The organism is Pseudomonas sp. S1_E05 (assembly GCF_056337105.1).
Genome location: NZ_JBFRHM010000001.1, coordinates 3,531,135 through 3,588,805, shown reverse-complemented (window position 1 = coordinate 3,588,805; position 57,671 = coordinate 3,531,135). Strand labels below are relative to the sequence as shown.

Below are 57,671 nucleotides of genomic sequence, written 5' to 3'. Positions count from 1 at the left end.
CCCACCACGAAGCCGGGGCGCAGGATCAGCTTGCCCAACTGGTTGAGGGAGGCGGTGTCGATTTCGTCCAGACGAACTATTCGATCTTCGACCGCAGCGCCGAGCGGCGCCTGCTGCCAGCCGCCGCAGCCCATGGCGTCGGCGTCTTCATCAATCTTCCGCTCGAGAAGGCGCGCCTGATGAAGGTGGTGGAAGGGCGTCCGCTGCCTGCCTTCGCCCGGGAGTTCGAAGCCGCGACCTGGGCGCAGTTTTTCCTCAAGTGGGTCATGGCCCATCCGGCGGTCACGACGGTATTGTGTGGCACATCAAATCCTGATCATGCCGAAGATAACGTGCAGGCCATGTACGGCCCCTTGCCGGACGAGGCGATGCGCCGGCGCATGGTGCAGCACATGGAGACTATTCCAGGTTTTTCGCAAATAGGCCGGATGCCCTGGTACCCGGGCAAGGATGACCAATACCAGGGACTGATCCGTGGGGCCCAGGCCAATGCGCGCGCTCGTAGCTCGACGTGAGCCCATCGCTGGCCTCACTTGACCCGCTGGAATTCGATCTGGATTGCAGTGCCCTCCGGGCGTCGAAAGTGTTCGGTCATGCGATCGCCATTCACCACCAGTGTGAGCTGCTCGCGGGTACGGGTGCTGCCGACCCAGTTGGGAAACGTCGCCGCTTGGACGTGATTGCCGCTGAACTGACCTTCTTCATCGACGGTATAGGTGCCGAAGAAGCCGATACTGCCTGACATCGCCCTGCGGTTCTCCTCATCGGTTCCTTCGCCCCGGGCATCGGAGGCAAAGCGCGGGGTGCTGGCATCGGTCAGCACTTCGATGAAATGCATGTCCGCGGTGAACACGAGAAGACCGTTGGGCCTCTCGCCATACGCAGGGATATTACGGCCACCGGGATCGATCGTTGCCGAAACCACTCTCCAGGTTCCAACCACCTGGTTTTTTGCTGCTGTCTGCGCGAATGCGGGGAGAGCCGGGAGACAGATGACGAGTGCGAAGATGGCTGAACGGATGAGCATGAGCAGGTCCCTGGTCAGTTCGTTGTGGGTAGTGCTCCTCACGTTAAATCAGTTCGAAGGGTGGTATAAGACGGCCAATACGAGTTGAGCTGGTGAGGATATTTCACGAATGCCCCGTCCAAGCCTGAATGATTTGGCGGCATTTGCTGCCGTAGCGAGCCACCGCAGCTTTCGCAAGGCGGCGGACGCGATGGGCGTGTCACGCTCGGCACTCAGCCACGCCGTGATCGGGCTGGAGGAAAAACTGGGCATACGGTTGCTCAATCGTACGACGCGCAGCGTGTCGCTGACCCCGGCGGGATCGCAGCTGCTCGCACGACTCGAGCCGGTGCTCCAGGACCTCGATCAGGCTTTGGATACGCTGTCTGACGCCCGCGGAACGCCCAGTGGCCAGTTACGGATCAATGCGAACAAGAGTGGGGCGCGTATCCTGTTGCGGGATGTCGTGCCCCGTTTTCTGGACCTGTACCCTGAGGTTGAACTCGACCTTGTCTCGCAAGGCCAGCTAGTCGACATCGTGGAGCAAGGTTTTGATGCCGGCGTTCGCCTTCTCGAGACCGTCCCTCAAGACATGATTGCCGTCAGCTTCGGCGGCGACGTGCGTTTCATCGCCGTCGCTGCTCCCGCCTATCTGCAAGACCGTGGCATTCCCGAAACGCCCGACGATCTCCAGGCGCATTCCTGCCTACGCCAACGTCTGCCGGGTGGAAGGCGCTATCGGTGGGAGTTTTCCCGACGCGGCGCGCACGTGACGGTCGATGTGCCCGGCAACCTCACGCTTGATGACAACGATCTGCTGGTGGAAGCGGCGGCGGCCGGACGCGGCATCGCCTACGTGCCGGAACACTTTGCGCAACCTGCGCTGAAGGCGGGGCGACTGGTGACGGTTCTGGCGAACTGGTGCCCGCCGATACCTGGGCTGGCGCTTTACTACCCGCGCAATCGGCACATGCCATCACCGTTGCGTGCGTTCATCGACCTCTTGAAAGAGGCCGATGAACAGCGATGAATGCGCCGTCTGCCGTCGTCTTTGGGTGACTCGAAATGCTCAGTGCACCGCCGCTGCCGCAGCCGGGCCCTGCTGACTCTGCCCCCGCACCGCCAACACCACCACCAACATCCCCAGGCCACAGACCGCCGCCGAGATGATGAAGGCCACGTTGTAGCCGCCGCCGTACTGGACGACCAGCCCGGTCAGCGTGGGCGCGATGATGCCGGCCAGGTTGGCCAGCAGGTGGACGAAGCCACCGGTGCCGCCGACGCGGTTTTTCGGCACGATGTCCTGAATCAGGGCCCAGCAGATTTGCGGGGTCACGAACAGGAACACGCTGGAAATGGTGATGCACGCCACGGCCATGCTCAGCGAGGTCACCTGGGTGGTGATCAGCACGCAGGTGGCGGCGACGCCAAGGCCCAGGATGAGCATGATTTTACGGGCAAGGATGACGTTGTTGAGCTTCTTGGTCAGTGCATCGGTGAGGAAGCCGCCGCCGAGGAAGCCCACCGCCGCACCGAGCCACGGGATCACGCCGATGATGCTCATGCTCTTGATGTCCAGGTGCTGGTAGTCCATCAGGTAGCTGGGCAGCCAGGTCAGGAAGAAATACAGCACGTAGTTGAAGCAGAAGAACGCGGTCGCGACGGCCAGTACCGGTATGGAAAAAATGTAGCTGAACAGGCTGCGGCCTTCTTCGACGTTCTCCACCAACACTTCTTCGCGCCCGGCACGGATCAGTTCACGTTCGGCCTGGGAGACACTCGCGTGCTGGTCCGGGGTGTCCTTGAAGATCATCAGCCAGGCCAGTAGCCACAACGCGCCCAGCACGGCGATGACCACGAAGGAAATGCGCCAGCCGAAGTTGAACGCCACCAGCCCGACCACGGGACCAGCCAGAGCTGCGCCCAGCGGTTGCCCGCAGTTGGTGAAGCCCAGGGCGCGTCCGGCTTCCTGGCGTGGGAACCAGTTGGTGATGGCCTTGTTGGTCGTGGTGCCCATCGGCCCCTCGCCCATGCCAAACAACACGCGGAAGATCAGCAGCTGCAGGTAACCGGTGATGACGGCGGTCAGGCCGCAGAACACCGACCAACTGCCGGCGGCCCAGGCGAACACCTTTTTCGGCCCGTACTTGTCCGCCGCCCAGCCGCCGATGAAGCACAGCGCGCAGTAGCCGAAGAAAAACGAGCTGAAGATGAAGCCCATTTGCGCATCGTCGATGTGCAATTCGGTCTTGAGCAGTGGCGCGACGACCGAGAGGGCCGCGCGGTCGAGGTAGTTGAGCATGCCGGCGAAAAACAGCAGGCCGGCAATGTTCCAGCGGTAATAGCCTTTCATTCTTTTATGGCCTTTATTATTGACAGAAAACAGGGATGGCTCAGCCGATCAACGTACGTTCCAGGCAGTAGTCTTCGATCACTTGCAGGTCCGGGTCGAAGCCCAGGCCGGGGGCGGTTGGCAGTTGCATGTACGGCTTGAAGGCAAGGGCAGGGTAGAGCAGGCGTTCGAACTCGATGAAGGGCACTTCCACCGCCACATTCGGCGGCAGCAACGTGCACAGATGTGCCACGGCCAAAAGGCCTGGGCCGAAGTAGAAGCAGTGCGGCACGACTTTCACGCCATGCTGTTCAGCGAGGGCAAATACCTGAAGCATGGCGCCGATGCCACCGATTTTCGCCACGCTGGGCTGCACCACATCGATGGCTTGTTGTTCAAGCAAGGTCTTGATGCCCTGTACTCCGGCCGCATTCTCGCCCGCGGACAACGGCACGCCTTGTTGACGCACCTGTGCCAGTCCGGCGACGTCATCGGGCGGCCAGACCGGTTCTTCCAGCCAGGTCAATTCCAGGGTTTTCAGGCGTTCGGCGATTTCGCTCGCTTCGGTAACCGACCATGGGCAATTCACGTCCACCATCAACTCGCCCGCAGAGACAGGCAGTGCCCTGCGAGCGGCGGCAATCGCGTCGACGTGGGTCTCGTGCAGTTTGATCTTGCGAAAGCCCAGATCGCGGGCGCGGCTGACCTGGCGATAGACCTCGTCGGGATCGTTGCCGTAGCTGACCAGGCTGGCATACAGCTCCAACGTACGCGCCGTGCCGCCCAGCAGTTCATGCAGCGGAACGCCGGCCTCCTGGGCCGCGAGGTCCCACAGGGCGATGTCGATACCGGAGAGGGCGTAGACCATGGCACCGCTCGAGCCGAAACCATGCACGGCGCGGCGGACCTTTTCCATCGTCTGCTCGCGATGCTCCAGCGAAGTGCCGATGAACATCGGGCCGACCACGGCCGTCAACGCCTGGAACGTCACCGGATTGGAGCCGTGTCCGAACGCTTCACCCCAGCCTACCAGCCCGGTGTCCGTGGTGACTTTGAGCATCAGGCTTTGCATGCGCTGATGGCTGGGCGAGGCGGCATTGAAGGCGTCGTCGTCCTTGGCCTGGCCGTGGTTTTGCCGCTGGCTGGCGCCCGTACTGAACGGGATGCTGATGCGGATAACTTCGATACTGCGAATGATCAAAAGTCGCTCCTTGCCCATTTTATTAAAATTGTGGGTCTGTCATGAAGCACAGGTACGTCATCGTACAACATAGAAAATGACAGTGAAACATTTTGTGACATCGCATTTTGCCTGCAGCGGGAGGCTCTAGCACGGGGCAGGGGGCTTTGGTGTAGGAGCGAGCATGCTCGCGATGGCCGTCCAGACACCGCTGGCATCCAGACAACCAGCGTCATCGTTCACCACCATCGCGAGCATGCTCGCTCCTACAGAGGGGGAGATCTGTGCGGCATCCGTGCGTTGCGGATCAGCTCGCTTCGGTCAGTTTCAGTTCTTCCAAAGCCCTGCGCAGTGCTCCCATGCTGGAGAAGCGTTTTTCATGCAGTGCCAGCCACGCCGGGCGTTGAATATAAAAATGCCCGGACTCATACCAGATAGGCGTTTTCACGATCACGCCATCACGCCCACGGTGTACGAGAAAAACGCGGTCCGGTCTGCGTTGGAGGGTGTACATGCCGGGGCGGCTCAGTAACTGTTCGAGCTCCTCGTCCGTTCGGCTCAGCCACGGCGTTTCCATCTGTAATCGGAGATCGCTTTTCACCGTCCCCTCCGGCTTGCCCGTGATATCGAAATAGGTTCTGCCAGGATCAGGTCCAAAGCCGTGCGACTGGCCCTTGCCCACATCTTCGATGCGCAGCCCCAGCGCATTCTCCAATTCACTGACCCCAGGCACACCTTCAAATGTACTGGCGTGGGAGTTCCCCACTAGCGACACCCATTTGCCTGGCCCGCGAGTCATCAGGTCGGCGTCGATGACGGTCTGGGCGTAGAAATTCATCATCGCCTGGCGTGTGGTCTTTTGCAGGCCCTGCATGCCGTTCAGCCGGTAACTGGCCATGCAGTCGATGGCCTGGACCCGGACGCCGTAGCGGGTGGCTTCCCTCACCAGTTCGAGGAAGTTGAAGGTGAGTGACGGATCGGTCATGTGGCCCGTATTCAGGCTCTGCAGGTACATTTCAAGGTCCCTGGGCATGACGCCGCTCCTGGCAAAACTGTCCAGTGACGCCTGGTGAAAGTCAGTGAGCAAATGCTCCATGTAGAGGGTTTTCACACCCTTGCGGGCCATCAGTTCCATATTTTCGATCAGCCACTGCTTGCTGCCGATGTCGGCATGACTCTCACCAATGACCAGGCCGTCGTAATGCACCAGCCACCACTCGATGAACGATTCGGCATTCCAGGCGGGATCGATCGGCGGCAGCGGTGGTCGCTTGGCCAGGACCAGGTCGGCGAAAAACGCTTTGGTCGCCTCAAACAAGCGTCGACGTGAAGCCTGGAAGACCGACAGTGAGGAGCCTTCTTCGTCAAGTTCAGCAAAAACATCCCCCAGCAGTCTCCCGTCTGGGTTGTTGACGGCGTTCTTGAGACTCCCGCGAAGCTCCCGTGGAATCTCGTAGGGTGAGGTAAACAGCGGATTATCGGGCAGCTCGATATCCGGATTCGGCACCTGGCCCGTACCTCCGGCAGCCGGCAGCGGCTTGATGTGCGGCTCTGCAGCCAGGGGATCGATGCGCACATGCGCTTGGGTCAGGCCTTCGTCTCCCAGCGCCAGGGCCAGTTCATTGAGGCTGGCATAGCGACGTCCGCTGACCAGCCTCCACCGTGGACGTATCAGGAAATATCCACCGGCATCGCGCTGCAACGGTGTGCGCACCAGAGTCCCGTCACTGCTGCGGTGGATCAGGGTTGCATTGTCTTCAATCATGAACATGCCACTTCTGGGCAAGGCTTTCTCGACCGTCTTGAACGTGACAATGGGTGTGTTGGCTTCCACTTGCAGGCGCAGGTCGCCCTTGAGCAGGTCGATAGCGCGATCCAGCTCATCGAGCACTTCTCTTCCTGGATCGACGGTCAACCCGGTAGCGCCGGTGGGCACGTCTTCAATGCGCAACGAGACGGCGCCCCTCAGCTTGCCGATGCCCGCGACGTTGTAAAGGCTACCGGCGCGATCGTCATCCACCAGCGCCACCCAGCGATTGGCACCTCGTGCGGTCTGGTCGGCGCGGATGGTTTCGTCCGAAAAGTAGTTCAGCATTTTCCGGGCACTGGCGTCCGTCGTGCGCTCCATGCCTGGAAATCGCCGGCTGGCCATGCAGTCGATGGCTTGCACGCGAATGTGGTTTTTCTGCGCGGCCGTCACCAGCTCGATGTAACTGTGGGGACCGGCCGGATCGGTGCCCATCTGCAGGTCCATGGCCTTCAGCGAATCTTCCAGCGTTGGGGACATTTCGCCGATCTGGTGGAACAGATCGAGGTCGGCCTGGTGGAAATCGGTCATCAGGCGATCCACGTACAACGTCCTGACCTTCTGCTTGTTCAGCACTTTGAAGTTATTGATGAGGAGGCGTCGGGCGGTGGTGCTGGCGTTCGGCTGCCCGAGCACCAGGCCAGGCCCATCCTTGAGCACGCCTTTGCTCAAGTCGGCGAAGGTGGTCGACGATTTTACGGCAGGCACTGCCGGCCGCGCGGGAAAGACGGGGTCGCGATAGAAGCTGCTCGCGTCGGCATAAAGACGACGACGCAGCGATTTGAAGTTCTGGTAAAGCCCATCGGTTTCAGGCCCGATGTCCAGTGGGAAATCATCGGTACGGGCCTCGGCCACGGGTCGCAGTTCGGCTTTTACCGATTCCGCCACGTCGTAGGGCATGGGTTCGGTGGCGATTTCCGGCAGCGGTGTGGTCGTATGCCCCCAGGGCCAGTCGCCGAAGATCTTCATGCCGCCGCGCAAGCCGGGGCGGGCGACCGGCTCCCATTTCAACGCTTCGTTCAGGCGCACCGGCACATTGCGATAAAACGAGTAGGGGTGTACCGGGTCGATGATCACCCACCCACGCATCTGCTCGACATAGCGCACCTCGTAGAAGGCATCGGCGCCGGCGCGGCGCATCAGGATGTAGGTCTTGCCGGACGGTGTCCTGAAGATTTCCTGGAATTTGGGGTTGTCGGCCTCCAGGAGAGTCGGTTCGGTGAGGGTAGTTTTGAACGAGTCGAGGAAATTCTCCGGTGCCTTGGGCAATACTTGCGTCGGTGCGATATCCTCGATCGGCGGCAGCGGAGTACGCGCCTTCGCCGCTTCAAACAGTAGCGCCTCTTCCTCTTCTATGAGCACCGAGGTCTCGGCAATTTCCGGCAGGGCGCCTTCACCCGCCAGGAACGTGGCGTTGAACAGCGTGTCGATGGCGGTGAAGATTGCCGCGGTCACTGCTGACTTGCGCGCGCCCGGTGTCTTGCCGTTGACCGCCTGATCGATCTCCAGTCCGACGTTGGCGATGCCTGCACCCACCACCGCCAGCGCGACTGGCCAGCCCACAGCGGCCATCGGACCAAACATCTTGTTAAAGGCGTTCAGGTAACCGATCCACAGTTTTTTACGCAGCTCGCCATTGGAGTGCAGCATGAACTCGGCGTCGCTGATCATGCGCGCATGGGTCGCGTACCCCAGGAACGTGAAGGCATCGCCTTCCACCGCTTCGGCCGACAGTGCGACCAACTTGTGATCATTGGTGTGCCAGGTCGTGGTCAGCAGATCGAGCACATGGGTGAGGCCGACGTTCTGGTTGTTTGGCTCACTCAGTATCTTTGCCGCGAGTGCCGCGCCCGGGTTCAGTATTTCGAGCCACTCTCGCTTTGCACTCTTGCGCGAGGAGGTGTCCTCCGTAATGTCGTGATCGGCAACCTGGAAGTGCGCCATGAAGCGCTTGCGACCGGACGGCGTCTTGATTTTCGACAGGATCCACCAGTGCACATGGCGGTCGGACTGCAAGGCATGCACGCCCCAAACTTCGCCAGGGGTGTAGATCATTTTCCTGCCATGGGCGTCGACGATGCACAGGATGTCGGTGGCGATGAAGTCGCCGACTTTCAACAGGCTGATGCGCACACCCTTGGGAGGGGGGCTTGCTCTTCGAGCATCTGGCGCGTCACAGGCCAACGGACGTTGCCGGCCACGGCGTTGACGGCCGTCCGGAAGTTATCGTCGGAAAGCCGCCCGCTTTCACGGTCCTCCATGGCCTTGGCGAGAAAAGTACATTTGGCCAACATGCGGAACGTCTTGCGGTGGTTGTACCAGAACGCCTTGATCTTTTTCCGGTACTTGTCGGCGAAGTTGAGGTCCCAGAACACCTTCAGCACATCCTTGGCGTGCAAACGTATTTCGTTGGTCTGGTCGTAATTGCCGGCGTCCGGGCCGGCGGTGTAGAAGCCGGCGTCGGAGTCGAGCAGGTCGGCGTTGTCCTGGTCGTGCACGCTGAATCGCTGGATGACCAGTTGCGGCAGGGTCATCGATTCGCGGGGGACTTCAACACGATGCTCCCAGCCGGTGAAGGTCAGCGGGCTACTTTGCGCGGCGTGAAATCGATGGAAATAAACCTGTTCGGGTTCCAGGTGGCTGAGCTGGTGTTCGGCAAGAATATCCCGGGAGATGGCGCAGGCCATTTCGTACATGTCGGGGCAGGAGGCGACGAGTGTCGGAACCAGTTGCTTGAGCGCCTCTCTGTCGGCGGAATTGGGCAGTACATCGGATTCTGGAGTGTCCACAGGCTTTCCTTGATCGTGGTGGGTTGATAACAGCCACGATCATTTCAGGCGCAAGGGTGAAGGGTCTGTCAGAAGACAGGGCAGTGCGATGTCGGAACATGGATGGTATGCGTACGAAAAAACCGCAGCGTGCGAGCGCATCATGAACCCGCGCGGGTCGAGTGTGGCCCGCGGGGGCATCGATAGGCTGACGGCCAGATCAGCTCGGAATGCGACTCTGCAACACCATGCCCATGCCGTTCAGCGCCCGCGACAGCAGCTCGACGGAAGGAAACGGGACGCCGCTGACCTCTGTCCATGCGGGGCGGATGATGCACAGGTTACCGTGCGCCAGTGGCTCCACGGCGGTGTGGACGATGGAGCCCTCGCCGCTGCGATGGACGAGGGTGTATGCACCTTCCGCTTTCTGGAACAGGTACATGCCCCTGCGGAACAGCAGGCGTCTGATTCGCTCTTCGGTCCAATTCACCGGCGGCGCTTCCACTTGCAGGCGCAGGTCGCTGTAAAGGATGTCGGTCCTGCCCTTGAACACGCTGGTCACGGAGGGGCCGCGATCCATTTCAATGCCGGGATCGATTTCCAGGCCATGCCCTTGTCCTGGGTCCACCTCCTCAATGCGTACGCCCAGGCCTCCTTCCAACTCGCTGAGGCCTGCCATCCCCCTGAACGTGTTGGTGCTTTCCGCTCCGGTCAGTACCAACCATTTCCCGGCGCCATTGAGCACCCTGTCCGAGAACATGATTTCGCTCGCCAGGTGGTTGGCCATCATCTGCTCATCCTGGGGGATCATGGCGACGGGTTTTCGATAGTTGGCCGCGCAGTCCAGAGCCTGCACGCGGATACGCTGGGCTCGGGCTGCCTTGACCAGCTCCAGATCATTGAAGCGCCCAGCCGGATCGGTGCCCAGTTGAGTCAGGTATTTTTCCAGGTCCTCGGACATCACGCCGGTGTTGAAATATTGATTAAGGTCCTCCTGGGCAAAGTCGGCGAGCAGGCGCCGCATGTAGATGGTTTTCACGCCCTCGGCGGCCAGCGTTGGCATGTCCTTGATCACCAGTTTCATGCTGGTGATCCGGTCAAGTGTTTCGCCGATGACCAATCCGGGAAAGGCGCTGAACGTGCGCTTGATCAACGTTGCGAACGTCATCGAACTGTCGACCGCCGGAATGTGCGGACGTGAAGGCAAAGAGCGCCAGTCGAGGTTCTGGTAGAAACGCCGTGCGGACGTCAACAGCGACTGGTGTTTCTGGGCGAAGTTAAGTGCGTAGCGATCCTGGGAAAGCAATTCGCCGCTGGGGCCTCTCTGTATCCGGACGTGGGTTTCAGGGAGGTCCAATGCCCAGCGCTTCAAACCGTACGCTTTATAGGGATCGACGTCGTAGGACGTCACAATTCGTCTGGGTCCGGTGGAAATGGGCGGCAGGGCGCTCGGATGGGGTTGTTCCGGGGCGGGCGGTGCGGGCTGGGCGGCTGCTTGCTCGGTCAAATCCAGTTCGACCACGCAGGCGGTCTTGCCCATGCATTGCCCACCGGCCGCCAATCGCAGTTTGGGCATCCGTTCCCATTGTCCTTCGGCATTCAGGCGCACGGGCAGGGAGTGGATAAACTGGTTGGGCCGGGTCGGGTCGACGATCGCCCAGTAACCGCCTCCTCTGGAGTCGGGGAAATAACGCACGTAGTAGGCATTGTCGTTGATCATGATGGCGTACGGCGGGTCGCCATCGAGCTGATAGATACCCTGGAATTTACCGGGTTCGCTGACGGGCGTTTTGCTGTCCAGCAGTTCGTTGGTTTGAAATTTCTCCGGTATGTCGGTGCGCGGAGCCGGCTTCGGCGACGGTGCTTCTGCGGCTGTTGGCAGCCCTTCGGATGGTTCATCGGGCACGGCCGATTCGTCCGGGGTTCGTGACGACTCGGCGTACTCGTCCCACTCCGCCGCTTCCGCCGCATCGACCTCGGCACCGACCTCCGCCACCGACCCGACACCCTTGAGAAACGGCAGATTGAACAGCGCGTCGATGGCATTGAAGATCGCCCCGATCACGCCTTCCTTGCGCTCACTGGCGGTCTTGCCGGTTACCGCCTGATCGATATTCAGGCCCATGCTGGCAATGCTCGCGCCAATCACCGGCAGTGCCACTGGCCAGCCCACCGCGGCCATCGGGCCGAACACCTTGAGGCCGGCGCTGAGGTAACCGATCCAGAGTTTCTTGCGCAGATCGCCATTGGAGGTCAGTGACAGGTTGGCTTCTTCGGTCATGGCGTTGCGGGTCGAGTCGCGCAGCCAGCCGAAGGCGTCCCCGGTAATCGTCTGGTCTTTCTGGTTGATCAGGTGATGATCGGAATGGCCCCAGGTGCTTGTCAGGCGATTCATCAGGTCGACGAGGTTTTCGCTGATGGCCTGGCGTTCCGCCAATGGGAAATGAGTCATGAGGGCTCGGCGAGCGGATTCATCGTTCATTTGATTGAGGATCCACCAGTGCAGGTCTGAGGGTGTCTCGAACACCTGCAAAGGTGTGTCCTCACCCGGTACATAGAGAATCTGCCGGCCCTTGGCATCAATGATACGCAGGATATTCGTGGCGGCGTGGCCGGCGATATCCAGGGCGGCGACGCGCAGGTACGAGACGGGTGACGCATCGGCTTGCAGCATTTTCAACGTGGCCGGCCAGGTGATCGGACCGATCACCGCCTCCAGCGCCATGTTGCAATCTTCGAGGTTCAATTGCCCGCTCTCATGGGCCTCGATGGTTTTGCCCAGGAACGTGCATTTGGCCAGCGTGCGGAAGTCACCGGCGTAGGCGTCCCAGAAGGCATGCAGTTTGTTGCGGTAAATGTCACTGAAGTTGAGGTCCCAGAAGTGCTTGAGCACCTCATTGCCATGCAATGGCACTTCATTGCTGGCGTCGAAGTTTTCCACCTCGGGGCCTGCGGTATAGAAGCCGCCGTAGGTGTCCAAAAGGTCGGCGTTGTCCTGGTCGGTAGCGCGGAATCGGTGGATCACCAGTTGCGTGAGGGTCAGGGATTCGTAGGGTTTTTCGCCGTAATGCTGCCAACCGGTGAAAGACGACGCCAGACTTTGTGCGGTCTTGAACCGGTGGAAATACACCTGATCGGGGTCGAGATCATGGATGCCGTATTTCACCAACAGGTTGGCGGCAACTTCGTGGGCGGTATCGTGCAGGCTCGGGCAAGTCCGGACCACATGGGCGGCAATCGCCTTCAGGGCCGCCTTGTCGGCGGCATTGGGCAAGGGAGGGGTTTGGTCAGTGTTCATTGACTCGGTTCCTTGAGAATAGGGATCTCGAGGGTGAACCCTTCAATTGTCGCCGGGGCGGTACATATGTACCGCACAGACGTGCGCACATGCGTCCATCCGCCGCGCTGCCCTTACCGTTTCGCAACCGCAGGTGTATCGTATTCGCCTTTTGCAGGCCGCTGGGTTTGCGCTGGACGTTAAGGTGGTTGAGTTCATGTCTTTTACCCGTCGCCAAATCCTCGGTGGCCTGGCCGGTCTTGTTGTCGTTGGCGTCGGTGCGGGCGGCGCCTCGCGTTACTGGCTGGGCAAGATGGCCGATGCCGACGCGGGTCATGACTACGAGTTGATCGCCGCGCCCCTGGATGTGGAGCTGGTTGCCGGGCACAAGACTCCGGCCTGGGCGTTTGGCGCATCGGCGCCGGGCACCGAGTTGCGCGTGCGCCAGGGCGAATGGCTGCGGGTTCGGTTTATCAACCATCTGCCGGTCGCTACCACCATTCACTGGCACGGCATCCGCCTGCCGCTGGAGATGGACGGCGTTCCCTATGTGTCCCAACTTCCGGTGCTGCCGGGCGAATACTTCGACTACAAATTCCGTGTGCCCGACGCCGGCAGTTACTGGTATCACCCTCACGTGAACAGCAGCGAGGAACTGGGGCGCGGGCTGGTTGGGCCGTTGATTGTCGAAGAGCGCGAGCCGACCGGGTTCAATTACGAAAAAACCTTGAGCCTGAAGAACTGGCACGTCGATGAGCAAGGCAATTTCGTCGAGTTCAGCATTCCCCGTGAAGCTGCCCGTGGCGGTACGGCCGGGCGTCTGGTGACCATCAACGGTGTGCCATCGCCGGTCATCGACTTGCCGGCGGGGCAGATTACCCGGGTGCGCCTGCTCAACCTCGACAACACCCTGACCTATCGCCTGAACATTCCCGGAGTCGAAGCGAAGATCTACGCCCTGGACGGTAACCCCATCGAACCGCGCCCGCTGGGCAAGGAATACTGGCTGGGACCTGGCATGCGCATTTGCCTGGCGATCAAGGCGCCGCCGGCCGGCGAAGAGTTGTCTCTGCGCAACGGTCCGGTGCGTTTGGGAACACTGCGCTCGGTGGCCAACAATGACGAACCGACCACCTGGCCACCGGCACTGCCGGCCAACCCGGTAGCCGAGCCGGACCTGGCCAATGCCGAGAAACTCAACTTCAATTTCGAGTGGGTCGGTTCGGTGTCGGTCAACGTCGACAACAGACCGCCGAGCCTGTGGCAAATCAACGGCAAGGCCTGGGACATCACCGACAAGACCTGTGCTGACCGGCCGATTGCCAAGCTTGAGAAGGGCAAAAGCTACATTTTTGAATTGAAGAACCTGACCCAGTATCAACACCCGATTCACCTGCACGGCATGAGCTTCAAGGTCATCGCCTCGAACCGGCACAAGGTGATTCCGTACTTCACCGACACTTACCTTTTGGGCAAGAACGAGCGTGCACAGGTGGCGCTGGTGGCGGATAACCCGGGTGTGTGGATGTTCCATTGCCATGTGATCGACCACATGGAAACCGGCCTGATGGCCGCCATCGAGGTGGCGTGATGCGTCAGATTCGACCTGCTGCGATCATCGATCGCAGCCGTGACCGCGACTTCATGCGCGAAGCCCTGGCACTGGCCGAACAAGGCGCGGCGCTGGGTGAGGTGCCGGTCGGCGCGGTGCTGGTGCAGGACGGTGAAATCATCGGCCGTGGCTTCAATTGCCCGATCAGCGGCCACGACCCCAGTGCCCACGCCGAAATGGTGGCGATCCGCGCAGCGGCGTTGGCTGCCAGCAACTACCGGCTGCCGGGCAGTACGCTCTACGTGACGCTGGAACCGTGCAGCATGTGCGCCGGGCTGATCGTGCATTCGCGCATTGCGCGGGTGGTGTACGGCGCGCTGGAGCCCAAGGCCGGGATCGTTCAGAGCCAGGGGCAGTTTTTTACCCAGGGCTTCTTGAATCACCGGGTGCTGTTTGAGGGCGGGGTGCTGGCAGAGGAGTGTGGGGCGGTGTTGAGTGATTTCTTCAAGGCGCGACGGGCCAAATCGGCAGATTAGAAAACTGACACCGCTCCCACAGGGTTACTGGTTGTTTTCAGAACTTACTTTTTAGCCACTATGACCGCCCGCATCGGCGCCGGCAGCCCTTCGATCGTTTTGCTGTGATCCTCAGGATCGAGGAAATCGCTGAGCGACTGGTACTTCATCCACTCCGTCCCGCGTTGCTCCTCGACCGTGGTCACGCTCACATCCACGCATTTCACATCGCTGAAACCGGCACGTCGCAGCCACAATTCCAGCGCCGGCACGGACGGCAGGAACCACACGTTGCGCATCTGTGCGTAGCGATCTTCCGGTACCAACACCTGATGCTTGTCGCCTTCGACCACCAGGGTTTCCAGTACCAGTTCACCGCCCTTGACCAGGCAATCCTTCAGCGCCAGCAAATGCTCGATCGGCGAGCGGCGATGGTAGAACACGCCCATGGAAAACACTGTATCGAAACCTTCCAGGTTCGCTGGCAAGTCTTCGAAAGGAAACGGCAGGTGCCAGGCATTGGGTTGCGACAGGTAACGCTGCACCGCCTGGAACTGGCAGAAGAACAGCCAGTTCGGGTCGACGCCGATCACGCTGTCGGCACCGGCGCCGAGCATGCGCCACATGTAATAGCCGTTGCCGCAGCCGACATCGAGGATGCGCTTGCCCTTGAGATCCAGGTGCGGAGCGACCCGCGACCACTTCCAGTCCGAACGCCATTCGGTGTCGACGTGCACGCCAAACAGATCGAACGGTCCCTTGCGCCATGGCGACAGGCCCATCAAGGCGCTGCGCATCTGCGCGCGGGTGGCGTCGTCGCAATCGGTATCCAGTTTCAGGCCATTGAGCAGGTCGACTTCGCTGGGCTGGATGTTCGGCAGGGCATCCAGCGCACTCTGCCAGCGCTCCAGGTCGCCGTGACCCTTTTCCATTTTCTTGTCGAGTTGCGCTTGCAGGGTGTTGGCCCATTCGGCCAGCGGTGTACCCGCCAGATGGCGGGCGAGGGGGGACAGATCGATCATGGCAAGGCAATCAACGAGGCAAAGTTAAGGCACTGGAACCACGGCACGACTTTCGAGAACCCGGCAGCCAGCAGGCGTTCGCGGTGTTCTTCGAGGCTGTCGGGCTTCATGACGTTTTCGATGGCGCTGCGCTTCTGGGCGATTTCCAGTTCGCTGTAGCCGTTGGCGCGTTTGAAGGCGACATGCAGGTCGGTGAGCAGCGCGTGCTCCTGCTCGTCTTCAAAACGCAGCTTTTCCGAGAGAATCAGGGCGCCACCGGGCAGCAGCGACTGGCGGATGCGCGCGAGCAACTCGGTGCGCTGCGGCCGGGCAATGAATTGCAGGGTGAAGTTCAGCGCCACCACCGAGGCTGGCTGGAAGTCGAGAGCCAGAATGTCGCCTTCGATTACCTCCACCGGCAACAGCTCCTGGAACATCGAGTCCTGGCCGTTGAGGTATTCACGGCAACGCTCGACCATCGCCGCCGAGTTATCCACAGCGATGACGCGGCAACCGTCGGTGCGCACATGGCGGCGCAATGCCTGGGCCACGGCGCCGAGGGACGAACCGAGGTCGTAGAGCACACTGTTCGGCTGGGCGAACTGCGATGCGAGCACGCCGAGGTTTTCGACGATGGTCGGATAACCTGGCACCGAGCGCTTGATCATGTCCGGGAACACCCGCACCACGTCCTCGTTGAAGGCGAAGTCGGGCACCTGGGCCAACGGCTGGGCGAATAGGCGATCGGGTTCTTTGCTCACGGCGGTTCCGGCGGTGTCGGTGGAAAAGGCCGGCATTTTAGCCAAGTTGGCGTGGGGATGCGCGGTTTGTCTGATAAACCGCCGGGAATGGTGTGGTGCGAATACAAGAGCTATCGCGGTTTGTGCGCAAACGCCGAAGCCGTGATGCCCCACTGCCCCAGCCAGTAACTGAGGATGATCACATACGGCGCGGCGTTGAACGGCGCAACGAAGCGGTTGATGCCGATCACGCTGTCGGAAAACACGAACGCCACGGCGCCGCCGGCTGCCAGTAATGCCGAACGCCTGGGCACGTCGGTGCCCAGGCGGGCCAAGGCGCGCCAAAGCATGGCGCTGATAGCCACGCCGTAGACGATCACCGGCACGGTCAGTGGGCCCAGGCCGTTGGCCAGCAGGATGCCCAGCAGGACCGCGCCCACCACCATGGCGAAGATCAACGGCAGCAGCGCCAGCCGACGGCAATCGCTCAGGTAAGCCTTGAGGTACGCCAGATGCGCGACCAGGAACGCGCCGAGACCGAACACGAACAAATCCACCGGCCACGCCAGCAGTACATCGCCAAGCAGCGAGAAGATCAGGCCCAGGCTGATCCAGCGTCGATAATCGCTCGGGGGCGCATCATGCAACCAGCCGAGCAGGGCCAGCACCGGCATTGGCTTGACCAGCAGGCACAGCAGCGCGGCATGCACACTGAGGCCATAGAGAAAGGTCACTGCGCCCATCAGCGCCAGGATTAGCCAGCCCATGATCAGTTGACCGAGATCGCGCAGTCGAAGCTGTCCACCGGCAACACTTCCGGTGCCCAGGGTTGTTGCGAGGTCAGGCGCAACCGCCCGGTGCCCGTGGCAAAAGCCTGGAAGCGCCAGGTAGAAACCCCGGCAGCCCCCACTACGCCGGCATCTTCAGGGTTGCGATACACCTCTGGCCCCAGCGCGCGCAGCACGCCCCCGGCCGAATCCTGGATGGCCCAGCGGTAGCCCGTGGTCGGGTTGCTCGGCAGGGTCAGGATCAGGTGTTGCCCGTTGCTCATCTTCACCGGGCATTCGCTTTGTTTTTCCACCGTCACGTTCTGTCTGGGCTGCGAAGCGCAGGCGGCCAGCAGGGCGAGGGCGAGGGGGACAAACAGGCGGCTGGGGGACATAAGGGCAGAGGCTCCGGCGTTCACGACGAACGGCGAGCATAACTTAAGATGAGACAAATTGTGACAGCGTCGCCCGGTGAAGACTATTCCCTGCCTGTGCAGGCAATAGTCTTCAAGTGTCTGCGACTTCTAACTCTCCGTAATGTCAACGTTGCCCAGGACATCGATGAGTTTGCCCGAGCGATCACGCAGGTCTGCATGTAAGCCAATTTTGTAATTGCCTTCATGGAACTCAACGGTGAAGGTACCTTTTTCAATGGTAGCGCGGGTCACTTCTACGTTATCTACACGCTGGGAATACAATACCGTTTGGATTCCATCGGGGCCTGAGGGAAATTCGTGTTTCCCGTTGGGAATGTCCCGGCTTGTGATGATGTAGAAAACTCGATGATCGTGGTCAGTTGGATTGGCGCGATAGGTTCCGGAAAAGTGTTTTTTGCCGTCAGGATCTGTATAGACCTGGACCTGAGTCGCGTTGAAGTCTGGCTCCGGGGGCATTTTGGCGGTAAACGTTCCGGAATTTTTGGTGGTTGCGACCATTTCATTCTCCCTGCATGACGCTGATTGATGAGCTGAACGACGTTCGTCACCAGTATCTGGAAGCAGTCAGAGAAGCGTTACTATCAGAACTGACAGTTTTTAGAGCGATTGGTTGTTTAGGTCGCGTGAATGGATGAGAAGGCGCTGTAAACAGGAGATCTACAGCGCCTTCAACGTTAGAACAGGACTTTCGCCACATCCGCAAACCGCTTGGCGAAATGCACCGTAATCCCTTCCTTCAGGTAATCGGGCAACTCTTCGAAGCTGCCCCGGTTGGCTTCTGGCAGGATCAATTCGAAGATCTTCTGCCGACGCGCCGCGATCACTTTCTCGCGCACCCCGCCAATGGGCAGGACATGCCCGGTGAGCGTCAGTTCGCCGGTCATGGCCACGCCTTTTTTCGCCGGCTGGTTGCGTGCGAGCGAGAGCAGGGCGCTGGCCATGGTCACACCGGCACTCGGACCGTCCTTGGGGGTGGCGCCTTCCGGCACGTGCAGGTGAACGAAGGCTTCGTCGAAGAACTTCGGATCACCGCCAAACGACTTCAGGTTCGAGCTGATGTAGCTGTAGGCAATTTCCGCCGACTCCTTCATCACGTCACCCAACTGCCCGGTGAGCTTGAATCCACGGTTGTGCGTGTGAATGCGTGTGGCTTCGATCGGCAGTGTGGCGCCGCCCATGCTGGTCCACGCCAGGCCCGTGATGACGCCGGTGCCGGACAATACCTGTTCGTTACGAAACACTGGGTGGCCCAGCGACGCTTCGAGGTCTTTCGGGCCGAGCTTGATCACCGCCTTCGGATCGTCGATCAGCTTCATCACCGCCTTGCGCACCAGCTTGCCCATCTGCTTTTCGAGCTGGCGCACACCGGCCTCACGGGCGTAACCGTCGATCAAGGCTTTCAAGGCGCTGTCGTTGATCGACAGGCTGCCCTTCGAAACACCGGCCTTTTCCAGCAGCTTGGGCCACAAGTGGCGCTTGGCAATGGCAACTTTTTCTTCGGTGATGTAACCCGACAGGCGAATGACTTCCATGCGGTCGAGCAACGGGCCGGGGATGGAATCCAGGGTGTTGGCGGTGCACACGAACAGCACTTTGGACAGGTCCAGGCGCAGGTCGAGGTAATGGTCGAGAAACTCGACGTTCTGCTCCGGGTCCAGCGTTTCCAGCAGCGCCGAAGCCGGGTCGCCCTGGTAGCTCTGGCCCATCTTGTCGATTTCGTCGAGCATGATCACCGGGTTCATCACTTCAACGTCTTTCAACGCCTGGACGAGTTTGCCCGGTTGCGCGCCAATGTACGTGCGCCGGTGGCCCTTGATCTCGGCTTCGTCGCGCATGCCGCCGACACTGAAGCGGTAGAACGGCCGCCCCAGGGACTCGGCGATGGATTTGCCGACGCTGGTTTTGCCCACGCCCGGCGGACCCACCAACAGCACGATGGAACCGCTGATCTCGCCCTTGTAGGCGCCAACGGCGAGGAATTCGAGGATGCGATCCTTGATGTCGTCGAGCCCGGCATGGTGTTTGTCCAGCACCTTGCGCGCGTGCTTGAGGTCGAGTTTGTCATCGCCATATACCCCCCACGGCACCGAGGTCGCCCAGTCGAGGTAGTTGCGGGTGACGGCATACTCCGGCGAGCCTGTTTCGAGGATCGACAGTTTGTTCATTTCCTCCTCGAGGCGTTTTTGCACCTGCGCCGGCAACACCTTGCCTTCCAGGCGCTGCTCGAACTGCTCGATGTCGGCGCTACGGTCGTCCTTGGTCAGGCCGAGTTCCTGCTGGATGACCTTGAGCTGTTCCTTGAGGAAAAATTCGCGCTGGTGCTCGCCGATCTTGCGGTTCACCTCGGCGGAAATCTCCTTTTGCAGACGCGCGACTTCGACTTCCTTGCGCAGCATCGGCAAGACTTTTTCCATGCGCTTGAGCATCGGCACGCAGTCGAGCACTTCCTGCAACTCGCTGCCGGTCGCCGAGGTCAGCGCAGCGGCGAAGTCAGTCAGGGGCGAGGGGTCGTTGGGGCTGAAGCGGTTGAGGTAATTCTTCAGCTCTTCGCTGTACAGCGGGTTGAGCGGCAGCAGTTCCTTGATCGCGTTGATCAACGCCATGCCGTAAGCCTTGACCTCGTCGGTCGGCTCGCTCGGCTGGTGCGGATACTCGACTTCCACCAGGTAGGGTGGACGATGGTGCTTGAGCCAGGTCTTGAGGCGTACGCGAGTCAGGCCCTGGGCAACGAACTGCAACTTGCCATTTTCGCGGCTGGCGTGGTGCACCTTGACGAGCGTGCCGTACAGCGGCAAGGCGGAAGTGTCGAAGTGGCGCGGGTCTTCCTGGGGCGTGTCCATGTAGAACAGGGCCAGGGAGTGATGGTCGGACTTGCTCACCAGATCCAGGGTTTCGGCCCAGGGTTCTTCGTTGACGATGACCGGCAACACCTGGGCCGGGAAGAACGGGCGGTTGTGGATCGGGATGATGTAGACCTTGTCCGGCAGGTTTTGGCCAGGCAACGCGAGGCCTTTGCCGGCCGTACGGCTCGGGGCATTTTCTGGATCAGCGTATTCGCTCAGGTCTTCGGGAAAATCTTGCTGGTCGCTCATTGGGACACCTGCGCAATGGGTATGGGTCTTAGATGGGGCAGGTTAATGGTGGTTTCAATGATACCTGGGTGTTAATTCGGCCCCGCCCGCTCTAGGAGCGAGCTTGCTCGCGATGGCGGTGCATCAGTCAGCGAACATGGCGCCTGACACACTGCCATCGCGAGCAAGCTCGCTCCTACAGGAGATGGGGTGACAATAAAAAAGGCGACACCCCTGAGGGTGTCGCCTTTGTTTATTGCCGCTACAGCTTACTCAACCAATTTGTAAGCAATCACGTAGTCACCCTGCTTGGTGCCCAGCGAACCATGACCACCGGCCACGACCAGCACGTATTGCTTGCCGTCCTTGCCGGTGTAGGTCATCGGTGTGGTCTGCGCACCGGCGGGCAGGCGGCCTTCCCACAATTGTTTGCCGTTTTTCACGTCATAAGCGCGCAGGTACTGGTCGAGGGTGCCGCTCAGGAAACCCACGCCACCGGCGGTGGTGAAGGTGCCGCCCAGGCTGGGTACGCCCATGCTCAGCGGGATCGGTACCGGCGAGCTGTCACGCACGGTGCCGTTCTTGTGTTTCCACAGCACTTTGGAGGTGGTCAGGTCGATGGCAGCCACATAACCCCAGGCTGGCGCCTGGCATGGCAGGGCCATTGGAGAGAGCAGCGCTTCCAGCACCACGCCGTAAGGCGCGCCCTTGTTCGGTTGCACGCCTTCGGTTTCGCTTTTGCGCGGGCCTTGGGCTGCAATCTCTGCCGCCGGGATCATCTTCGATTTGAACGCCATGTAGCTAGGGTTCACGAAGGCGATCTGACGGATCGGATCCACCGAGATACCACCCCAGTCGAACACGCCGAAGTTGCCTGGATACACGATCGACCCCTGCAGCGACGGCGGGGTGAACGGGCCTTCGTAACGCATGGATTTGAAGTCGATCCGGCAGATCAGTTGGTCAAACGGCGTCACGCCCCACATGTCGTGCTCCTGCAGCGGTGGCGGCATGAGGTTCAAGTCAGACTTGGGCTGGGTCGGCGAGGTGTGATCACCTTCGACTGCGCCTTGGGGCACCGGTACTTCGTTGATCGGCACAATGGCCTGGCCCGTGCTGCGATCAAGCACGTAGATGCTGCCTTGCTTGGTGGAGGCCAGTACTGCTGGCTTCACGCCGTCAGCGGTTTTCAGGTCCATCAGGGTAGGCTGGCCACCCACGTCCATGTCCCACAGATCATGGTGGGTGAACTGGAAGTGCCAGCGCACCTGGCCGGTGGCGATGTCGAGGGCGGTCAAGCCGGCGGCATGCAGCTCCGATTCGGGCGTGCGGGCACCCCCGAACTGGTCCGGGGTCTGGTTGCCCATCGGCAGGTAGAGCATGCCGAGTTTTTCATCGACGGCAAACATGGACCACATGTTCGGCGAGTTACGGGTATAGGTCTTGCCCTCGGCAATCGGCGCGGTGTCGTCCGGATTGCCGCTGTCCCAGTTCCACACCAGCTTGCCGGTGTGCACGTCGAATGCGCGGATCACGCCGCTCGGTTCGTCGGTAGAGACGTTGTCGGTGACGTGGCCGCCAATCACGACCAGGTCCTTGGTGACGGCTGGTGGTGAAGTGGAGTAGTAACCACCGGCGGCGAACCCGCCGATGTTGGCGCGCAGGTCGACCTGGCCTTTGTCACCGAAGTCTTCGCACATCTTGCCGGTGTCGGCGTTGAGGGCGATCAGGCGGGTGTCGGCGGTCGGCAGGAAAATCCGGCGTGGACAGGCGTTGGCTGCCGGCGCAGGGCTGGCGCTGCCGGTAGGGCTCTGCTCGGACGCATAAACAGCGTCATCGTGGTAGGACACGCCACGGCAGGTCATGTGCGCCCAACCCTTGAAGTTCGCCGCATTCTGCGTCGACAGCTTCGGATCGAAACGCCAGATTTCCTTGCCGGTGTCCGGGTCCAGCGCGATCACCTGGCTGTGCGGCGTGCACACGTAGAGCATGCCGTTGACTTTCAGCGGGGTGTTTTCGGCGGTGGTTTCGCCCGGGTCATTCGGCCCCGGCAAGTCGCCGGTGCGATAGCTCCAGGCCTCGACCAGCTTGTGCGCATTTTGCGGCGTGATCTGCGCCAGAGGCGAATAGCGATCACCATGGGCGCTGCGACCGTATGAATTCCAGTCACCGTCGGGCATTGCGGGGGCGGTGTTAACCATGCCCGCAACGCTGTCGCGGTCCAGTTGACCCTTGATTTCACCCGGGTTGGTGAATTGGCTGGCCAATGCGGTTACGCCTGCCAGCACCACGGCGACGCCCAACGCGCCCGTGCCCAACGGCGCTGCGCCCTCACGCAGGATCGGGCGACGGAACCAAGGCAACAACATGACGATGCCCAGGGCAAACAGCAGCGCCAAACGCGGCACCAGTTGCCACCAGTCGAGACCGACTTCCCACAAGGCCCACACGGTGCTGGCAAACAGCACCAGTGCATACAGGCCCAATGCCGCACGGCGCGCCATGATCAGCAGCACCCCGGTCAATGTCAGGCCAATACCGGCCAGCAGGTAATACAGCGAGCCGCCGAGCAGGCTCAACTTGATCCCGCCGGCCAGCATGGCCAGGCCCATTAGTAGAAGCAGTAGGCCGAGCAGCGTCGGTAGCAGACGGCCTCGACTCAAAGCACCATCAGTGCTCATAGTGTGATTCTCCGTAAGGTTTCATGTATTCCTTCGCAGGTTCACTGTAGATGACGATCCCACGAAGGCATTGGTTCAGTTGCAAGGGCGATGGTTAGAACGACGACTGGATCTTTATCCCGCCAATCAGCGCGTCGTCGACCTTGTCCACGCCACCGGGGTGGCGGATGTATTGCAGATTTGGACGCACGGTCAGCCAATTCGTGACGTGCACGCCGTAATAGAGCTCGGCGCTGTACTCGGTGTCTTGCGGGGGCAGGAAGGACGGGTCGTCGTAGTCGTACACCGCCCGTGCCTCGTTGTGAGCTTCGGCATTCTTGCGATAGGCCGGGTTGACGTGAACCCGTGCCAGGGCAAACCCGATGTCGTCTTTGGTGCGAGCATCAAACAGGCCCTTGTAGACGACACCCGCCTGGACATAGTTGTCGATGGCGTTGGTCTTCTTGTCATGCATCGTGCCGTTGGCGAAGATGCTCAGGCCGCGAGAATTATCGCTGGCGCGGCGGGTGATCTGCTGCTGCACGCCCAGCCACACGCCATGCTTGCTCGAAGCGCTTCGGTAGGCCTCGCCGCTCAGTGCCGCTGGCTGACCGTTGCGGTCCTTGTAGGCGTCCGTGGCATTGGCATTGCTGTAGTAGTAACCGGCGCGGTATTCGCCCGGCAGGCCATTGAGTTTCGGCGTCCACACCAGCTCCACCGGCAGGATCGCGCCCTGAGTGCCGCTGCCGCTGAGTTTGAAACCGTTGCCGCGATCGAGGTTCGACGGGTTTTGCTCATAGACGCCGACTTGCGCATACAGCTCGGGCGTCATGTGATACTTGACCCGCATCGCCCACTGGCTGACGGGCCAGTTGTACCAGATGCCGCCTACCCAGTTGCCGACCTGCGAGCCGCAGAACGCCAGGTTCTGGAAATCGCAGGGAAAGCTGTTGAAGTCCTCGCCTTCACCAAACCGGCCAACCTTGATGTCGAGCTGCTGGTCGAAGAATTTCTGCTGGTACCACATCTGCGTCAGGCGCCAGGTTTGTCCGCGGCCCCAGACTTCCTGGGCCGACGTGAAACCGCCGACCCGTGGATCGTTGATCCTGTCATTGCTGATGTTGTTACCGCTGCGTTCGGTGATGGTCAGCTGAAATTCTGCGTCGCGCCAACCCAGGATTTTCTGCAGGTCCAGATGTGCGCCCAGACCGAACTGATCGCTATAGCGGGCAGTGCGATCGTGATCGTAGCCACCGTGCAGATTGCTGCCCATTTCGCCGGTGTAATCGAGTTTGAAGTCGTAGCCTTTTTCCGAAAGCTCGCTGCGCGTGCCGTTCCAGTCGCCGAGCATCCAGGGGGAATCGTTATCGAAGGCGGGTGCGGCCTGAACACACGTGGCAAGGCTTAGGGCGCCAAGGCCTGTTATCAGGCTCAAGGTGTTTTGATGGCTGACGGGCGCGAAGACAGCGCTGTCTCGCAAAAATCGCAAATAAGGCATGGGAAGTTTCTAGATCTTTTTCTGGGGATGAACTGCGAACCGCAAGGATGCAACGCGAATGGATGAAGCGTTTCAGCTTTTCGGGCGCAAGGATAATGTTCTGTTACAAATAGAGAAAGGCCTTTTCCCGACATGAATTCTTTCGAAATCGGTAACAGTGTCGCGCGGCGATATGTCGCGCTTCACCTACATTTAATCCATGGCGCCACACAAGTCTTCCACCCGGACAGGCCCTCGGCTAAGGTGCGCGACTTTCCACTCATTCATTGCTCGAAGGCCCGGCATGACCGAACAGAACAACAACCCGCTGCACGGCGTGACCCTGGAGCAAATCCTCAACGTGCTGGTTGAACACTACGAATGGTCGGGCTTGGCCGAGCGCATCGACATTCGCTGTTTCAAGAGTGATCCGAGTATCAAGTCCAGCTTGACGTTCCTGCGCAAAACGCCGTGGGCGCGGGAGAAGGTCGAACGCCTGTACGTGAAGTTGATGCGTACCAAGCGACCGATCTGAACATGCTTAAATCACCGGCTTTTGTGGCGGTAGCCGCTTGCCTGGGCTGGGCCGGGCTGAGCATCCAGATGTACCTGATCTTCCACTCGCGCTGGACACTGGGCGCCAGTCTGCTCGGTGGGTTGGTCAGCTTTTTCAGCTACTTCACCGTCATTACCAATACGCTGGTGGCAACTGTCCTGACCTGTCATCTGAGCGCTCGCGAATCAGCGGCCAGACGCTGGTTTCTGCAACCGGGGGTCAGCAGCGCGATTGCCGTGAGCATTGTCATCGTGGGCGTGGCCTACAACGTCTTGTTGCGCCATCTGTGGCATCCCGAAGGCTGGCAATGGCTGGCCGATGAGCTGATGCATGACGTGATGCCGTTGCTTTACCTGGCCTGGTGGTGGCTCTGCGTGCACAAAGGCACCTTGCGATTGCGGCATATTGGGCTGTGGGTGATCTACCCGGTGGTGTATTTCGCGTATGTGCTGCTGCGTGGGCACTTGCTGGCTGTTTATCCGTATCCCTTCATCGATGTCGACAGCCTGGGTTATCCACAGGTGTTTCTGAATGCGGGGGGATTGCTGGTGGGGTTTTTGGTGATATCGCTGGTGTTGATCGGGGTGGATCGATGGCGGGGGCGGGTTTTGTAGTTTCTGGGCAATAGCCATCGCGAACAGGCTCGCGATGGGTTCCAGCCCTATAACCGGTCACTCTTCTTCAGAGTCATCCAGCCGCCAATACCCCACGGCCTTCAAGAACTGCTCATCCACCCCATGCTCATCCAGCAGCACTCGGCGAATCTGTCGTGACGCCTTGCTCTCGGTGGCGACCCACGTGTACAGGCTGCCGCTGGGGATTTGCAACTGCTTCACGGTGGCCAGCAGATTATCCTTGCCACCTTCGCGCAACACCCAGATCACGTTGACCTGCGCCGCGCTTTCCAGCTTCTGCTGTTCGGCGCCGTTCTCCACTTCGACCACCACCAGCGCCCGGCGATTGGCCGCCAGGCCTTCCAGGCGACGGGCAATGGCGGGCAGGGCGGTTTCGTCGCCGATCAGCAAATAGCTGTCGAACATGTCCGGCACAATCATCGAACCCCTGGGCCCGCCGATGTGCAGGAACTGGCCGGGCCGGGCCTGTTCCGCCCAGGTCGAGGCAGGGCCATCGCCGTGCAGCACAAAGTCGATGTCCAGTTCCAGGGCGTCGAGGTCGTAGCGGCGTGGCGTGTAATCACGCATCGCGGGCATCGGCCCGTTGCCCTTGCCGGCGCCCAACACCAGGGTTTCCAGGGCGGCTTGCTCGGCTGCGTTCTGCGGGAACAGCAGTTTGACGTGATCATCAGCGCCCAGGCTGATGAACCCGGCGAGTTCCGGCCCGCCCAGGGTAATGCGACGCATGCGTGGTGTCAGGTCAACCACGCGCAGCACTTGCAGGCGACGGCGTTTGATGTCGTGCATGACGCGGTGAATGGATTGTTCGATCACTTGGGTCATTCGGTGTTCTCCCGTATGGACGCCACGGCAGGGCCGTCGACAATGGCTTTGGCGGTGTCATTGAGCAATGCGGCAACCCGCAGGATTTCTTCCGGGCTCCAGCGCCCGTGATGCAGTTGCAAGGCATGACGCAGGTTATGCACAGCCTCGTGGATCTCGGCCGGCCGATCATGGCCGCGCAATGATCGCTTGCTCACATCGATGCGCATGCGCACGCCTTCCAGGGCAATCGCCTGCTCGCTTAAAGACAAACGTCCGGCGTCGGTCACGCTGTAACGTTTTTTTCCGCCTTCGGCATCGCCCTGGATCATTTCGCTTTCTTCCAAAAACGTCAGGGTCGGGTAAATCACGCCGGGGCTGGGGCTGTAGGCGCCATCGAACATGCCTTCGATCTGGCGGATCAGGTCATAGCCGTGGCAGGGCTGTTCGGCGATCAAGGCCAGCAGCAACAGCTTGAGATCTCCCGGGGCGAACACTCGTGGGCCGCGACCGCCGCGTTCGCGGCCGGGGCGTTTTTCAAAACCGTCGCCAGGATGTTCGCGATGGGGGGAATGATGGTCTCTCATGGTGTTTTCTCTCTTCATTTCTAGATACAACGTAAGATATATCTTAATGATGGGCAATCAGTTTTTTTCCTAGCCGATGGACCTCACGACGAGCGGCACGGCGCAGACAACCCTGCGACTTGACCCCGTGCCTGAGGAAAAAACTGTGGACGAAAACCTGTTTAAAGTGGGCGATAAGCGAACTTTAGTTAAAAAAGTTGTTAGTTAAAGTTTCAAGAGGGGGCGCGGTTAATGTTGTGTGTAGGAAGACGGCTTTATAAATAGTGGGTTTATATCGTATTTCATGTTTTCAACAAGTGAATTGGTGCAGCTAACTACACGCTTGGATGAAATTTCCTACTTACTTGTGATCTGGGATGGATGATCATGCGCACCGTTGAAAGTTGGGCTATGGCGCGCTGCAGTGAGCCGTTAACTGGTCTGACTTTTAATCAGAAACTTATCCTTCCCAAACAGGTGTTGAGTAATGTTCAGAAAAATTCTAGTCGGTACTCCATTGGTTGTCCTGGCACTGACTTCCTCCATGGCTTTTGCTATCGGAGAAGCGCGCCACTCCGTGAATATTGTCGCGGCAGTTCCATCCAGTGTTTTCTATGTGGTGCCTGTGGACCCCAGTTTGATCGACAAGGATCAGCGTCTGCATTTCGATCCGATCAGTGAGCAATTGAGCACGCTGCGTGCGCAGTTCGATACCAAGAACACCAACGGTTCGATCGAGGCGATGCTTGAAAGCGAGGCCTTTCTGTCAAACGGGGTTGTCGCAGAGAAGATCCCACTGGTCGTCACGTTTAACAACGTTGCTTTGAATCATACCGCGGCAGTGGAAGTTCTTAGTGACGCCGAGTCGACGCCAGGCAAGCGTGTGGATTTTGTCGTTACACCGACCAAACCAACAGGTGGCTATAAACCTGGCGATTACACGGGCGTAGTTGCCATGCGTTTTGACGCAGTACTTCCCACTCCATGATGTGAATCAAGCCTGATTGGACTGGGTTCCATTTGGCACACTTGACCGGTCGACGGGTTATCGCACCTGTCGACTCGGATGTTTACCGTCTCAATATCCAAAATACCGAGTATTCGTTCATGTTCCCGATGACTCCCATCGCGACTGCGCTCGCCTTTATGTTTTGCGCAGGTGCATTGGCTGCGCCCAACAATGGCACGACGCCCCGCAGTCTACTGGCTCAGGCCGAAGGTTTACCGGCGGACTTCGAAGAACACTTTTTTGATGTGCCCCTGGCCGTCCGCGTGGAACTTGATCAGCAATTGATGGGCGAGGCGATGATTGTGTTGTCTCGAGATGATCGCGTCACCCTGCTTGATTTTGCCGATGTCGCTGACAGTCAGGTGTCGGCTGGCCAGCGGGAAATCTGGGCCACTTACCTTAAACAAGGTATCGCGCTGGGTGCCTGTGAAGGTCATTGCCCGGAGCAGATGGTGGCTGCGCATTACAACCTGAACAATTCCCTGCTCTCGATTGCAACGGCAAACGCCGAGCGCAATACGCAAGACAAGCGTTACTACGAGCTGCCCGAGGGCGGCAGCAGTGGGCTGATCGTGCGCAATCAGTTGAATATCAACGGCGGTCAGGAGCAAGACACGGGCGGACGGTTGGGGCTGGAGGCGAGTGGCAGCCTGGGCAACTGGACCCAGAGCGTGAATGTCCAGTTGGCACGGCAAGGGGGCTCGGACGACAAGCTCCATCATGCAGTACACGAGCTTTACAGCCAGCGTGAACTGCAAGGCAGCTTTTTGCGCCTGGGCTATTTCACGCCCAACTCCGAGGGCCTGACCCGCCAGATCCGTACGTTCGGGGCCAGCCCGGACACTGCTGCCGGCCTGATGGTTGGAAGCTCCGACAGTCTGGCGATCAACAGTCCGAAACCAAGCATCTATCCCCTGTACGTCACTGCCAACCGTCAAGCCTCGGTGGAAATCCTGCGCAACGGTACGTTGATCAATAGCCAGGCGGTAGAGGCAGGCTTGCAACCCCTGGATACACGTTCTTTACCGGGAGGAATCTATGAAGTGGAAGTGCGCCTGATCGAAGATGGGCAGATCACCTCCACAACCCGGGAATTGGTGTACAAGCCCACCAACTGGCACAACCAGGACAGCCGCTGGCGCTACAACCTGTTCGCCGGTCGTGAAAGCAAATTGCTCAGCAACTGGGAGGAGCAGGATTCCGGCGACATGACCGCAGGTGCCGCGTTCAATTACCTTCTGCATCCACGGGTCATTCTGGGTGTATCGGGGCGCCAGGTGCGCGAAAGGATGCAATACGGCACGTCGGTCGACTGGACCCTGGCCAGCCACACGAGCCTGTTCGCCAACGTCTACCAAACCGAGGACCACGGAACCGGGCTCGATGTGCAGGCGATTTACAGTTATGGAATCGGCAGTATTTTCCTGACCCACACCCGTAGCTGGCTCGACACCACCCGAACTTACGAAAGCCTTTCGGACGGTACCCGAGTGCGTCAGCGAAACGTTTTTGTCGGTCGCACGAGCAGTTCGTCGGTGTCGCTCAATCACCGGGTCAGCAGCAAAAGTTCGGTCAACGCACGGGTGTCGCACAGCGCCGGAAATGTCGACGGCACGGGGGTGGACCTGGGGTGGACCCAGCGAGGCTCATTGTTTGGCAGCGATGCCAACTGGCGCTTTTCGGTGTTTGATCGACCGGGCAGTTTCAGCAGCGGCGACAAGCGCAACCGCGGCGTCGATCTAAGCGTCAGTGTGGCGCTGGGAGGACCGGGTGAGCAGTGGTCCGGCAGCATCGGTACACGCACGTCCCGCGACGGTGGTCGTGACCACAACGCCACTGTCAGTTACCGCAAGGACTTGCAGGGGCATGTGCTGCAAAGCGTGTCAGCCACGGCACTCGCCGATACCTATGGAGCCGGCCTTTCCGGCACCGCGAATTTCGCCAACGACGCACTCAATGGTGATGTATTCCTCCAGCGTTCTTCCTTCAACGACAAGTTCGCCGGCGGTTTGAATCTGGACAGCACCGTAGCGGTCGGTGGCGAAAAAATCGTCATGACCAGCCAGAGCCATGGGGCAGGGGCGGGGATGATCGTCGACGTTGAATCGGATGTCGATGGCATCGCGCTACGGGCCGACGATTCGAGCGGTGGCAGTACGAGCCTGCGACCGGGGCGCAATTTCATCCCGATGACCGCTTACAAAAGCAGCGTGGTGAGCTTCGACTTCGAGGGTAACCACCCACCGGCAGCGAGCATCCAGCCGCCGCGCAGCCTTTACCACTTGAACAAGGGTGGCGTCGGTTACCGCAGGATCACCGTCAACAAAACCCTCACCGTTCTGGGACGCCTGATCGATCCCCAGGGCAGGCCGCTCAAGGGCCATCACGTGATCAATCACGCCAGCCGCGGAGTGAGCGAGGTCGATGGCTTCTTTTCAATGGAAATGCAGGCCGGTTCGCCGACGCTGGAAGTTCGCCATGGCGATCAGTTGTTGTGTCGATTTCGCCTCGACACCGCCAATGCGCGCAAGGAAGACAACGTGTTGATGATCGGGGATCAGCGCTGCTCTGCGGATACGTTGGCGGACGCAACCTACAGCGACGCAAGCGCCGGTTGACCCGTGCGCAAAACACTCTTCGATAAAACTCTTTATCAGGTTGAACATGATGAAACGCTGGTTGGCAATCCTTGGCTTTACCCTTTTACCGCACGTCGTCCTGGCAGGGCCTCAGATAAATGTCGGCGTGGTGTTCGATTACCTGGATGGCGATAAAAGTACCTACCTGAAACGGTTATTCAACAGCGGGGACAGCACGGCATTCGTGCGCGTCAACATTCTCGAAATTTTCTACAACGAGGATGGCACCTCTCGGGAAGTTCCGTTGACCAACCAGGCGGGTGCCGTCGCTCGCGACGGTCTGATGGCCAGCCCCGCACGATTGATCGTGCCAGCCAATGGCATGCAGGGCACGCGTTTGCTGTACATCGGCGAGCGGGATAAAGAACGTTATTTTCGTGTGCGCTTCGTACCGGTCGTTCCCGAAAAGGAAGATGAGTTCGCGGTGTCTGCCGAAGAGCGCGAGCAATACAGGAAAGGGTTGTCGGCGGGGATCAACGTGTTGGCGGGATACGGGACGATATTTTTCGTTCGACCTTCCAATACACGATTTGACAGTGTGATCACGGATGCGCCTGGCAACTACGCGATTCGCAATGATGGCAACTCGGTCGTGATCATCGACGAATTCAAGGATTGCGCTTCGAAAAGCGAAAGCGACTGCCAACCCACTACCAAACATCACATTCTGGCGGGTCGAACGTTCCAGTTCGACAAGCAGGCCGGCCGTGAGTATCGGTTCACTCTCATTGAAGGGACCGTGTCGAAAAAGCTTGAAGTCAAGGGCCAGGTCAACCGCGAGTGAACAACATGATCAAAGCGATTAAAGCGGTGACGGCCTTGATGGTGCTGACGCTGGCCAGTACCAGTGCGTTTGCCATCAGATTCAGCGAGAGCTTCTACGTCTCGGTCACCTTGCCGACGTCCGCGTTTCACGTGATACCCGCCGACCCTGACTGGATTCACCTGGAGCAACGGCTGCACTGGAACCCGATGACTTCCAGCCTCAGCGTCCTGCGCAAACAGTTTGATGTGAAGAACGAAAACGGTGCGATTTCCGCGCGGCTGTCTTTTGAGCCGTATTTGAGTAACGGCCGGGACCGTGACGACATCGCACTGAATGTCACCTTCAACGACAAGCGACTCACCCTGGACGCGCAGGAAGTCATTACCGAGGCCGATGGTCGTGCCGGCAAACGGGCAGCCCTGGAAATCGCGGCTGCAAAACCCCCGGCGGGTTATCAGCCCGGCAATTACTACGGCAGCGTTCACCTGCTGTTTGAAGCCATCGTCCCTTGATCATTGGGAAAATCGGGTCGCATTGGCGGCTGAATGGAACCTGCATGAACCAGTTCAATAGATGTAAACCATGGATCCACCCCTTCATCAGCGCTTGGCTGCTGGTGTTTTCCGCCAGTGTCAGTGCAATGTCACAGGACATAACCGCCAGGTTCATCCCGGATCCGGCCAACCCCATGAGCAATGAATTCGTTAATACCACGCCCCAGAGTGGTGTATGTGAGTGGCATGGTCCTGCGATCCCTCGGTGCAAGGCCGAAGGCATTTTCTCCATTCGAGTCAATGATTTTTTCGCCGAGAGCAATGGAACGATTCGCGCAAATCATGCAAACCCTCGGGAAGGGGCGATGTGGAAAGTGCCCTCGGAGTGGCGCGACCTGCAGGTTACCCATCGCGAGACCGGCGAAGTCGAGACGGTTCAAGTCCGCATTGCCGGCATCGGCCATCGCTGGAACCTCAATCGCCCCCCTGGGGTAGGCGCCTGGCAGTTGCCAGATGTTCCCTGGTCTCATCAGTGGCAAGCTGCGCCGAGTCCTTGCAAGGGCATCAACTATCTGGCGGCGGCGACAAGCTTCGCCTTGTTCTTCTGGATCGTTCCCGAAAACGCGGGGGTCTGCCATCGGACACCCGGCCTGGACATTCCCAAGCTCTGGTACAGCTCCCTGGAATACGCCTACGCGATCAAGACGCCCAAACCGCTGACCATGTCTACGGGACAGTACACGGGGAGCATCACCTACAGCATGGGACCGATGGGGGACTTTGATTTTGGTGATGTGATGATTCCCAGGGACAAAGAGTTCATCTTCAACTTCATCCTCGATGTGCAGCACTCGCTCGACATCAAGATTCCACCTGGCGGTCATCGGGTGGAACTGGTCCCTCAAGGTGGCTGGCAAGGGTGGTTGAACCAGGGGCGCAAGCCAGTGCGACTGTTTCGTGACCAGACGTTCAATATTTCGTCTTCCAGCCGATTCAAGATGCACCTGGAATGTGGATACTCCACGGGCGGCAAAACCTGTGCCTTGTTGGAGCCCAACTCCGGCCACGCCGTGCCGCTGAATGTCAGTGTCTCCTTGCCTAACGGGCTGGTGGATGCCACGCAGCAGCCGGTCAATCGCCGGCCTCTATTGGTCGATGGCAGTGGCACGCCGCTCATCCAACCGACTTTTTACGTTGATCGAAAGCCGGGCACCTTGCACTTCGAAATCGTCAGGGAGCAAGTCGAGCAAATGCTCACCGGCGAAGAAAAAACCTACTCCGGCAACGTCACCGTCGTCTGGGATTCTGAAGTGTAAGGTTCATCGTTGTGAGACCTGCAACGGGAGGCATTGCGTATGGGCACCCGGCTGCAGGTAAGCGTTAAGGATCGGCGCCATGCCCTTGAGTACCTGGACCGGCAGCGCAGAAGTGAATTTGTAGGTTTCGGCGCTGCGCCCGGGTACGAAAGCCGTCAATGTGCCGAAATGGCTATCTCCAATGTAGAACACGAACGTTGCGGTGCGGTTGACCGACTTCGAACTGATGATCCGCCCCCCTGAACCAAATGATTCGATGCGGTTATCCCCGGTCCCGGTTTTTCCGCCCATGGCCAGGGATTTGCCGTCTGGCGTCATGAAGGTGCCAGCCACCCTTTTCGCCGTGCCCGCATCCACCACCTGGGACAACGCCTCGCGCATCGCGGTGGCGACCTCCGATGGCATCACCCGCTTGCCGACGTCCGGGTCATTGATCAGTTTGGTTTCATAGGGCGTGTTCGCTGCAAAGTGCAGGCTATCGATACGTAGCGTCGGCATGCGTACGCCGTCGTTGAGGATCGTACCGATCAGCTCGGCCAGCGCCGCCGGACGGTCGCCGGAACTGCCGATGGCGGTCGCCAGTGACGGCACCAGGTGATCGAACGGATACCCGACTTTCTGCCAGCGCTGGTGAATGTCCAGGAACGCTTCGATTTCCAGCATGGTACGGATTCGATTGTCCCGGGCGCCCTTGTGCCGGCTCTTGAACAGCCAACTGTAGACTTCCTGACGTTCGAACTGGCTCGCCTTGACGATCTCGCTCCATTTCGCGTCCGGGTGGTTGAGCAGGTAACCCATCAGCCACAGGTCCAGCGGGTGCACCTTGGCGATGAAACCCTGGTCCGGCAGGTCGTAAATGCCGGGGCTGTAGTTTTCGTACAGACGTTGCAGACGATCGTCGGTGAGTTTTTCGGTGAGCTTGGTGCCGCTGAGGTGCGAGCGTACGAAGTTGTTGAAGCTTTCCTGGCTGGCTTGCGGCAACAGATAGCGATGCACCGCCGCCATGCGGATAGGGGTCGGCCGCATGCCATCAAGGAAGGTTTCCAGGCGTTCCTGGGTGTCCTTGTTCTTGTACTTTTTCCAGAACCGCAGCAGGAACGAGGTGCCTTCGCGGTCGGCGAAGGAGGCCAGGTATTCCTGGCGTCTTGGGTCGCGGTCATCCTTTAACAGCTCGGCGCTGCTGCTGGGTCCAGAGTAAGTGGTGTAACGCACCAGGTCGCGCATCAGGCGAATGAACGGCAGGTTGATCGATTCACGCAGGGCATCGCGCAGGGTCGGGTTGCGTCCGTTGTCCTCCTTGCGAAAGTTGTTGAACACGTGAAGCCCGCCACCGGTGAAAAAGGCTTCGCCGGGGCTGGCGGAGTATTTACGATCCAGTGCGGCACCGAGCATCGCCGGCAGGTTGCGGTCCTTGTTCTGGATCAGGTAGTCGACGGCCCAGCGGCTCAGGCGATCCTGTTCCGGAACTTCGAGTTTCTTCAGGTCCGCAACGCTCATCTGGGCGTATTTGTCATGCAGCTCGGCGATGATTTGCAGGTAGGTGGTGAGCACGCGCATTTTGGCGGTGGAGCCCAGCTCCAGCTTGCTGCCTTCGTTGATGTCGAAGGGCTGGTCTGTACTGTCGGTCTGGATCCGCACTCGCGAGCCATCCGGGGTCAGCTCGAACAGGGTAAAGCTGTAGCGCACTTGCGTGGTGCTGGTGGGGGTGAGGAGGCGTTCGCCCATCAGGCCGATTTGCGTCGCGAATTCAGGGTCCGAGAGGTGCTTGAGGTACTCGGTGGTCTGCGCCTGCAAGTCGCCCTGCAAGGTACTGGTGGCCGAGAGGTCGAGACGATCGAGGTCGTACAGCGGGCGATTGAGGAGCCCGCCCAGGCGGCTGCGCGCGACGCTGATGCCTTTGTTGGTTTCGATGGGTTGAATGGTCGGCTGGGTCTGCCAATCGCGGTAAGTCACCTTGCTGGCCAATGCGGCCGCTGCGAACTGCGCATCGATCACGTTGTTCTGCGCCAGCAGGCGAATATGGCTGTCGGTCAGGCTGGCCAGTTCATCCCGGCCTTTGGTCAGGTAATGGGAAGGGCGACGCTGGGCGATCATCAAGGACAGCATTTCGCGCAGGGCCAGGCCTTTCTCCGCCATGGTCTTCGGATCCGTGTCAGCGCTGGCCAGCCGTGCGTTGGCCTCATTGAAGTCAGCGCCATACCAGACGCGCAACCCTTCGGCCATGCCGTGTACCTCGCCGTGGCCTGGTACGGCGGACAGCGGCACGCTATTGAGGTAATCGCGGACCACGTTTTTGCGCGCCTCAAGCGTGTTGGGCCCAGCCTGGTAAGCGCGAACACTGGCGGAAATCATCTGTCGGATTTTTCCCCGCCCGACACCGTCAGCCCGTCGGGCGAATGACGGTATTTTTCCAGTTGAGTGGCCAGCGTGCTACCGCCGGCGGACTGCCCGGGCATATGCAGCATTTTCGCCACCTGCGACCAAGCGGCCATGCCGAATCGCGGCCAATCGACGGCGGGGTTGGCCCTGGGCAGATCAGGGTCGAGCAGGAAGCGGTTTTCGATGAACAACAGGCTGTTAACCACCACGGGCGGAATGGCGTCGAAGCTTGCATAGAGTTGTTGTGGGTACTTGTACTGGAACAGGGGGGTTGCCCGGCAATCGGTGATCAACAACCCAGCCTGGATTTTCTCGGGGTAAGGCACGAAAAAGCCTTTGTCGCTGTAATCCATCAAGGCCTGGGAAAACCGGGTCTGGGCAGAAATGACGTAATCGCGCTTGATCAGTCGTGGCAGGAACTCACCCAGCGAGCTGTAGCCCAGGCGCAGGTCGAAAGGCCCGGCGCCTGGGTAGCGGATGGCGTCGGTGGGGCCCGGTTGCAGTTCATAAGTCAGGGTTGCGGCGAGTTTGCTGGCTTCACGGGATTGAAACTTCGACGTGCGCATTTCCCTGATGGCCGCCAGCCCTAGCGCAATCAGGATAATCAGCAGCAGTAAGAAAAACGCCTTCCATCCATGTCGGGTACGACTGCGACGGGGTTTTTCAGGCAAAGGCGCTTCATCCACACGTTCGGTCGGAACCACATTTTTACTCGAATCGGTTTGCCACAACGCGCCCATAGTCGATTGATCCATTCACGCAGATTGATCGGACTTGTCTGAAGCTTAGTCGGTGGTTGGCGATGGTGAAAAAATTGTGGGGACGGGAGATGTTGCTGAAGCTTGTGGGAGCGAAGGTTCTACGCCTCGCTCCCACAGGCTATTGCGGTAATTGTCAGGTGTACTTGCGCTTGTCCGGTGCCGGTGGGAAGTACTGATACAACCAGGTCTCGCTCAGCGTCCGCTCGTTGGTGCGGATGAACAGGCGCAGCTCAACCGGGTCGACGCTGTCATTGGTCGGGTACCAGTCGAACAGAATCCGGTAACCCTTGATGTCGTCGAGCACCAGCACGCTGAAATCCTTGACCTCGCCGTTGGAGCAGGTGACGACCGGCTCGATCCCGGTGCCGTCCGGCAATCGTTCCAGCCCGCCACCGGTGAAGTCCACGGCAAACCGGCGTGCCCAGACCGGCGGGTAATGCTCGCCCGGTGCCCAGCCCTCGGTGAAACCGCCCATGCCTGAACGGGTCGCGTGCACCCGCGCCAACGGTGTGCCGACAGGCGGGAGCGCGCTCCAGTACAGTTTGTAGCCGTAATTGAGCGAATCACCGGCCGCCACCGGTTTTTTCGGGGTCCAGAAGGCGACGATGTTGTCCATGGTCTCGCCAGTGGTAGGGATCTCCAACAAGTCGATCGAGCCTTCGCCCCAGGCGGTTGTGGGTTCTACCCACAGGCTCGGGCGCCGGCTGTACCAGTCCACCGTGTCCTGATAGCTGGCGAACTCGTGATCGGTTTGTACCAGGCCGAAACCTTTCGGGTCTGTGTCGGAGAAGGCGTTGAACTGCAGGGTCGCCGGGTTGTTGAGCGGGCGGCAGATCCATTCGCCGTTGCCGCGCCACATCGCCAAGCGATCGGAGTCATGGATCTGCGGGTGAATGGTGTCGCACATGCGCCGCTCATGGGTTCCGCAGCTGAACATGCTGGTCATCGGCGCGATACCCAGTTGATCGATGGCGGTACGGGCGTTGATGTGGGCGTCAATTTCCATCACCACGCGCTCGGCCTGGCAGTCGATATCAAAACGATAGGCACCTGTCGCGCTGGGCGAGTCGAGCAGGGCATAGACCACGAACCGCGTGCTATTGGCGTCGGGGGTCTCGAACCAGAACTTGGTGAAGTCGGGAAACTCTTCGCGCTTTTTGGCGTAGGTATCGACCGCCAGCCCGCGCGCCGACAAGCCGTATTGGCCAGTGGCGTCTACCGCGCGGAAATAACTGGCGCCGAGGAACGACACGACATCATGCCGGTCCAGCTCCGGCGCCTTGAACAGCTTGAAGCCGGAAAACCCCAGGTCACCCTTGAGCTGCTGGGTGTCAACCGAAGTGTTTTCATAGTTGAACAGCGAAGGGCGGAAATGCACCTCTCGCGCCTGTCGCGACTTGGGGTCGACGCTGTACATGCGCACCGGCTGCTTGAACCCCATGCCCACGTGGAAAAACTGCACATCCAGCTGACCTTTGAGGTCTTTCCACAGGGAATGATTGGCGTCGTAGCGAATGGCGTTGAAGTTTTGCGGCGTCATGGTTGCCAGGGTCGGTGGCAGCACCTGCTTGGTGTCCTGATACCCCTTGCCAGCCAATTGCTTGGCCTGGGCTTTGAGCCAGTCGAAATCAAAGGTTTGAGCCTCGCCATCTGCCGTGGCATTACTCGCCCAGGCCCGGGCGGCGATTAGGCCAGAGGCAGACAGACCGGTGTAGGCAGCGATGGCCATGGACGCTTTGAGCAAATTCCTGCGGTGCATAAATACAACCTGTCGTGAGCAATCCCGTGCCGTTCCTGGCGCGTATTGGATCAAAAATGGGGTTCGGACATGCCTTCGGCCAAACGCAGCGGACTTAGAACAGATGCCAAATAGCTTAAACGGTTCGCTGGAAGAGCAAAATTGCTTGATGTCAGAGCGATGGCCCTGCAATGAAACAAGACATTTCCGGGTAACGTTTCCCACAGAGACTTCTGAATTACAGGGCATTTCTGCTTTTTTCGACTAATTACTCTAAAAACCACTTTTCAGCGCCCGGATAGTTTCTATTCTATGGACATGACCGGTTTCTGCCCTCAGGCCGGTGGGATTCAGTTGGCACAAGGAGGCGGCTGAAAAAGGGAAGGGCGATGCGGTAAGTGCAGTTTTCTTTGACGTTAAGAGAAGGACATCGTCCATGTCGAAAGTACAAGGCATCACCGAAATCTTGGGAATCTTCCCTTGCCTGGGTATCGGGCGGCGAAGGCGTCGTCTCAATTCCGAGGAATTGAAACTGGTGGAGCGCTATCGCGAGCTGTCGGAGACCGACCGGATTGCCATGCGGTATCTGGTGGATGCGATGAGGAGTGTTTCGCGGTTTTGAGCAGGTGAAGCGACAACGGGGCTGACCGTGAGGTCGGCCCCTTTTTGTTTTGGGAATTTATCGATGCTTAGCGACCCACCTTCCACGCATCTCCCGCTGGCGCGGTCCCGTGGTCATACGGCTTGCCAATCCACATGTACAGCAAGCCCAGGCCGATCACGATGGCGGTGCTCAGTACCATGGCGTAGTTGATGTACCACTCGGCGTCAGGGGTTCGCGGCCAGGCCATATTGACGATAGCGCCGATGCCATAGACCAGGGCGCCGATGTTGACGAGCCAGCCCCAGGCGCCGAGGGTGAATTTTCCGCTGGGTTTCCAGCCCTTCGCCCGTGCATAAAGGGCCGCAAGGACGATCATCTGGAACGCCAGGTAGATCCCGATGGCGGCGAAGCTGACGATGGTGGCGACAGCGTCCTGCAGGAAGAAACCGAGAATGATGATCAGTGCCGGCAGTACGCCGGAGACGAACAGCGCGGCCACGGGCACCTGGGTGTTGGGCGAGATTTTTTTCAGCACCCCGCTGCCGATGACCATTTCATCGCGGGCGTAGGAGTACAGCAGACGACTCGCCGCCGCTTGCAGGCTGATGACACAGGAGATGAAGGAAATCATCACCACGCCCATGACCATTTTCGAGCCGACCGGGCCGAAAGCGTTGCCAAGGATGGTGCCGACCGGGTCCTTGTCGGTGCCGTCGATCACCGCCCGCATGTCCGGCACGGCGAGGATCAGCGCCAGGCAGGCGAACATCGCGGCGATGCCGCCGATGTAGATGGTCATGCGCATGGCCACTGGGATCTTCTTGCTCGGGTTCGGGGTTTCCTCGGCGACATCACCGCAGGCTTCGAAACCGTAGTACAGGAACATCCCCGCCAGGGACGCGGTGAGGAATGCTGGCAGGTACGAGCCGTTGATGCTGATGTCGAAGGTGTTGAAGAGCACGCTGATCGGCTGATGGCGCTCGAAGATCAGCAGGTACACACCCACGATCACCGCGCCGATCAGTTCGCAGAGAAAACCGAACATGGCGATGCGCGCCAGTGTCTTGGTGCCGCTGAGATTGACCAGGGTGGCAAACAGTGTCAGCACCAAGGCAATGACGATGTTGGTGTTGTTGCTCGGCTCGAAGCCCATCATTGCAGCGAGGTAAGGGCCGGCGCCGACCGCTACGGCAGCGATGGTCACACACAGAGCGATGGAGTAAATCCAGCCGACCATCCACGCCCAGCGTTTGCCCACCAGACGCCGGGCCCACGGGTATACGCCGCCGGAAATCGGAAACTGCGAAACCACTTCACCGAAAATCAGACACACCAGCAACTGGCCGCAACCGACCAGCAGGTAGGCCCAGAACATCGGTGGCCCGCCGGCCGCCAGGCACAGGCCGAACAGGGTATAAACCCCAACGACCGGGGAGAGGTAGGTAAAGCCCAGGGCGAAGTTTTCCCATAGGCTCATGCTTCGGTTGAAGTTAGAGGTGTAACCCAGTTGGCGAAGTTGCTCGGCATCGCTGTCAGCAGCGCTCGAGAATTCAGGTTGTGCACTCATGGTGTGTTAGCTCCGCAAAATCGGCAGATTTCGGATGGCCGAACCCGTGTCGGGGCCCAAAGGGCGCCGCCAGGGTCAGTGGTTATTGTTTTTGTGGCTTTGAAGCCTGGTGGAGCCTAATGCCGGTTTCTGCCCTGAAACCGAGGTGAATTCATCGCGGGCAAGCCCGCTCCCACATGGGTACGGTGAACCTGGACTGCACCCTAAAAGTTGGACACCAATCCTGATCTTTGGAGGTGTCCCCATGGGGAAGTTTTCGCTTCAGTTCAAATTAGAGGCCGTCGAGTCCTATATCAATGGCCATGATGGCTTGCGCAAGGTCGCTCACCGTTTCTCAATCGACTGCAGCCTGCTGCGGCGATGGGTCGCCACCTACCGGGCTCGGGGCCATGCAGGCTTTCAGTCCAATCGCCGTCATTACAGCGCCGAATTCAAGCGATCAGTCGTCCAATGCATGCGAAAGGAGCAACTTTCACTTAGAGAGGTCGCCGCCCGTTTTGGACTTGGCCAATCTTCGCAGGTGGGCATTTGGGAGCGTCAGTACTACAGTGGCAGTCTTCCTGCCCTGATTGCGCCCAAGAGAAAAAAGGCTGTCGCCATGCCCCCGAAAACGCCTGCCCCTGATCAATCCCAGTCCACGGACGACAATTCGAAAACTCGAGAGCAACTCCAAGCCGAACTCGAACACCTGCGCATGGAGAACGCCTACCTAAAAAAGCTCGAAGAGGTCAGGGAGGTTTCGAGCACGAGCCCTCAACGCGGGAAAAAACGCTCACCGTAATGGCCTTGAGGGCACGATTTCCTCTGGATAGCTTGCTCAAGCTGGCCAACCTGGCCCGCAGCACGTTCTATTACCAGGTCAGCGCTCTGCAGAAACCCGACAAACACGCATCGTTGATAGCGAGAATCCAAGGACTCTACGACGAACACGAAGGGCGGTTCGGCTATCGCCGCATCGCGATGGCGCTTCAAAAAAAGAAGCAGTCAGCGAAAAACTGATTCAGCGCCTCATGGATCGCCTGGGTCTCAAGTCACTGGTACGCCCCAAAAAGTACCGTTCTTACAAAGGTCAGCGAGGGAAGATAGCGGAGAATTTGCTGGAGCGTAACTTCGTCGCGCAACGCCCAAACCAGAAGTGGGTAACTGATGTCACTGAATTCAAAGTTGACTCAAAAAAGCTCTACCTGTCGCCAGTAATGGATTTGTATAACGGTGAAATCATTGCCTACGAAACGTCCCTGCGCCCCTGTTTCGCGCTGGTGACAGGCATGCTGGATAAGGCTTTTGGGGGCTTAGGGGACTCAGCTCATCTGCTGCTTCACTCCGACCAGGGCTGGCAGTATCAACAACCTCGCTATCAGAACGCGCTGAAGAGTCGAGGCATAAAACAGAGCATGTCGCGCAAGGGTAACTGCCTCGACAATGCGGCGATGGAGAGCTTCTTCGGCACCCTTAAATCCGAGTTTTTTTACCTCAAGCATTTTGAAAGCTTGGAGGAGTTGAATTCGGGACTGGACGAGTACATCCGTTACTACAATCATGACCGGATTAAATCGAAGCTCGGAGGATTGAGCCCTGTGGAATACAGGACTCAGTCCGTGGGCATGTGGCAATAGACCGTCCAACATTTTGGGGTCAGTCCAACCTGTGGGAGCGGGCTTGCCCGCGATGCTTTTGTACTTAATGCTTGAACATCACATGCCGAACCACGGTGTAGTCCTCCAGCCCATACATCGACATGTCCTTCCCGTACCCGGACAGTTTCTGACCGCCATGGGGCATTTCGCTGACCAGCATGAAGTGGGTGTTCACCCAGGTGCAGCCGTATTGCAAGCGCGAAGACAGGCGATGGGCGCGACCGACGTCGGCGGTCCACACCGAGGAAGCGAGGCCGTAATCGGAGTCGTTGGCCCAGGCCAGCACCTGCGCTTCATCGGTGAACTTGGTCACCGACACCACCGGCCCGAACACCTCGCGACGGACGATCTCGTCGTCCTGCTGCGCATCGGCCAATACCGTTGGCTCGAAAAAGAAGCCATTGCCTTCCACCGCTTTACCACCCGTGATCAGGCGAATGTGCGACTGTGCCACGGCGCGCTCGACAAACCCGGTCACCCGGTCGCGATGTTGTGCGGTGATCAGCGGCCCGAGTTCGGTCGCGGGATCATCCTGTAAACCGTATTTGATGCTGCTGACCGCCGCCCCGAGTTTCTCGACGAATTTCTCGTAGATGCCAGCCTGCGCGTAGATACGGCACGCGGCAGTGCAGTCCTGGCCGGCGTTGTAGAAACCGAAGGTGCGGATGCCTTCCACGGCGGCGTCGATGTCGGCGTCATCGAAGATGATCACCGGCGCCTTGCCGCCCAGTTCCATGTGCATGCGTTTGACACTGTCAGCGGTGCTGGAAATGATGTTCGAACCCGTGGCAATCGAGCCGGTCAGCGACACCATGCGCACTTTGGGGTGAGTGACCAATGGGCTGCCGACCGTTGGCCCACGACCAAACACCAGGTTAAGCACGCCAGCCGGGAAGATCTCCGACGCCAGTTGCGCCAGGCGCAGGGCGGTCAGCGGGGTTTGTTCCGACGGCTTGAGCACCACGGTATTACCGGCGGCGAGGGCCAGGGCGATCTTCCACGCGACCATCATCAGTGGGTAGTTCCACGGTGCGATGGAGGCGATCACGCCCACCGGATCACGGCGGATCATTGAGGTGTGTCCAGGCAGGTATTCACCGCCAGCCGAACCGCTCATGCAGCGGCTGGCGCCAGCGAAAAAGCGGAACACATCGGCAATCGCCGGGATCTCATCGTTCAACGCGGCGCTGTAGGGCTTGCCGCAGTTGTCCGATTCCAGCTTGGCCAGCTCTTCGCCGTGAGCTTCGATCGCATCGGCGAGTTTGAGCAACAGCAGCGAACGGTCCTTCGGCGGCGTTTGCGACCAGCTGTCGAACGCCGCATCGGCGGCCCGCACGGCGGCATCGACCTGGGCTTCGCTGGCTTCATTGATCTCCACCAGCACGCGGCCCAGCGCCGGGTTGAACACCGGTTGAGCGGGGCCTTCGCCGTCGAGCAGTTGGCCGTTGATCAGGAGTTGGGTTTGCATGGCATTGTCCTCTTCACAATTTTTGTTTTTCCTGAAGAAACATGGCTCCCACAGTAGATCCAGTTCCTCCAGTTGGAATCGAGTTACTTCCCACCACTCCCCGCCACGCTCTCACCCCCACGAGTCAGGTAGTAGGCGCCGAGAATCGGCAGCATGGTCGCGATCATGACCAGCATCGCCACGACGTTGGTCACCGGCACATCCCGAGGGCGGCTGAGCTGGTTGAGCAGCCACAGCGGCAGGGTGCGTTCATGACCGGCGGTGAAGGTGGTGACGATGATTTCGTCGAAGGACAGTGCGAACGCCAACATGCCGCCCGCCAACAATGCCGAACCGAGATTGGGCAGGATGATGTAGCGGAAGGTCTGCCAGCCATCGGCACCGAGGTCCATCGACGCCTCGATCAGGCTGTGGGAAGTACGACGCAGCCGGGCGATGACGTTGTTGTAGACGATCACCACGCAGAAGGTCGCGTGGCCGACGATGATGGTGAACATGCCGGGCTCGATTCCCAGCGACTTGAAGGTCGCCAGCAACGCGATCCCGGTGATGATCCCTGGCAAGGCAATGGGCAGGATCAGCATCAGGGAGATGCCCTGTTTACCGAAGAAGTCCCGACGGTATAGCGCCGCCGATGCGAGTGTGCCGAGCACCATGGCAATCAAGGTGGCGATGGCGGCGATCTGCAGTGACAGCTTTATCGCTTCCAATACATCGGGACGCGAAAACGCGATGCTGAACCACTTCAGGGTGAAGCCCTTGGGCGGAAAACTGAACGCGGCGTCCTCGGTGTTGAAGGCGTAGAGGAAGATGATCAGGATCGGGAAATGCAGGAACACCAGCCCGCCCCAGGCTGCGATTTTCAGGCCGATAGACGCTTTCTCAGAGTGCATCGAAGGCCCCCAGTCGTTTGACGATGGTCAGGTAGATGGCGATCAGCACAATCGGCACCAGGGTAAAGGCGGCGGCCATTGGCATGTTGCCGATCGCACCTTGCTGGGCGTACACCATGCTGCCGACGAAGTAGCCGGGCGGGCCCACCAGTTGAGGCACAATGAAATCGCCCAGGGTCAGGGAAAAGGTGAAGATCGAACCGGCTGCGATGCCCGGCACCGACAGCGGCAGGATCACCTGCATGAAGGTCTGGCGCGGCTTGGCGCCGAGGTCGGCGGAGGCTTGCAGCAGCGACGGCGGCAGACGTTCCAGCGATGCCTGGATCGGCAGGATCATGAACGGCAGCCAGATGTAGACGAACACCATGAAGCGCCCCAGGTGCGAGGTGGACAAGGTGCTGCCGCCCACGCCGGGAATGCCCAGCACGAACTGCAACAGCGGCTCCAGGCCCAGGTGTTGCACGAACCATTGCGCCACGCCGCCCTTGGCCAGCAGCAAGGTCCAGGCATAAGCCTTGACGATGTAGCTGGCCCACATCGGCAACATCACTGCGATGTAGAAAAACGCCTTGGTCTTGCCGGTGGTGTAGCGCGCCATGTAATAAGCAATGGGGAATGCGACGATGGCGCTGGCGATCGACACGACGATGGCCATGCTCAGGGTGCGCAGGATGATGTCGAAATTCGACGGCTGGAACAGTGCTGCCAGATTCGCCAGGGTCAGGTCCGGGGTGACCGCCATGGTGAAGTCATCGAAGGTGTAGAAACCTTGCCACAACAACACCAGCAGCGAGCCCAGGTAGATCGCGCCGAACCACAACAGCGGCGGCACCAGCAGCAGCGACAGGTAGAAATTCGGCCGCCGATACAGCAGGTTGGAGAACCTGCGCAGCGGCGAGCCACTGCCCGGAGTTTGAGTGATTGCCACGCTGTTCATCTCACACCCCGCCCGCGGTGTCGTGCAACGGGATCATCGCTTCACGGGCCCAGCGTGCGCTGATGCGTTGCCCGGTCTGGTGCTGGGCGCTGACGTCCAGCCACTGATTGTTCGCTTGGCTGATGTTGAGGGTCTGGCCGTTTTCCAGCTTCAATTCGTAGCGGGTGGCGCTGCCCTGGTACTGGATGTCGTGGAGCAAACCGCTGACTTCGATTTCATGGCTGGCCAGCGGGCCTTCGGCGAACCGCACGTGCTCGGGACGGATCGAAAACGGCTGTGGATTGCCGCTGAGTTGTGTGGCCAGGTCACCGCGAATCACGTTTGAGGTGCCGACGAATTCTGCGACGAAGGTGGTCGCCGGTTTCATGTAGAGGTTGCGCGGCGTGTCGACCTGCTCGATGCGACCCTTGTTGAACACAGCCACGCGGTCGGACATCGACAGCGCCTCTGTTTGATCGTGGGTAACGAAAATGAAGGTGATACCGAGCTGGCGTTGCAGCTTTTTGAGCTCACTCTGCATTTGCTCGCGCAGCTTCAGGTCGAGGGCACCCAGGGGTTCGTCGAGCAGCAGTACCCGAGGGCGATTGACCAGCGCGCGCGCCAGGGCCACACGCTGGCGTTGACCGCCAGAAAGCTGCACTGGTTTGCGCTGACCATAGCCACCCAAGGCAACCATCGCCAGGGCTTCTTCGGCGCGGCTGTTGCGTTCACTTTTGCCAACGCCCTTGACTTTCAAACCGTACGCCACATTGTCCAGCACGTTCATGTGCGGGAACAGCGCGTAGTCCTGAAAGACGGTATTGACGTCGCGTTCATAGGGGGGCAGTCCGGCGGCTTCCTCGCCGTGGATGCGGATGGAGCCGGCGCTGGGTTGTTCGAAACCGGCGATCAGGCGCAAACAGGTGGTTTTGCCCGAGCCGGAAGGGCCCAGCATGGAAAAGAACTCGCCGTCCTGGATGTCGATGGAAACCCGGTCTACGGCTTTCACTTCGCCGAACAGACGGGAAACGTTGGTGAATTGGACTGCAAGCGTCATGGTGCGGTGCTCCAAAAAAGCGGAGGCCGTTGCAACGGCCCTGCCTGGACTTCTGAAAAAACGGTCGTTCGACAATCAGCTTTTGCTTTTTGATAAGCGTCAATCACAGAAAGTCGTTTCGGGAGCGTAGCGAGCGGCGATCAGCCGTGTCCGGCCAGCGCGCAGCCCCCGGAGCGTACTTCAGTACGTGAGGAGGCGAGCACTGCCCGGGCGCGGCTGGTCGTCGCGCAGTAGCTACCGGAATGACTTTTAGCGGCCGCCCATGATTGCGATGTAGTCCTGGGTCCAGCGGCTGTACGGCACGAACTTGCCGCCTTCAGCCTGTGGGGTTTTCCAGAAGGCGATCTTGTCGAACTGGTCGAAGCCGTTGGTCTTGCAGCCCTCGGCGCCAAGCAGTTCGCTCTCCTTGCACGCCGCGGGCACCGCTGGCAGCGAGCCGAACCAGGCGGCTACGTCACCCTGCACTTTGGGTTGCAGCGACCAGTCCATCCACTTGTAGGCGCAGTTTGGATGCTTGGCATCGGTGTGCAGCATGGTGGTGTCGGCCCAACCGGTGGCGCCTTCTTTCGGGATGGTCGAGGCAATCGGCTGCTTCTCGTTGACCAGGCCATTGACCTGATACGGCCAGGCGCCGGAGGCGACCACGCCTTCGTTCTTGAAGTCACTCATTTGCACGGTGGTGTCGTGCCAGTATCGGTGGATCAGCGGCTGCTGGGCGCGCAACAGGTCGAGCACGGCCTTGTACTGCGCTTCGGTCAGTTCGTAGGGGTTCTGGATGCCCAGTTCCGGCTTGGCTGTCTTGAGGTAGAGCGCCGCGTCGGCGATGTAGATCGGACCGTCGTAGGCCTGCACACGGCCCTTGTTCGGTTTGCCGTCCGGCAGGTTCTCGGCGTTGAACAACACACCCCAGGTGTCAGGCGGGGACTTGAACACATTGGTGTTGTACATCAGCACATTCGGGCCCCACTGGTACGGGGTGCCGTAGGTCTGTTTGTTGACCACGTACCACGGTGCATCCTTGAGGCGTGGGTCGAGGTTCTTCCAGTTCGGGATCAGCGACGTGTTGATCGGCTGCACACGCTTGCCGACGATCAGGCGCAGCGAGGCATCGCCGGAGGCGGTCACCAGGTCGTAACCGCCCTTGGCCATCAGGCTGACCATTTCATCGGAGGTGGCGGCGGTTTTCACATTGACCTTGCAGCCGGTTTCCTTCTCGAAACCGGTTACCCAGTCGTAGGCCTTGTCGCTTTCGCCACGCTCGATGTAGCCCGGCCACGCCACGATGTCCAACTGGCCCTCGCCAGCACCAACGGCCTTCAATGGTTCGGCCGCCTGGACGCCGACACTGGCCAGCAAGGCGGTAGTGATTGCACTCAGCAGTGCGGTCTTGTGCATGAACATGGAATACCCCTGGTTTTTTTAGATTGTTGTTAAGAGTAGCTGTCAGCTTCGAGCCGCAAGCTGCAAGACACAGCGGTCCGCTTTTCAACTTGACGCTTATAGCTTGTAGCTCAAAGCTCCCGTCCATGGCGGGCCATGATGTGCCGCACCACGCTGTAGTCCTGGAGCGAATCGCTGGACAGGTCTTTGCCGTAGCCCGAGCGTTTCAGGCCGCCATGGGGCATCTCGCTGACCAGCATGAAATGGCTGTTGATCCAGGTGCAGCCGTATTGCAACCGGGCCGCGACCTGCATCGCCTTGTCCAGGTTCTGGGTCCAGATCGATGACGCCAGGCCGTATTCGGAATCGTTGGCCCAGTCCACCGCTTGTTCCAGCCCTTCGAAACGGGTGACGGTCACCACCGGCCCGAACACCTCGCGCTGGACGATTTCATCGTTCTGTTTGCAACCGGCCAGCAAGGTCGGCTGATAGTAGAAGCCGGCGCCGGAATGCACGGCGGCACCGGTGACACGCTCGATGTGCGGCTGGCCCAGAGCGCGTTCAACGAAACTGGCCACGCGGTCACGTTGGCGCGTGCTGATCAGTGGACCGATTTCGTTGTCGGCGTCGCGTTTGCCGGCAAAGCGCAGGCTGCTGACCGCCGCGCCGAGTTCGGCCACCAGCCGGTCGTGAATACCGGCCTGCGCATAAATGCGGCACGCGGCTGTGCAGTCCTGGCCGGCATTGTAGTAACCGTAGCTGCGTACACCCTCGACCACCGCTTGAATGTCGGCATCGTTGCACACGATCACCGGCGCCTTGCCGCCAAGTTCCAGGTGCGTGCGCTTGAGGGTTTTCGCGGCGGCCTGGAGGATTTTCTGTCCGGTGACGATATCGCCGGTCAGCGACACCATGCGTATTTTTCCGTGACTCACCAGATGGCTGCCGACTCCGTCGCCGCCACCGCATATGATGTTGATCACGCCAGGCGGCAGAATCTCCGCCAGCGCAGGCGCCAGAGCCAGAATTGACAGTGGCGTATGCTCGGACGGCTTGAACACCAGCGTGTTACCGGCGGCCAGGGCCGGGGCGATTTTCCACGCGGCCATCATGATCGGGTAGTTCCACGGCGCAATGGACGCAACGACACCGATGGGATCGCGACGCACCATGCTGGTGTAGCCGGGCAGGTATTCACCGCTGAGCTGCCCGGTCTGGCAGCGCACGGCACCGGCGAAAAAACGGAATACGTCGACGGTGGCGGTCAGGTCGTCCTGACGGGCCAGGTGCAATGGCTTGCCACAATTGAGCGACTCGAGACGGGCGAGCAGGTCAGCCTGTTTTTCCACGGCGTTGGCGATGTCCAGCAGCAGGTTGGCGCGTTGCTGCGGCGTGGTCCGTGACCAACTGGCAAAGGCACGATTCGCTGCCAGGATGGCGGCTTCGACTTGTTCGATACTGGCTTCGGCGATGTGGGTCAACACCTCGCCGGTGGCAGGGTTGAGGATGGGCTCGACAAAACCTTGTCCCGCGACCAATTCGCCATCGATCAACAACGCGGTGAACAACGGAGTCTGCGCGCCAGCCATCTTTCGGGTTCTCTTTTCTTGTGTGGCCATAGGACTCCCTGTGACTGGGGCCGGCCGTCTTTATAGATGAATCAAGACTAGTGCCCGGACCGGAGGTCGACAAATACTAAATACTGAAGGTGGCGTTCGATTAAATAGATGGCTTGCGTCCGCCGTGGGGTTGTTCACGGGCGACGGTCAGGAAAGGGTCAACCAGCGCCGGTCTTGCGGTGCCTCGGCGCCAGGCCAGGCCGACGTCGAGGGTCTGACTGAGGTCGGCGATGGTCCGTGCCTCGATGATGTCCCCCTCCAGCGACCACGGCCTGTAAGTCATGTCCGGCTGAATCGAAACGCCCAGGCCCGCCGCCACCAGGCTTCGCACCGCTTCGGTTGAAGCGGTTTTGAGGGTGATGCGCGGTTGCAGCGAGGCCGCCGACCACATGCGCTGGGCGTTGCGGTCCATCTCGTCAACGTTCAGTTGAATCAGTGGCTCGCGCGCCACGTCGGCGAGGTTGATGCTGTCGTGCTCCAGCAGCGAATGCTGCGCCGGCAGCCAAAGTCGATGGGGCGAGTGAGTCAGCACTTCCGTCTGTAAGGCATGACGGTCTTCGAGGTTGGACAGGATCAACACGCCGACATCGATTTCACCACTGACCAGCAAGTGCTCGATGTAGGGCCGCTCGTCCTCCATGACGCGAATTTCGACGTTGGGGTAGGCTCGCTGGAAGCGGGTGAGCAAGTCGGCGAGGTAGTAGCCGGCGACGAGGCTGGTCACGCCGACGATCAACTGGCCGGCTACCTGGTCGGTGCTTTGTTGCAGGCTGCGCTTTGCGTTATCGACCGTTGCCAGAATCAGGTGCGCTTGGCGCAGGAATTGGTGACCCTGGTGTGTGAGCGTCATGCCCTTGGCGTGACGATTGAACAGACCCACGCCGATTTCCTGCTCCAGTTGCTGGATGGCCAAGGTCAGCGTCGACTGGGAAATGAACGCTGTTTGCGCGGCCGCAGAGATCGAGCCGGTCTCTGCCACGGCAATGAAGTGACGAATTTGACGCAAGGTCATCATGAGGTGTGTACCGGGTGGGCGGTTTTTATCGATTTCCTCGAGTGTATATCGTTTTATTAGATGACATCCCGGTAGGAGCGAGCTTGCTCGCGATGGGGCCAGGCGAGGCACCGGACGCCAGGGGCCAGCAACGCGAGCGGTCCGAGCAACATTCCGAAGCACTCCCATCCACCGTGGGTTCGGTGTTTCGATCTAGTCTGGGAGCCTTCTTGCGTTACTCACTGGAGGCGACAAACATGAATACACGTGGATTGCTCGATCAATTGCTCCGGTCCGGCCAGGATCTGCTGCAGAAAAAGACCTTGGGCGCTCAGGGCAAGGGGTCCGCAGGTGCACTGGGCGGCATGCTGTCGGGCGCGGGCGGCAGTGCGTTGGCGGCGGGTGCCCTGGGGCTGTTGATGGGCAACAAGAAGGTGCGCAAGGTCGGTGGCAAGGTCGCCCTTTATGGAGGGCTTGGGGTGTTGGGGTTGATCGCCTACAAGGCGTTTGGCATCTGGCAGGCAAAGCAGGGCGTTGCTTCGGGTTATCAGCCGCAAACCGTGGACCGCTTGCCGGCGGCCCAGGTGGAACAGCACAGTCAGGCGATTCTCACGGCGCTGGTGGCTGCTGCCAAGGCGGATGGGCATGTCGATGAACGTGAGCGCGAGTTGATCGAAGGCGAATTCACCCGCCTCGACACTGATCGGGAGTTGCAGCACTGGCTGCATGCCGAGCTGCACAAACCCCTGAATCCCGCCGAGGTGGCACGCGCCGCCAGTACGCCGGAAATGGCGGCCGAAATGTACATTGCCAGTGTGATGATGGTGGATGAGGAGAGTTTCATGGAGAAGTCCTACCTGGAGGAGCTCGCTCGCCAGTTGCAACTGGCTCCCGGCCTCAAGGCCGAGCTGGAAAACCAGGTTCGTCAGGTCGCCCTGTAGCGCCCGCAGCCCCTTGGTTCGCCAGGATGAGACGTACTGCGCATCTGTCTTATAAATGACACACCGCCCTCGGCTATACTCCCCAGCATTTGAAGTGGCCCCGAGGACTGACTGTGAAGAACTGGACGTTGCGCCAACGCATCTTGGCGAGTTTTGCGGTAATTATCGCCATCATGTTGCTGATGGTCGTCGTCTCGTATTCGCGGTTGTTGAAGATCGAGGCCAGCGACGCCAGCGTTCGTGACGATGCGCTGCCGGGGGTGTACTACAGCTCGGTCATTCGGGGTGCTTGGGTCGACAGTTATCTGCAGATCCAGGAGATGTTGGGGCTCAAGGAGGCGCAGGGCTTCAGCGCTGAAGACACCGCCCTGTTCAAGGGTTTTGATGCCCGTGTGCAGGAGGCGATGGCCGACTATCGTGCCACCGTCACCACGGATGAGGACAAGCTCGAATTCGCTGTCTTCGAAAAGCTCCATGCCGATTACGGCAAAGCCCTGGAGAGCGTGATCGACTTGCGCAGGCGTAATCAGGAAGCCGACGCGATCAAGTTGTTCAACGAACAACTGACCCCGGCGTGGAAGGCCGGGCGCATGAAACTCAATGACATCCTGCGGCAAAACAAGGTCGTCGCCGATCAAGACATGGCCAACATCGACGACGCCGTGGCCACCGCGAAACTCATCATGGGCATCTCCCTGCTGGTCGCGGTACTGGCTGCCGCCCTCTGTGGCCTGTTGCTGATGCGCGCGATCATGGCGCCGATGAATCGCATCGTCGAAATCCTCGAGATCATGCGTACCGGCGACCTCAGCGGACGCTTGAACCTGGAGCGCAAGGACGAATTCGGTGCAGTCGAAACCGGCTTCAACGACATGATGGCCGAACTCACGTCGCTGGTCTCCCAGGCCCAGCGCTCATCGGTACAGGTCACTACCTCGGTGACCGAAATTGCCGCCACGTCCAAGCAGCAGCAGGCGACTGCCACTGAAACAGCCGCCACGACGACGGAAATCGGTGCGACCTCGCGGGAAATCGCCGCCACCTCCCGTGACCTGGTGCGCACCATGACCGAAGTCTCCACCGCCGCCGATCAGGCCTCGGTGGCTGCCGGCTCCGGGCAACAAGGCCTGGCGCGGATGGAAGAGACCATGCACTCGGTGATGGGCGCCGCGGACCTGGTGAACGCCAAACTGGCGATCCTCAACGAGAAAGCTGGCAACATCAACCAAGTGGTGGTGACCATCGTCAAGGTCGCCGACCAGACCAACCTGTTGTCGTTGAACGCGGCCATCGAAGCGGAAAAGGCTGGGGAGTACGGCCGTGGTTTTGCCGTGGTTGCCACCGAGGTGCGTCGTCTGGCGGACCAGACCGCCGTGGCCACTTACGACATCGAGCAGATGGTGCGCGAGATCCAGTCGGCGGTCTCGGCCGGGGTCATGGGCATGGACAAATTCTCCGAAGAAGTGCGCCGTGGCATGTACGAGGTGCAGCAGGTTGGCGAGCAACTGTCACAGATCATTCATCAGGTGCAGGCGCTGGCGCCACGGGTGCTGATGGTCAACGAAGGCATGCAGGCCCAGGCCACCGGTGCCGAGCAGATCAACCATGCATTGGTACAACTGGGTGATGCCAGCAGCCAGACGGTCGAATCCCTGCGTCAGGCCAGTTCCGCCATCGATGAACTGAGCCAGGTAGCCGTCGGGCTGCGCAGCGGCGTTTCGCGATTCAAAGTCTGATGAGCGAACTCACGGCCAAACGCTCTGCCGTGAAACCGGCGACATTGTTCCTGGTCTTTCACATCGGCAGTGAACGCTATGCCCTTCAAGCGACCGAGGTCGTTGAAGTGCTGCCGCGCCTGCCGCTCAAGCCAATCGCGCAAGCGCCAGATTGGGTGGCCGGGATGTTTGGCTATCGTGGTGCGGTGGTGCCGGTGATCGATCTCAGCGCGTTGGCCTTCGGCGTGGCAGCCCAGGCGCGCACCAGCACCCGTCTGGTGCTGGTCAACTATTGCCCGCAGGAAAGCGCGCAATCGCACCGGCTCGGGCTGATTCTGGAGCAGGCCACCGATACCCTGCGCTGCAACCCGGCAGATTTTCAGCCCTATGGCTTCGACAACCGCCAGGCGCCCTACCTCGGACCAGTCAGGGAGGATGCCCAGGGATTGTTGCAATGGGTCCGGGTTGCCGACCTGCTGGATATACACGTTCGCGAGCTGCTGTTTCCGTCACCGCCACTGGACCTGGGCCTGCTTGAGGAGCACCCGTGAACAGCGACCAACGTTTTTTTGATTTTCTCAAGGAGCGCATCGGCCTTGATGTGACGTCGGTGGGACCTGCGATCATCGAGCGTGCGGTACGCCAACGCACCACGGCATCGCGCGCTGAGACGGCCGATGAGTATTGGCAGACCCTGCAAGGCTCGCGAGAAGAACAGCAGGCGCTGATCGAAGCGGTGATCGTGCCCGAGACCTGGTTCTTCCGTTACCCGGAGTCCTTTGCGACCTTGGCAAAACTGGCGCTCAAGCGTCTGGGGGAGATCAACAACCTTCGCGCTCTGCGGATTCTCAGCCTGCCTTGTTCCACCGGTGAGGAACCCTATTCCATTGCCATGGCCTTGCTCGATGCGGGGCTAAAGCCCCATCAATTCAAGGTTGAAGGCATGGACGTCAGCCCGCTGTCGGTGGAAAAGGGGCGGCGCGCGCTTTACGGCAAGAACTCCTTTCGCGGCCAGGACCTGGCCTTTCGCGACCGGTACTTCTGCCCTGAAGGCGAGGGTTACGGCCTTGATGAGCGGGTGCAGGAACAGGTGCATCTAAAGGTCGGCAATCTGCTGGATCCAGCATTGCTGGTCAACGAGGCGCCTTATGACTTCGTGTTCTGCCGAAACCTGCTGATCTATTTCGATCAACCGACCCAGCAGCAAGTGTTCGAGGTGCTCAAACGCCTCACTCACGTCGATGGCGTGCTGTTCATCGGCCCGGCGGAAGGCAGCCTGCTCGGGCGGTTCGGCATGCGATCAATCGGTGTTGCGCAGTCCTTTGCGTTCAGGCGTCAGGCTGCACCTGAACCCACTCCCACCTTTGCGCCAACACCGCCATTGCCGGTGCGGCAACCGGTGCGCCCTGTGGCGCCGCCTGTTCGCAGCCGTCCTTTCGCGTCGGTGACGCCGCTGCCGGTGAGCAAGGCGGCCAACCCCGATGCTGCGGCGCTGTTGGCCAACATCGCGGCGCTGGCCAACGAAGGCAGGGGCGCCGAGGCCAAGGCTGCCTGCGAGCTGTATCTGCGCAGCCATGAACCGGTGGCTCAGGTGTTTTACTGGATGGGGCTGCTCAGCGATATCGCCGGCAGTGGTCTGGAGGCTCAGGGTTTTTACCGCAAGGCCCTGTATCTCGACCCGCAGCACCCCGAGGCATTGATGCACCTGGCGGCCTTGCTGCAATCCCAAGGCGATACCGCCGGTGCCCGACGATTGCAGGACCGCGCCGCTCGCAGCGAGCGCGCAGACAGTGAGCGCAAACGATGAGTGCCACCGACGGCTTTAGCCTGACCCACGAAAACGCCCAGGCCATCGACGATTGCTGGAACCGGATTGGCATACACGGCGACAAGTCCTGCCCGTTGCTGGTCGAGCACATCCATTGCCGCAATTGTTCGGTCTATTCGGCGGCGGCCACGCGCCTGCTGGACCGCTATGCGTTGCAGCAGGAAGATCGCGGGCACATCAGCGCCGTGGTCGAGAGCGAGGTCAAGACCCGTTCGCTGCTGATGTTCCGTCTCGGCGAGGAATGGCTGGGACTGGCCACTCGCAGCCTGGTGGAAGTGGCACCGCTGCAAACGATACATTCGCTGCCACATCAGCGCTCGCGGGCCTTGCTCGGCGTAGCCAACGTGCGCGGTGCGCTGGTGGCCTGCCTGTCGTTGGTGGAGTTGCTGGGGCTCGACGCTGCGGGCAGTGTGGCGAACGGCGCGCGGGTGATGCCGCGCATGTTGATCGTCGCGGCCCACGGCGGGCCGGTGGTGGTGCCGGTGGATGAGGTGGACGGCATCCATGCCATTGACGAGCGCACGCTCGATGCGGCCTCCCGTTCCGGGGCTCATGCCAATGCCAGGTACACCCGTGGCGTGTTGCAATTCAAAGGTCGCAGCCTGCGCTGGCTGGATGAAGAACAGCTGCTGTCCGCCGTGACCCGGAGCCTGACATGACCCCCGAACAAATGCGCGACGCGTCTTTGCTGGAGCTGTTCGGCCTGGAAGCCGAGGCCCAGACCCAGGTGCTCAGCGCCGGTCTGCTGGCGCTCGAGCGCGATCCGACCCAGGCCGATCACCTCGAGTCGTGCATGCGCGCGGCTCACTCGCTCAAGGGCGCGGCGCGTATCGTGGGCATCGACGCCGGTGTGAGCGTCGCCCATGTGATGGAAGACTGCCTGGTGAGTGGGCAGGAAGGCCGTCTTTACTTGCGTCCCGAACACATCGATGCGCTGTTGCAAGGCACCGATTTGTTGATGCGCATCGCCACGCCCGGCCATGCCCCGACGCCTGTGGAAATCGAGAGCTACGTGGCGCTGATGGCGCGGTTGCTGGATCCGCTGGCCCCCGCCGCACCTATCACTGCGCCAGCTTCTGCGATTATCGCTGAACCCCTGCCGCCCGCCGTCGAGCAGCCCCTGCCGCTTGAGCCCGTCATCGCGACGCCCCCGGAAATGACGGAGCCTGTCGCGACGCCACGTAAGACCAAGCGCACCACCGAAAACGGTGAGCGGGTCCTGCGCGTCACGGCCGAGCGCCTGAACAGCCTGCTCGACCTGTCGAGCAAATCCCTGGTGGAAACCCTGCGTCTCAAACCGCACCTGGCCACGATGCAGCGCATGAAACGCATCCAGAACAACGGTCTGCGCGCACTGGAAAACCTCAACGTTCATCTCAAAGACCACGACTTGAGCCTGGAGGCGAGAGAGGCGCTGGAAGATGCCCGCCGCCTGTTGGCGCAATCCCAGCAACTGCTGGTGGAAAAGAACGCCGAGCTGGACGAGTTCGCCTGGCAGGCGAGTCAGCGGGCACAAGTGCTGTACGACACTGCACTGGCCTGTCGTATGCGTCCGTTCGCCGATGTGCTCAGTGGTCAGGTCCGCATGGTCCGCGACTTGGGCCGCAGCCTGGGCAAGCAGGTACGGCTGGAAATCGAGGGCGAGAAAACCCAGGTTGACCGCGACGTGCTGGAGAAACTCGAGGCACCGTTGACGCACCTGTTACGCAATGCTGTCGATCACGGCATCGAGTCGCCAGAACAACGGCTGCTGGCGGGCAAGCCGCAAGAAGGCCTGATTCGGTTGCGAGCGTCCCATCAGGCCGGTTTGCTGGTGTTGGAGCTGAGCGACGATGGCAATGGAGTCGACCTGGAAAAGGTCCGCCGCAGTGTGGTCGAGCGGCAATTGTCACCTGCGGAAACCGCTGCGCAGTTGAGCGAAGAAGAACTGCTGACATTCCTGTTTTTGCCGGGGTTCAGCCTGCGTGACAAGGTCACCGAAGTGTCCGGTCGCGGTGTCGGCCTGGATGCCGTCCAGCATATGGTTCGCCAGTTGCGTGGGGCGGTGGTGCTGGAACAGACGGCGGGCGAGGGCAGTCGCTTTCATCTTGAAGTGCCGCTGACACTGTCGGTGGTGCGCAGCCTGGTGGTGGAAGTCGGTGATGAGGCGTACGCGTTCCCGCTGGCACATATCGAGCGCATGTGCGACCTGGAACCCTCGGACATCGTGCAGGTCGAGGGCCGTCAGCACTTCTGGCATGAAGGCCGGCATGTCGGCCTGGTGGCCGCCAGCCAACTGCTCCAGCGCCCGGCCAGCCAGAACGATCAGCAGACCCTCAAGGTCGTGGTGATCCGCGAGCGCGATGCGGTCTACGGCGTGGCAGTCGAGCGGTTTATCGGCGAGCGCACGCTGGTGGTCCTGCCGCTGGACGAGCGCCTGGGCAAGGTGCAGGACATTTCTGCTGGCGCCTTGCTCGATGACGGTTCGGTGGTGCTGATCGTCGACGTCGAGGACATGCTGCGTTCGGTGGACAAACTGCTCAACACCGGTCGCCTGGAACGGATCGCCCGGCAGGGCAACCAGGCGGTTGAAGTGGCCCGCAAGCGCATCCTGGTGGTCGATGATTCGCTGACGGTGCGCGAGTTGCAGCGCAAGCTGCTGATCAATCGCGGTTACGACGTGGCGGTGGCGGTCGACGGGATGGATGGCTGGAACGCCCTGCGTTCGGAGTCGTTCGATCTACTGATCACCGACATCGACATGCCGCGCATGGATGGCATTGAACTGGTGTCTTTGCTGCGCCGGGACAATCGACTGCAATC

Annotated in this window: 43 protein-coding genes and 2 pseudogenes (2 of these 45 cut by a window edge); 19 read left to right on the top strand and 26 right to left on the bottom strand. The window is 60.1% G+C overall.

What is annotated here, in order from left to right; genetic code table 11:
* Positions 1-515, top strand: the 3' portion of a protein-coding gene (locus tag AB4N33_RS16625; protein ID WP_476457787.1) for an aldo/keto reductase. 583 nt of this gene lie to the left of the window's left edge; the window shows 515 of its 1,098 coding nt (coding positions 584-1,098); its start codon lies off the left edge, out of view; its stop codon occupies positions 513-515.
* A 14-nt stretch (positions 516-529) separates the two neighbouring features.
* On the opposite strand, the gene AB4N33_RS16620 is transcribed toward AB4N33_RS16625, so the two are convergent.
* Positions 530-1,027: a lipocalin-like domain-containing protein gene (locus AB4N33_RS16620; RefSeq protein ID WP_460117715.1), complete on the bottom strand. Its 498-nt coding sequence runs from the start codon at positions 1,025-1,027 to the stop codon at positions 530-532.
* Positions 1,028-1,136: 109 nt separating this feature from the next.
* On the opposite strand from AB4N33_RS16620, the gene AB4N33_RS16615 reads away from it, so the two are divergent.
* A complete protein-coding gene (locus AB4N33_RS16615; RefSeq protein WP_476457786.1) occupies positions 1,137-2,036 on the top strand; it encodes a LysR family transcriptional regulator in 900 nt (299 codons plus the stop codon).
* Between the two features lie 39 nt (positions 2,037-2,075).
* On the opposite strand, the gene AB4N33_RS16610 is transcribed toward AB4N33_RS16615, so the two are convergent.
* From AB4N33_RS16610 to AB4N33_RS16590, 5 genes are all read right to left on the bottom strand, one after another.
* Positions 2,076-3,359, bottom strand: a complete 1,284-nt coding sequence (locus AB4N33_RS16610; protein WP_460117711.1) for an MFS transporter — start codon at positions 3,357-3,359, stop codon at positions 2,076-2,078.
* A gap of 40 nt (positions 3,360-3,399) precedes the next feature.
* Positions 3,400-4,539 carry a mandelate racemase/muconate lactonizing enzyme family protein gene (locus AB4N33_RS16605; RefSeq protein ID WP_476457785.1) on the bottom strand — a complete coding sequence of 380 codons (1,140 nt, stop codon included), beginning with the start codon at positions 4,537-4,539 and terminating at the stop codon, positions 3,400-3,402.
* A 286-nt stretch (positions 4,540-4,825) separates the two neighbouring features.
* Positions 4,826-8,458 (bottom strand): membrane-targeted effector domain-containing toxin, encoded by a 3,633-nt coding sequence (locus AB4N33_RS16600; protein ID WP_476457784.1) that lies wholly within the window; start codon positions 8,456-8,458, stop codon positions 4,826-4,828.
* A complete protein-coding gene (locus tag AB4N33_RS16595; RefSeq protein ID WP_476457783.1) occupies positions 8,440-9,114 on the bottom strand; it encodes a dermonecrotic toxin domain-containing protein in 675 nt (224 codons plus the stop codon). Before AB4N33_RS16595 ends, AB4N33_RS16600 begins: the two co-directional genes overlap by 19 nt.
* Positions 9,115-9,313: 199 nt before the next feature.
* On the bottom strand, positions 9,314-12,391 hold the full coding sequence (locus AB4N33_RS16590) for a membrane-targeted effector domain-containing toxin (RefSeq protein ID WP_476457782.1): 3,078 nt from the start codon (positions 12,389-12,391) through the stop codon (positions 9,314-9,316).
* A 196-nt stretch (positions 12,392-12,587) separates the two neighbouring features.
* Between AB4N33_RS16590 and AB4N33_RS16585 the strand changes: the two genes are divergently transcribed.
* Both AB4N33_RS16585 and tadA read left to right on the top strand, forming a co-directional pair.
* A complete protein-coding gene (locus tag AB4N33_RS16585) occupies positions 12,588-13,961 on the top strand; it encodes a multicopper oxidase family protein (protein ID WP_476457781.1) in 1,374 nt (457 codons plus the stop codon).
* Entirely contained in the window at positions 13,961-14,458 is a 498-nt protein-coding gene (gene tadA / locus AB4N33_RS16580) for a tRNA adenosine(34) deaminase TadA (RefSeq protein ID WP_460140176.1), read from the top strand. Before AB4N33_RS16585 ends, tadA begins: the two co-directional genes overlap by 1 nt.
* A 44-nt stretch (positions 14,459-14,502) precedes the next feature.
* Here tadA and cmoB read toward each other — a convergent pair whose 3' ends face one another.
* The 8 genes from cmoB to AB4N33_RS16540 form a co-directional block, all read right to left on the bottom strand.
* Positions 14,503-15,459 (bottom strand): tRNA 5-methoxyuridine(34)/uridine 5-oxyacetic acid(34) synthase CmoB, encoded by a 957-nt coding sequence (gene cmoB / locus AB4N33_RS16575; RefSeq protein ID WP_460140175.1) that lies wholly within the window; start codon positions 15,457-15,459, stop codon positions 14,503-14,505.
* Positions 15,456-16,235: a carboxy-S-adenosyl-L-methionine synthase CmoA gene (gene cmoA / locus AB4N33_RS16570; RefSeq protein WP_476457780.1), complete on the bottom strand. Its 780-nt coding sequence runs from the start codon at positions 16,233-16,235 to the stop codon at positions 15,456-15,458. The genes cmoB and cmoA overlap by 4 nt, the downstream gene beginning before the upstream one ends.
* Before the next feature lie 74 nt (positions 16,236-16,309).
* Positions 16,310-16,945 (bottom strand): lysoplasmalogenase, encoded by a 636-nt coding sequence (locus tag AB4N33_RS16565; RefSeq protein ID WP_476457779.1) that lies wholly within the window; start codon positions 16,943-16,945, stop codon positions 16,310-16,312.
* Between the two features lie 2 nt (positions 16,946-16,947).
* Positions 16,948-17,340 (bottom strand): protease inhibitor I42 family protein, encoded by a 393-nt coding sequence (locus AB4N33_RS16560; protein ID WP_476457778.1) that lies wholly within the window; start codon positions 17,338-17,340, stop codon positions 16,948-16,950.
* A gap of 129 nt (positions 17,341-17,469) precedes the next feature.
* Positions 17,470-17,880 carry a hypothetical protein gene (locus AB4N33_RS16555; protein ID WP_476457777.1) on the bottom strand — a complete coding sequence of 137 codons (411 nt, stop codon included), beginning with the start codon at positions 17,878-17,880 and terminating at the stop codon, positions 17,470-17,472.
* A gap of 176 nt (positions 17,881-18,056) precedes the next feature.
* Positions 18,057-20,474, bottom strand: coding sequence for an endopeptidase La (gene lon / locus AB4N33_RS16550; RefSeq protein ID WP_476457776.1), 2,418 nt, complete (start codon positions 20,472-20,474; stop codon positions 18,057-18,059).
* Between the two features lie 248 nt (positions 20,475-20,722).
* Positions 20,723-23,134 carry a glucose/quinate/shikimate family membrane-bound PQQ-dependent dehydrogenase gene (locus AB4N33_RS16545; RefSeq protein ID WP_476457775.1) on the bottom strand — a complete coding sequence of 804 codons (2,412 nt, stop codon included), beginning with the start codon at positions 23,132-23,134 and terminating at the stop codon, positions 20,723-20,725.
* Between the two features lie 94 nt (positions 23,135-23,228).
* Positions 23,229-24,611 (bottom strand): carbohydrate porin, encoded by a 1,383-nt coding sequence (locus tag AB4N33_RS16540; RefSeq protein WP_476457774.1) that lies wholly within the window; start codon positions 24,609-24,611, stop codon positions 23,229-23,231.
* A gap of 283 nt (positions 24,612-24,894) precedes the next feature.
* Here AB4N33_RS16540 and AB4N33_RS16535 point away from each other — a divergent pair, with 283 nt between their 5' ends.
* On the top strand, positions 24,895-25,125 hold the full coding sequence (locus AB4N33_RS16535; protein WP_460117687.1) for a VF530 family protein: 231 nt from the start codon (positions 24,895-24,897) through the stop codon (positions 25,123-25,125).
* 2 nt (positions 25,126-25,127) lie between these two features.
* Entirely contained in the window at positions 25,128-25,760 is a 633-nt protein-coding gene (locus AB4N33_RS16530; protein ID WP_476457773.1) for a Pr6Pr family membrane protein, read from the top strand.
* A gap of 57 nt (positions 25,761-25,817) precedes the next feature.
* On the opposite strand, the gene AB4N33_RS16525 is transcribed toward AB4N33_RS16530, so the two are convergent.
* Positions 25,818-26,603 carry a siderophore-interacting protein gene (locus tag AB4N33_RS16525; protein WP_460140167.1) on the bottom strand — a complete coding sequence of 262 codons (786 nt, stop codon included), beginning with the start codon at positions 26,601-26,603 and terminating at the stop codon, positions 25,818-25,820.
* Positions 26,600-27,169, bottom strand: coding sequence for a PadR family transcriptional regulator (locus AB4N33_RS16520; RefSeq protein ID WP_460140166.1), 570 nt, complete (start codon positions 27,167-27,169; stop codon positions 26,600-26,602). Before AB4N33_RS16520 ends, AB4N33_RS16525 begins: the two co-directional genes overlap by 4 nt.
* A gap of 466 nt (positions 27,170-27,635) precedes the next feature.
* Here AB4N33_RS16520 and AB4N33_RS16515 point away from each other — a divergent pair, with 466 nt between their 5' ends.
* The 5 genes from AB4N33_RS16515 (at position 27,636) to AB4N33_RS16495 (ending at position 33,372) form a co-directional block, all read left to right on the top strand.
* On the top strand, positions 27,636-28,136 hold the full coding sequence (locus tag AB4N33_RS16515; RefSeq protein ID WP_460117679.1) for a CS1 type fimbrial major subunit: 501 nt from the start codon (positions 27,636-27,638) through the stop codon (positions 28,134-28,136).
* Between the two features lie 119 nt (positions 28,137-28,255).
* Positions 28,256-30,775 (top strand): TcfC E-set like domain-containing protein, encoded by a 2,520-nt coding sequence (locus tag AB4N33_RS16510; protein WP_476457772.1) that lies wholly within the window; start codon positions 28,256-28,258, stop codon positions 30,773-30,775.
* Positions 30,776-30,824: 49 nt separating this feature from the next.
* Complete coding sequence (locus AB4N33_RS16505) at positions 30,825-31,580, top strand: molecular chaperone (protein ID WP_476457771.1); 756 nt, start codon at positions 30,825-30,827, stop codon at positions 31,578-31,580.
* 5 nt (positions 31,581-31,585) lie between these two features.
* Positions 31,586-32,074 carry a CS1 type fimbrial major subunit gene (locus AB4N33_RS16500; RefSeq protein ID WP_476457770.1) on the top strand — a complete coding sequence of 163 codons (489 nt, stop codon included), beginning with the start codon at positions 31,586-31,588 and terminating at the stop codon, positions 32,072-32,074.
* 347 nt (positions 32,075-32,421) lie between these two features.
* Positions 32,422-33,372, top strand: coding sequence for a hypothetical protein (locus tag AB4N33_RS16495; RefSeq protein WP_460140162.1), 951 nt, complete (start codon positions 32,422-32,424; stop codon positions 33,370-33,372).
* A gap of 3 nt (positions 33,373-33,375) precedes the next feature.
* On the opposite strand, the pseudogene AB4N33_RS16490 reads toward AB4N33_RS16495, so the two are convergent.
* A pseudogene (locus AB4N33_RS16490) lies at positions 33,376-36,491 on the bottom strand (transglycosylase domain-containing protein).
* Between the two features lie 154 nt (positions 36,492-36,645).
* Positions 36,646-38,271, bottom strand: a complete 1,626-nt coding sequence (locus AB4N33_RS16485; protein WP_476457769.1) for a glucan biosynthesis protein D — start codon at positions 38,269-38,271, stop codon at positions 36,646-36,648.
* Between the two features lie 415 nt (positions 38,272-38,686).
* Between AB4N33_RS16485 and AB4N33_RS16480 the strand changes: the two genes are divergently transcribed.
* Positions 38,687-38,872: a hypothetical protein gene (locus tag AB4N33_RS16480; protein WP_460117670.1), complete on the top strand. Its 186-nt coding sequence runs from the start codon at positions 38,687-38,689 to the stop codon at positions 38,870-38,872.
* Between the two features lie 67 nt (positions 38,873-38,939).
* On the opposite strand, the gene AB4N33_RS16475 is transcribed toward AB4N33_RS16480, so the two are convergent.
* Positions 38,940-40,421 carry an APC family permease gene (locus tag AB4N33_RS16475; RefSeq protein ID WP_460117668.1) on the bottom strand — a complete coding sequence of 494 codons (1,482 nt, stop codon included), beginning with the start codon at positions 40,419-40,421 and terminating at the stop codon, positions 38,940-38,942.
* Between the two features lie 244 nt (positions 40,422-40,665).
* Here AB4N33_RS16475 and AB4N33_RS16470 point away from each other — a divergent pair.
* A pseudogene (locus tag AB4N33_RS16470) lies at positions 40,666-42,037 on the top strand (IS3 family transposase).
* 64 nt (positions 42,038-42,101) lie between these two features.
* Here the strand turns inward: AB4N33_RS16470 and AB4N33_RS16465 are convergent.
* From AB4N33_RS16465 to AB4N33_RS16435, 7 genes are all read right to left on the bottom strand, one after another.
* The gene (locus tag AB4N33_RS16465; protein ID WP_476457768.1) at positions 42,102-43,526 is read right to left on the bottom strand and encodes a gamma-aminobutyraldehyde dehydrogenase; all 1,425 of its coding nucleotides are present in this window, start codon (positions 43,524-43,526) and stop codon (positions 42,102-42,104) included.
* An 83-nt stretch (positions 43,527-43,609) separates the two neighbouring features.
* On the bottom strand, positions 43,610-44,419 hold the full coding sequence (locus tag AB4N33_RS16460) for an ABC transporter permease (RefSeq protein WP_460140159.1): 810 nt from the start codon (positions 44,417-44,419) through the stop codon (positions 43,610-43,612).
* A complete protein-coding gene (locus AB4N33_RS16455) occupies positions 44,409-45,356 on the bottom strand; it encodes an ABC transporter permease (protein WP_460117663.1) in 948 nt (315 codons plus the stop codon). The genes AB4N33_RS16460 and AB4N33_RS16455 overlap by 11 nt, the downstream gene beginning before the upstream one ends.
* Before the next feature lies 1 nt (position 45,357).
* A complete protein-coding gene (locus tag AB4N33_RS16450; protein ID WP_460117661.1) occupies positions 45,358-46,392 on the bottom strand; it encodes an ABC transporter ATP-binding protein in 1,035 nt (344 codons plus the stop codon).
* Positions 46,393-46,641: 249 nt separating this feature from the next.
* Positions 46,642-47,793, bottom strand: a complete 1,152-nt coding sequence (gene ydcS / locus AB4N33_RS16445; RefSeq protein WP_460117660.1) for a putative ABC transporter substrate-binding protein YdcS — start codon at positions 47,791-47,793, stop codon at positions 46,642-46,644.
* 110 nt (positions 47,794-47,903) lie between these two features.
* Positions 47,904-49,391, bottom strand: a complete 1,488-nt coding sequence (locus AB4N33_RS16440) for a gamma-aminobutyraldehyde dehydrogenase (RefSeq protein ID WP_460140157.1) — start codon at positions 49,389-49,391, stop codon at positions 47,904-47,906.
* Between the two features lie 100 nt (positions 49,392-49,491).
* Entirely contained in the window at positions 49,492-50,406 is a 915-nt protein-coding gene (locus tag AB4N33_RS16435) for a LysR family transcriptional regulator (RefSeq protein WP_460117656.1), read from the bottom strand.
* Positions 50,407-50,642: 236 nt separating this feature from the next.
* On the opposite strand from AB4N33_RS16435, the gene AB4N33_RS16430 reads away from it, so the two are divergent.
* The 6 genes from AB4N33_RS16430 to AB4N33_RS16405 form a co-directional block, all read left to right on the top strand.
* Positions 50,643-51,326, top strand: a complete 684-nt coding sequence (locus AB4N33_RS16430; protein WP_476457767.1) for a tellurite resistance TerB family protein — start codon at positions 50,643-50,645, stop codon at positions 51,324-51,326.
* 113 nt (positions 51,327-51,439) lie between these two features.
* The gene (locus AB4N33_RS16425; protein ID WP_460117653.1) at positions 51,440-53,062 is read left to right on the top strand and encodes a methyl-accepting chemotaxis protein; all 1,623 of its coding nucleotides are present in this window, start codon (positions 51,440-51,442) and stop codon (positions 53,060-53,062) included.
* On the top strand, positions 53,062-53,592 hold the full coding sequence (locus tag AB4N33_RS16420; RefSeq protein WP_460140154.1) for a chemotaxis protein CheW: 531 nt from the start codon (positions 53,062-53,064) through the stop codon (positions 53,590-53,592). The genes AB4N33_RS16425 and AB4N33_RS16420 overlap by 1 nt, the downstream gene beginning before the upstream one ends.
* Positions 53,589-54,848, top strand: coding sequence for a CheR family methyltransferase (locus AB4N33_RS16415; RefSeq protein WP_476457766.1), 1,260 nt, complete (start codon positions 53,589-53,591; stop codon positions 54,846-54,848). The genes AB4N33_RS16420 and AB4N33_RS16415 overlap by 4 nt, the downstream gene beginning before the upstream one ends.
* Positions 54,845-55,528, top strand: coding sequence for a chemotaxis protein CheW (locus AB4N33_RS16410; protein ID WP_460117647.1), 684 nt, complete (start codon positions 54,845-54,847; stop codon positions 55,526-55,528). Before AB4N33_RS16415 ends, AB4N33_RS16410 begins: the two co-directional genes overlap by 4 nt.
* Positions 55,525-57,671 carry the 5' portion of a response regulator gene (locus tag AB4N33_RS16405; RefSeq protein ID WP_476457765.1) on the top strand. 154 nt of this gene lie beyond the right edge of the window, so only the first 2,147 of its 2,301 coding nucleotides appear in the window; its start codon is at positions 55,525-55,527; its stop codon lies off the right edge, out of view. The genes AB4N33_RS16410 and AB4N33_RS16405 overlap by 4 nt, the downstream gene beginning before the upstream one ends.

What these genes read in the sequence shown, in the direction of transcription:
- AB4N33_RS16620 (WP_460117715.1), bottom strand. Translation starts at nt 1,027, where the DNA reads ATGCTCATCCGTTCAGCCATCTTCGCACTCGTCATCTGTCTCCCGGCT.
- AB4N33_RS16615 (WP_476457786.1), top strand. Translation starts at nt 1,137, where the DNA reads ATGCCCCGTCCAAGCCTGAATGATTTGGCGGCATTTGCTGCCGTAGCG.
- AB4N33_RS16610 (WP_460117711.1), bottom strand. Translation starts at nt 3,359, where the DNA reads ATGAAAGGCTATTACCGCTGGAACATTGCCGGCCTGCTGTTTTTCGCC.
- AB4N33_RS16590 (WP_476457782.1), bottom strand. Translation starts at nt 12,391, where the DNA reads ATGAACACTGACCAAACCCCTCCCTTGCCCAATGCCGCCGACAAGGCG.
- AB4N33_RS16585 (WP_476457781.1), top strand. Translation starts at nt 12,588, where the DNA reads ATGTCTTTTACCCGTCGCCAAATCCTCGGTGGCCTGGCCGGTCTTGTT.
- tadA (WP_460140176.1), top strand. Translation starts at nt 13,961, where the DNA reads ATGCGTCAGATTCGACCTGCTGCGATCATCGATCGCAGCCGTGACCGC.
- cmoB (WP_460140175.1), bottom strand. Translation starts at nt 15,459, where the DNA reads ATGATCGATCTGTCCCCCCTCGCCCGCCATCTGGCGGGTACACCGCTG.
- cmoA (WP_476457780.1), bottom strand. Translation starts at nt 16,235, where the DNA reads ATGCCGGCCTTTTCCACCGACACCGCCGGAACCGCCGTGAGCAAAGAA.
- AB4N33_RS16565 (WP_476457779.1), bottom strand. Translation starts at nt 16,945, where the DNA reads ATGGGCTGGCTAATCCTGGCGCTGATGGGCGCAGTGACCTTTCTCTAT.
- AB4N33_RS16560 (WP_476457778.1), bottom strand. Translation starts at nt 17,340, where the DNA reads ATGTCCCCCAGCCGCCTGTTTGTCCCCCTCGCCCTCGCCCTGCTGGCC.
- AB4N33_RS16555 (WP_476457777.1), bottom strand. Translation starts at nt 17,880, where the DNA reads ATGGTCGCAACCACCAAAAATTCCGGAACGTTTACCGCCAAAATGCCC.
- lon (WP_476457776.1), bottom strand. Translation starts at nt 20,474, where the DNA reads ATGAGCGACCAGCAAGATTTTCCCGAAGACCTGAGCGAATACGCTGAT.
- AB4N33_RS16545 (WP_476457775.1), bottom strand. Translation starts at nt 23,134, where the DNA reads ATGAGCACTGATGGTGCTTTGAGTCGAGGCCGTCTGCTACCGACGCTG.
- AB4N33_RS16540 (WP_476457774.1), bottom strand. Translation starts at nt 24,611, where the DNA reads ATGCCTTATTTGCGATTTTTGCGAGACAGCGCTGTCTTCGCGCCCGTC.
- AB4N33_RS16535 (WP_460117687.1), top strand. Translation starts at nt 24,895, where the DNA reads ATGACCGAACAGAACAACAACCCGCTGCACGGCGTGACCCTGGAGCAA.
- AB4N33_RS16530 (WP_476457773.1), top strand. Translation starts at nt 25,128, where the DNA reads ATGCTTAAATCACCGGCTTTTGTGGCGGTAGCCGCTTGCCTGGGCTGG.
- AB4N33_RS16525 (WP_460140167.1), bottom strand. Translation starts at nt 26,603, where the DNA reads ATGACCCAAGTGATCGAACAATCCATTCACCGCGTCATGCACGACATC.
- AB4N33_RS16520 (WP_460140166.1), bottom strand. Translation starts at nt 27,169, where the DNA reads ATGAGAGACCATCATTCCCCCCATCGCGAACATCCTGGCGACGGTTTT.
- AB4N33_RS16515 (WP_460117679.1), top strand. Translation starts at nt 27,636, where the DNA reads ATGTTCAGAAAAATTCTAGTCGGTACTCCATTGGTTGTCCTGGCACTG.
- AB4N33_RS16510 (WP_476457772.1), top strand. Translation starts at nt 28,256, where the DNA reads ATGTTCCCGATGACTCCCATCGCGACTGCGCTCGCCTTTATGTTTTGC.
- AB4N33_RS16505 (WP_476457771.1), top strand. Translation starts at nt 30,825, where the DNA reads ATGAAACGCTGGTTGGCAATCCTTGGCTTTACCCTTTTACCGCACGTC.
- AB4N33_RS16500 (WP_476457770.1), top strand. Translation starts at nt 31,586, where the DNA reads ATGATCAAAGCGATTAAAGCGGTGACGGCCTTGATGGTGCTGACGCTG.
- AB4N33_RS16495 (WP_460140162.1), top strand. Translation starts at nt 32,422, where the DNA reads ATGTGGAAAGTGCCCTCGGAGTGGCGCGACCTGCAGGTTACCCATCGC.
- AB4N33_RS16485 (WP_476457769.1), bottom strand. Translation starts at nt 38,271, where the DNA reads ATGCACCGCAGGAATTTGCTCAAAGCGTCCATGGCCATCGCTGCCTAC.
- AB4N33_RS16480 (WP_460117670.1), top strand. Translation starts at nt 38,687, where the DNA reads ATGTCGAAAGTACAAGGCATCACCGAAATCTTGGGAATCTTCCCTTGC.
- AB4N33_RS16475 (WP_460117668.1), bottom strand. Translation starts at nt 40,421, where the DNA reads ATGAGTGCACAACCTGAATTCTCGAGCGCTGCTGACAGCGATGCCGAG.
- AB4N33_RS16465 (WP_476457768.1), bottom strand. Translation starts at nt 43,526, where the DNA reads ATGCAAACCCAACTCCTGATCAACGGCCAACTGCTCGACGGCGAAGGC.
- AB4N33_RS16460 (WP_460140159.1), bottom strand. Translation starts at nt 44,419, where the DNA reads ATGCACTCTGAGAAAGCGTCTATCGGCCTGAAAATCGCAGCCTGGGGC.
- AB4N33_RS16455 (WP_460117663.1), bottom strand. Translation starts at nt 45,356, where the DNA reads ATGAACAGCGTGGCAATCACTCAAACTCCGGGCAGTGGCTCGCCGCTG.
- AB4N33_RS16450 (WP_460117661.1), bottom strand. Translation starts at nt 46,392, where the DNA reads ATGACGCTTGCAGTCCAATTCACCAACGTTTCCCGTCTGTTCGGCGAA.
- ydcS (WP_460117660.1), bottom strand. Translation starts at nt 47,793, where the DNA reads ATGTTCATGCACAAGACCGCACTGCTGAGTGCAATCACTACCGCCTTG.
- AB4N33_RS16440 (WP_460140157.1), bottom strand. Translation starts at nt 49,391, where the DNA reads ATGGCCACACAAGAAAAGAGAACCCGAAAGATGGCTGGCGCGCAGACT.
- AB4N33_RS16435 (WP_460117656.1), bottom strand. Translation starts at nt 50,406, where the DNA reads ATGATGACCTTGCGTCAAATTCGTCACTTCATTGCCGTGGCAGAGACC.
- AB4N33_RS16430 (WP_476457767.1), top strand. Translation starts at nt 50,643, where the DNA reads ATGAATACACGTGGATTGCTCGATCAATTGCTCCGGTCCGGCCAGGAT.
- AB4N33_RS16420 (WP_460140154.1), top strand. Translation starts at nt 53,062, where the DNA reads ATGAGCGAACTCACGGCCAAACGCTCTGCCGTGAAACCGGCGACATTG.
- AB4N33_RS16410 (WP_460117647.1), top strand. Translation starts at nt 54,845, where the DNA reads ATGAGTGCCACCGACGGCTTTAGCCTGACCCACGAAAACGCCCAGGCC.